Origin of the sequence: Streptomyces sp. WZ.A104 (genome assembly GCF_002382885.1) — a bacterium.
In the GTDB taxonomy this organism is placed as follows: domain Bacteria; phylum Actinomycetota; class Actinomycetes; order Streptomycetales; family Streptomycetaceae; genus Streptomyces.
Window position 1 is genome coordinate 1 of record NZ_NWVL01000028.1, and the last position, 55,769, is coordinate 55,769.

Consider the following 55,769-nt stretch of genomic DNA (forward strand, 5'->3'; position numbering starts at 1 on the left):
CCCGAGGCGCTCAGCCCGGCGGGCGGCCGGACCCAGCCCGTCGCGGCGGCCGGATGCGCGGCGGCCGCGCCGCGTACCTCCCCGGCCCGCAGACCGGGGCCGATCGGCACCTTGGCACCGGCCAGCTGGACGGGCCCGCTGTCGGGGGCGGCGGAAGCACCCGGGGGCGACGAGGCCGGAGCGGAACCGTTCGGCATCGGCGAGGACGGGGCGAGCGGGGATGCCAGCGGGGAGGGCGAGCGCAGATCGGCCCCGCTGCGCCAGGCGGTGTCCTGGTCCCTGCCCCGGTCCTGCGGCGGCCGGGGCGGCTGCTGCGGGGGCGGCGGCACGACCGGCGCGGGCGGTGTCGCACGGCCGCCGCCCCTGCGCTGCTCGATCATCGCCGTGGCCCGGGACGGCAGCCAGGCGGAGGCGGTGCCGCTGTCATCGCTGCCGGAGGCGAAGAGGTGCGGGGCGAGCTGGGCCTGGAGGTCGGCGGGGCTGGGGCGCCGGGTGGCGTCCATCTGCATGCACGACTCGATCAGCGGCCGCAGGTCGTCCGGCAGCCCCTCCAGGTCCGGCCCCTCGCGCAGCAGCATGAACACCGTCTCGACCGGGTTGGCCCCGTGGAAGGGGGCGTGGCCGGTGGCGGCGAAGACGAGGGTGGAGCCCAGCGAGAACACGTCGCTGGCCCCGGTGACGCTGCGGGAGTCCCGGGCCTGCTCCGGCGACATGTACGCGGGCGTGCCGACGGCGACGTTCGTCATGGTCAGCCGGGTGTTGGAGACGCCGGACGCGATACCGAAGTCGATCACCCGGGGACCGTCCTCGACGACGAGGACGTTGGACGGCTTCAGGTCACGGTGGACGAGGCCCGCGCCGTGGATGGACTGGAGGGCCTCGGCGATGCCCGCGGCCAGCCAGCGCACGGCCTGGGTCGGCATGGGGCCGCACTCGTTCACTATCTCTTCGAGCGAGGGCGCGGGGACGTAGGCGGTGGCCAGCCAGGGCACGGTGGCACGCGGATCGGCGTCGACCACGGCGGCGGTGTAGAAGCCGCTGACGGCACGGGCCGCCTCGACCTCGCGCGTGAAGCGGACCCGGAACAGCTGGTCCTCGGCGAGCTCGGTCCGTACCGTCTTGATCGCCACTCGCCGGCCGGACGCCGAGCGGGCGAGATAGACCAGCCCCATGCCGCCGGCCCCGAGCCGTCCCAGCACCTCGAACGGGCCGATCCGTCTCGGGTCGTGCTGCGTCAGCTGCTCCACCACTTGCCTGCCACCTCCCCGTACGGACCTCGGCGACGAAGTCCGCGAATTACCGCCCGGTCGAATCCCGCCCTGCGCGCACCCCGATTGTTGCTGGCTCGGGCGTCGGTTGCGAACCCGGGGGCGGATGTGGGTGTCTCATGTCACTTCGGCCGGTATCCGCCCACAACGGGTCCGCAACGGGTTACGGAAGCAGTTCTCCGGGCTGCAGTACGGCGAAGGCGGCGCCCTGGTCGTCGTGCAGGACCGCCGTCCGGCCGTAGGGGATGTCGAAGGGCGGCTGGGCGACCCGGCCGCCGAGCCGTACGGCGAGTTCGGCGGCCGCGTCGCAGTCGGCGACGGCGAAGTAGATGAGGAAGTAGCTCGGCATCTCGGCCGGGAACGCGTCCGTGATGACGCTGCGGCCGCCGACAGCGGTGCCCGGGCCCGGTTCGGCGCCCTCGGGGGACCACATCCGGAAGTCGACGAGCGCCTCCGTGTCGCCGGAGACGTCGTGGCCCGCCTCGTCCGGATCGGTGGCGCGGAAGCCGAAGACCTGCTCGTAGAACGGGTCCACGCGCTCCGGCTGCCGGGTGTAGACCTCGGTCCAGCAGAAGGAGCCGGGGTCGTTCTGCTTCTCGAAGCCCTCGCGCTCCCCGGGCTGCCAGAGGCCGAAGACCGCTCCCCCCGGGTCGGCCGCCTGCGCGAGGATTCCGGCCTGCCCGGCCCGTACGGGGTCGGTGATGATCTGGCCGCCGTGCTCGCGGATCGCGGCGACGGTGGCCCGGATGTCGTCGGTGGCGAAGTAGACGCCCCACGCGGTGGGCATCCGGCCGTCCTTCTTGGCGGCCAGCGCGGCGACCAGGCGGCCGTCGCTCAGCGCGTCCGCGAAGGGCATGCCGTCGCCCGCCCGGAAGGTCCAGCCGAAGAGGCCGCCGTAGAAGCGCTTGCCCGCTTCGAGGTCGGGTAGCTGCACGTCCGCCCAGCACGGCGCGGAATGCGCGAATGCGGCCATGGGCCCGGATCCTTCCGTAGCAGTGACGCCCGTCACAGTCAACGTAACGTCGGGTCCGGTCCGGCGCGCCCCGACGCACGCGTATGCCTGCCTGCGCCTGGCCGTACGCATGCCGGACAGACCCAAAGGGAACATCCGGGGAACATTTGCCCGAACAGTGAAGGGCAGCTCACCATGTGGACGAAAGTTGTCCACCGAAGTTGTCCACAGGCTGTTGATAACACTTACGCCGCGCGCCGCCGCCGGTGCCGCCCCGGACTTCCGGCACCCTCGCGCACCGCGGCCGAAAAGCATCGCCCCCCGCCGCCGCACACCCCGCGAGTCCTGCGGCGTTCCCCATTTGCAGTCGGCCGAATCGCGCTCCCATCGCCCCTCGGTAAGCTGACGGCATGACAGGACAAGTACGCACCGTCGACGGCCGCGTGGCCGGTCGACGCGGTCAGGCGACGCGGCAGAAGCTGCTCGACTGCCTCAGCGAGATGCTCAGCTCCTCGCCGTACCGGGACGTCAAAGTCATCGACGTCGCCCGGAAGGCCGGGACTTCACCCGCGACTTTCTACCAGTACTTCCCCGATGTGGAGGGCGCCGTCCTCGAAATCGCCGAGGGAGTCGCCAAGGAGGGCGCCGGGCTGACCGAACTGGTCGCCGGGCGCCCCTGGGTCGGCAAGGCCGGCTGGCAGACCTCCGAGCAACTCGTCGAGGGATTCCTCGACTTCTGGCGGCACAACGACGCGATCCTCCGGGTGATCGACCTCGGCGCGGCCGAGGGGGACAAACGGTTCTACAAGATCCGCATGAAGATCCTGAACTCGGTCACCAACTCCCTCACCGATTCGGTGAAGGAGCTCCAGTCCAAGGGCAAGGTCGACAAGGACGTCAGCCCGGCGGCGATGGCGGGCTCCCTGGTCGCGATGCTGGCCGCGGTCGCCTCGCACCAGAAGGGGTTCACCACCTGGGGCGTGAAGCAGGCCGAACTGCACCCGAACCTCGCACTGTTGGTCCACCTGGGCATCACAGGCAAGAAGCCCACGAAGTAGGCCCGAAACCCCCAGCCGCACGTCCTGTCTCACCGACGGCGGACCACCACGCACCTTCGCCTGTGGTCCGCCGTCGGCGTTCCCGGACGTTTCCCCAGGACACACCCCTGCCTCCCCTACCGCCCTACCGCCTCTCCAGCCGGAACAGCCGGATCTCCCGCTCCACGCGCTTTTGATACGCCGCGTAGGGCGGCCAGAAGGCGAGTGCGGTCTCCCACACCCGGGCCCGCTCCTCACCCTCCAGCAGGGCCGCGCGTACCGGGATGTCCCGGCCGCGCCAGTTGATGACGGCCTCGTCCGGGCGGGCCAGCAGGTTCGCGGTCCAGGCCGGATGCCCCGTACGGCCGAAGTTGCTGCCGACCAGAATCCAGCGGCCCTCCGCCTCGTCCTCCGGCATACAGGCCAGCGGGGTGGTCCTCGGCCGGCCCGTGCGCGCTCCCGGCACCCTGAGGACGAGCCCCGGCAGCATCCGGGCGCTGAGCAGCACCTTGCCCCGGGTGAGCCGGTGCACGGTCCGGTCGAGGGCGGGCACCACGTGCGGGGCGACCCGCGCGAAGGCGCGGGTGGCGGAGACCTTCTGGACGAGGCGTACGCCGCGGGCCATCAGACGCCCGCCCTGTGCGGAGCGGTGGCGGACGACCGGCCGGTCCCGAAGATTCCGGCGCACTGAGCCGCGTGGTCGCGCAGCCGGTGGACCGGACCGAAGAGCAGCTCGTCGCCCGCCGCCCGCTTGAGATACAGATGCGCCTCGTGCTCCCAGGTGAAGCCGATGCCGCCGTGCAGCTGGACGGCCTCCCCGGCGGCGATCCGCGCCGCCTCCAGGGCCTGGGCGAGCGCGAGGGGCCCGGCGTCCGGGTCCCAGGCCGCGTAGAGGGCGGCGGAGCGGGCGGCCTCGACCCGTACGTACAGGTCGGCGAGGCGGTGTTTGACCGCCTGGAACGAGCCGACGGCCCGGCCGAACTGTTCGCGTGCCTTCACGTAGTCCACCGTCCGCTCCAGTGCGCCCGCCGCCGTGCCGACCGCCTCGGCGGCCAGGACCGCGGCGACCGTGCGCCCGGCGGCGGCCAGCGCGCCGGCCGCGTCGGCGGATTCGGCCGCGCCGAGCAGCTCGGCCCGGGTGTCGCGCAGCTCGACGCGGGCGAGGGGGCGGGTCTCGTCCACGGCGGTGAGCCTGGTTCGCGCCAGCCCGGCCGCCTCCTCCGGGCGCACCAGGAACAGGAGCGTACGGCTGCGGGGGTAGCCGCCCGTGTGGGCCGCGACCAGGAGCAGTCCGGCGCTGTGCCCGTCCAGGACCCGGTCGGCCTCGCCGTAGAGCCGCCAGCCGTCGCCCTCCCGCTCCCCGCGCGCCTGGACGCCGCCCGCGCGGCCGCCGCCCGCCCAGGACCCGTCGCGGTTGTCGCCGGTGAGAGCGAGGCCGGTGGCGAGGGAGCCGCCGGGGACGGCGAGCGCGGCGGTCAGGGTCCCGTCCGCGATCCGGGGCAGCAGGGTGGCGCGCTGGTCGGGGGTGCCGAGGGCGGCGATCAGGGGGGCGGCGAGCGCGGCGGTGGCGAGCAGCGGGGAGGGCAGCAGCGCGCGGCCCGTCTCCTCGCAGGCGAGGGCCAGCTCGGTGACCGTGCAGCCCGCCCCGCCGTACTCCTCCGGGAGCGCGAGCCCCGGCAGACCGAGGTCCCGGGAGAGCCTGCGCCACAGAACCGGGTCGTAGCCCTCGGCGGTGCGCACGGCGGCCCGGTTCGCGTCCGGCCCCGCGTGCTGGGCGAGCAGGTCGCGCAGGGTGCGGCGGATCTCGTCCTGCTCCGCGGTGAAGGCGGCGTCCATCTGCGGGCTCCTTCCCCTCAGGGACCGGCGGCCCCTCAACTGGCGATACGCAAACTGACGGTGCGTCATATTAGGGGCGAGGGGCGGGGAATCCCAGAGTCCCGCACGCGCCGGACCGAGGGAAGCCGCCCCGCGCACGCGACCGCACGGGCGCGGCTGCGGATGCGGTTACAGGCGGACATATCTGATGTACCGTCAGATTCATGTCTGCCGCCCCGACTTCACCCCTCCGCCGCCCCCGCAAGGTCGCCGTCGTCGGTATTTCGCTCGCGGACTGCGGGCGCGCCGACGACGCCACCCCGTACGCCCTGCACGCCCAGGCCGCCCGCCGCGCCCTGGCCGACTCGGGCCTGGACCGCTCGGTCGTCGACGGCTTCGCCTCCGCCGGGCTCGGGACCCTCGCCCCGGTGGAGGTGGCCGAGTACCTGGGGCTGCGGCCGACCTGGGTCGACTCCACGGCGGTGGGCGGCGCGACCTGGGAGGTGATGGCCGCCCACGCGGCGGACGCCATCGCGGCGGGCCGGGCCCGGGCCGTGCTCCTCGTCTACGGGTCGACGGCCCGCGCGGACATCAGGGCGGGCCGCCGCACGTCGAACCTGTCGTTCGGGGCGCGGGGGCCGTTGCAGTTCGAGGTGCCGTACGGGCACAGCCTGATCGCCAAGTACGCGATGGCCGCCCGCCGCCATATGCACGAGTACGGCACGACGCTGGAGCAGCTCGCCGAGGTGGCGGTGACGGCACGGGCGAACGCGGCGGCGAACCCGGAGGCGATGTTCCGGGACCCGATCACCGTGGACGACGTCCTGTCGGGCCCGATGATCGCGGACCCCTTCACCAAGCTGCACTGCTGCATCCGCAGCGACGGGGGCTGCGCGGTGCTGCTGGCCGCCGAGGAGTACGTCGCCGACACGGCGAAGGCCCCCGTCTGGATACTGGGGACCGGTGAGCACGTCTCGCACTCCACGATGTCCGAGTGGGAGGACTTCACGGTCTCCCCCGCCGCCGTATCGGGCCGCCTCGCCTTCGAACGGGCCGGGGTGACGCCCGCGGACATCGACCTGGCCGAGATCTACGACGCGTTCACGTACATGACGCTGGTGACGCTGGAGGACCTGGGTTTCTGCGCGAAGGGCGAGGGCGGCGCGTTCGTCGAGAAGGGCCGCACGGGCCTGCGCGGAGAGCTCCCGGTCAACACGGACGGCGGCGGCCTCTCCGCCTGTCACCCCGGGATGCGAGGACTGTTCCTCCTGGTGGAGGCGGTGAGGCAACTGCGCGGCGAGGCCGGGGAGCGCCAGGTCCGCCGCCCGGGCGGGGATCTGCCGGAGCTGGCGGTGGCCTCGGGCACGGGCGGCTGGTTCTGCTCGTCGGGGACGGTGGTGCTGGGACGGGGATGAGGGGGCGGAAATGCGGGGGCGGGGGCCTCCTCACAGCCGTACGGTCCAATAGCCCCATGACCGACGACACCGCTACCCCGCACCCCTCCCCCGCCTTCCGCGAGCTCCTGCACGCCCAGCGCGTCTGGGACACCGAGCTGCCGTCCTTCGACCCGGCGACCGCCCCGCCCGCCCCGCTCCCCCTCTTCCACCACTGGTTCGCCGAGGCCGTGGCGGCCGGGCAGCCGGAGCCGCACACCATGAGCCTCGCGACCGCCGACGCCGAGGGGCTGCCCGACGTGCGGACGCTGATGCTGCACGACGCCGACGAGCGGGGCTGGCACTTCGCCACGCACGCCACCAGCACCAAGGGCCACCAGCTCGCCGCCCGCCCGTACGCCGCGCTCGGCTTCTACTGGCCCGCACAGGGACGGCAAGTACGGGTCCGGGGCCCGGTCCACCGCTGCACCCCGGCCGAGAGCCACGCCGACCTGCACGCCCGGTCCACCGGGGCGCTGGCCGCCGCCCTCACCGGGTCGCAGAGCGAGGTCGTGGAGTCGGTGGCCGCCCTCCACCGGGCAGCGGAGACGGCCTGGGAGCGGGCGCGGGAGGAACCGGACGCCGAGGCCCCCACCTGGACGCGGTACGTGGTCGAGCCGGCCGAGGTCGAGTTCTTCCAGGGCGACGCCCGGCGGCGGCACGTCCGGCTCCGCTACCGCCGTTCGGAGGGCGCCGCATGGACGCGCGAGCTGCTCTGGCCCTGAGGCCCGCACGGCGGACTTAACCCGGTTTCAACAGGAAAGGGGCACTATGGAGACAGGTGTGAGGTGAGCTGTTGGGAGGCACCGATGCCACGAGCCCGTTCCCGTTACGCCCCGGACCGGGGTCTGACCGGCCGCATGGTCACCACCATGTTCCTGATCGGCCTGCTGTACGTGGTCTTCGTGGGCGTGCTCCTCGCGGCCCTGCGCGGCTCCTGGCCGATCATCCTGATCATCACGGGCGGCCTGTTCATCGCCCAGTTCTGGTTCAGCGACCGCATCGCCGCGTACGGCATGGGCGCCCGCGAGGTCACCCCCGAGCAGGCCCCCGAGCTGCACGGGACCATCGACCGGATCTGCGCGCTGGCGGACATGCCGAAGCCCAAGGTGGCCATCGCCGAGAGCGACGTACCGAACGCGTTCGCCACCGGCCGCAGCGAGAAGACGGCCCTGGTCTGCGCGACGACGGGCCTGCTGCGCCGCCTGGAACCGGAGGAGCTGGAGGGCGTCCTCGCCCACGAGATGTCGCACGTCGCGCACCGGGACGTCGCCGTCATGACGATCGCCTCGTTCCTAGGCGTACTGGCGGGCATCATCACCCGCATCGCCCTGTGGGGCGGCTTCGCGCGCAGTCGTCCTGGCAACGACCCGGCGGGCATCCTCCTCCTGCTCATCCCGCTGATCAGCGCCGTCGTGTACGCGATCAGCTTCCTGCTGACCCGGCTGCTCTCCCGCTACCGGGAACTGTCCGCCGACCGCGCCGCCGCCCTCCTCACCGGCCGCCCCTCCGCCCTCGCCTCCGCCCTGACGAAGGTCAGCGGGCAGATGGCCCGCATCCCGACCGAGGACCTGCGCAAGGCGGAGCCGTACAACGCGTTCTACTTCGTCCCGGCGTTCTCCGCGAAGGAGAGCCTGGGCCGGCTGTTCTCCTCCCATCCGACCCTGGAACAGCGCCTGGACCAGCTGTCCCGCATCTCCACCGACCTGTCCCGCTGAGCGCTTCAACGTAGTGAGGAGTCACGCCCGTGGGCCTGCTCGACGCGATCCTCGGCCGGAGCAAACCGGTCCGCCCCGACCTCGACCAGCTCTTCGCCGTCCCCTCGGCCGCCCTGACCCTCCAGGCCGCGACCGGCTTCACGCCGACCGGCCTGGGCTCCGTCTGCTTCGCGGGCGTGGAGGGCGGCGGTTTCGCGCGCCTCCAGGAGGACGTACGGGAGCTGCTCGACGCGGATACGGAGCGCGGGGGCATCCCGGTGGAGTTCAGCCGGGACGCGTACGGCTACACCTGGCTGCTGGCCAGCCACCCGGCCGACGACACGGCGGGCCTGGTCAACGACCTGCACGCGGTGAACACCCTGCTCCAGGACGGCGGCTTCGGCCCGCACCTGCTGTGCTCGCTGATCGGCTTCCGGGACGGGGAGGGCGCCGGGGGCCGGTCGCTGGCGCTCGTGTACCTGTACAAGCGCGGCACGTTCTACCCGTTCGCCCCGCTGCCCGGCGGTGCCGAGAAGCGGGACAACCAGCTGGAGCTCCAGGTGCGGGGAGCCCTCGGCGACGACCTCCGGGTGGAGAAGGACCTGACGCGGTGGTTCCCGGTGTGGGGTGCGCCGGGGCTGTGAGGCCCGCGCCGGAGCTGTGAAGCCCGCGCCGGGTCCATGAGGCCCGCGTCGGCACTCCGGCACCTCACCACCGGACCGGAACCTTCCGTTCTCCGCGAACGAGCAGCCCCGACATCCGGTCCCCCGGAGCCCCGTCCGGGGCGAGCGTCGGGCAGCGGTCGAGCAGGGTGCGGAAGACGATGCGCCCTTCGAGGCGGGCCAGCGGTGCGCCCAGGCAGTGGTGGACGCCGTGACCGAACGCCAGATGCCCACGGTCCCCGGCTGCCGTACGGCGGATGTCGAAGCGGGCCGGGGAGGCGACGCGGGCCGGGTCCCGGCCCGCGTCGGCCAGGGCGATCAGGACCACTGCGCCCGCGGGGACGACCCGGCCGCCGATCTCCACCGGCTCGACGGCCACCCGGGGCGGTGCGGTCTCCACCGGGGCGTCGTAGCGCAGCATCTCCTCCACCGCCCCCGCCACGAGGCCGTCCAGGTCGCCGCGGAGCAGGGCGAACTGCTCGGGGTGGGCGAAGAGCGCGCGGACGCCCTTGCAGATGAAGTTCACCGTGGACTCGTGCCCCGCCAGAAGCAGCAGGAGAGCCATCGAGAGCAGTTCGTCCTCGCTCATCCGGTCCCCGCCCTCGTCGACCGTGTGGATCAGGTCGCTGAGCAGGTCGTCCCCCGGCGCCTCGCGCTTGGCGGCGATCAGCCCGTCGAGATACGGCACCGCCGCCGCCTGCGCGGCCCGCGACGCCTCGGCACCGGTGGGCGCGGTGATCTCGTCGGACCACTGCCGGAAGGCACCCCGGTCCAGGTCCGGAATGCCGAGCAGCTCACAGATGACGGTGATCCGGAGCGGGTAGGCGAGCGCGTCCACCAGATCGGCCCGGCGGTCCTCGGCGGCGAGCATGTCGCTCACCAGCCCGTCGGTGACTTCCTGGATGCGCGGGGCGAGAGCGGCGACGCGGCGCGGGGTGAACGCGCGGGCGGCCAGCCGCCGCAGCCGGGTGTGGTCCGGCGGGTCGCTCAGCAGCATGTGGGCGTTGCCGGGGCCGTCCGTGGCGGGCGGTGCGTCGAGACCGGTGGCCAGATGGCCGTTGCGCCGCCAGTCCCGGCTGAGCCGGGGGTCGGTGAGCGCTTCCCGGCAGGCGTCATGGCCGACGACGAGCCAGAACCGCTCCTCGCCACCCCCGCGGATCTCGTGGACAGGCCCGCGGGCCCGCAGCACGGCGTAGGCGGGGTAGGGATCGGACCCGAAGGCGGGATCGATGTCGAGGAGATCGACTGCGGCCGGGTCCGTCACAACAGCTCCCCTGATGAGTCGTGTGAGTCGAGTGAGTCGTTGAGTTGAGTCGTGTGAGGCGTGGTGGTGGTCCGGCCCGTGAGCCCCAGCGGTTCGTCCGGCCACACTAGCCCGCCGAACTTCCTGCCGTAACAGTGAGTTGCCGAAATTTTTCCTGTAACTCTGTTTATACGACGTCACATTGGGCCATGTTCCTACCGCTGACGACGGTGGTCACACCGTCGATGTTCCCCATGTACGAGGAGGTGTCTGATGGCTAAGCGCATTCTTTACAAGGCTGCGAGCAAGTTCGGCTTCACGACCAAGGGAGCCGCCGGGGCCTACCCCTGGATCCCGTAGTACGTCAGTCCCGATGACGGCCCGGCCCCGCCTGTCGGGGCCGGGCCGTTCACCGACCCAGGGGTGTCCCGTTGACCGAACAGACCATGCCCCGCCCCCCGGTCCGCACGGGCACGACGCAGGCCGGGCTGATGGAGCAGTACGAGAAGGACCGCCTCGGCCATCTCCTGGCCTCGGTCGAGCGGCACGGCCCGGTGGTGGAACTGACCGAGGGCACCGTCCTCGTCAACGACCCGGCCGCCGTCCACGACGTACTCCGGCGCACGAACACCGACTTCCTCGTCACCGGCAACATCCGGCGCGACGAGGTCAGCGGTGTGCGCGGCGACCCGGCCACCGAAGCGTGGATGCGGGGTCGGCGCGCCACCCAGAAGGGCATGTCTCCCCCAGCGCTGGAGGCCCACCGGGTCTGGCTGACGGAAGAGACCGGCCGACTGTGCGACCGTTGGCAGGCCCGCTCCTCGGTCACCGACCCCGTCGCGGAGCTGGAGCAGCTGTCCGCCCGCTCCTTCGCCCGGTTCTGCTTCGGCACCCGCGACGCCGGGGCCGCCGCCGCACGCACCGGCGACCTGCTGAACTCGCTCACACCGCTGATCAGCAGCCCCTTCCACTTCCCGCCCGCCGTACGCCGCTTCCTGCCCCGCTACCGCCGGTCGGTCAGCGCGCAGAAGAAGCTTGAGGAGGAGCTGCGCCGGGCGCTCGACGGGCCAGGCGAGGGCGGACTCGTCGCGTCGCTGGCCACCGCCGGCCTGGACGGCGAGGCGACGGTCCGCATGCTCGTCTCCAACGGCCTCGCCTCCTACCGGGTCCCGGCGGCCGCCGTCACCTGGGCCCTGGTGGCACTGGCCCGCGAGCCGGACGTGGCCGAGGAGTGCGCGGCCGCCGTGGACCCGGGCGGCGGCGCCACCCCGGACATCCTGCGCTGGACGATCGCCGAGTCGCTGCGCCTGTGGCCGCCCAACTGGCTGATCCTGCGCACGGCCAACGGCCTGCAGACCTGCGGCGACTGGAGCATTCCGGCCGGCGCGGCGGTCATGATCTCGCCGTACGTCATGCACCGCACCGCACCGGTCTTCACCGACCCCTCGGCGTTCCGCCCGCACCGCTGGGCGTCGCTCCAGCCGGCCGCCGGGGAGTACCTCCCGTACGGGATCGGCAGCCGCTGGTGCGTCGGCAAGGCGCTGGCGGACCTGGAGCTGGCGACCGTCCTGTCCACCCTCGTGGCCCGGTTCCGCTTCACCGTGGAGCGCATGGACCCCCTCCCGGATGTACGGACGACGCTGCTCCCGGCCGGCCTCACCCTGGGGCTGCGGCCCCGCTGAGGCCCCCGGCCTCAGCCGTTGAGGACCGCGTGGTCCAGGAACGCGGTCCAGGCGGCCGCGACGAGTGGGTGGGCATCCCCGCCCCGGACGGCAACACGTACCCGCTGAGCTGGCGGTGCGGGGCGCCGGAGGAGGAGGAGGAGGAGGAGTTCGTTGACCCGGAGCTGCCGCACGGGCTGGTGTCGGCGCAACTGGCCCCGGCGGCGACCGAGGGCGGGTGACGGCCGGCGGCCCCAGCCCGCGAGTTCAGGCAGTCGGCTCAGGCAGCGGCCGGAAGACCGGTACGGCCTCCCCGCCCTCCGCCTCCTCCGCGCCCCGGAACGTGACCGTCAGCCCTATCCCGACGCGGAGCCCGGCAGGTGCGCACTCCACGACCTCCGTCATCATCCGGGGCCCTTCGGCGAGGTCGACGACGGCGGCGACGTACGGGACACGGGAGCCGAAGGGCGGCAGGTCGTTGCGGTGGACGACGGACCAGGTGTAGAGGGTGGCGTCCCCGCTCGCGGGCTCCCACTCCACGTCCTCGCTCCAGCAGTACGGGCAGAACTCGCGCGGGTAGTGGTGCGCCCGGCCGCAGGCGGCGCAGCGGCGGATCAGCAGCCGCCCCTCCCCCGCCGCGTCCCAGTACGGGCGGGTGAAGGCGTCCGGCTCCGGGAGGTCGAAGCGCGGGACCGCCGCGCGGTCCGGAGGCGTCCCCGGGCTCACAGGAACAGCCCGAACGCCGCGTCCAGCGACCACGTCTGCCAGGCCATCGCGAACAGGGCCACCAGCGAGATCAGCGCCATCATCGCGTTCTGCCCCTGCTCGGCCCAGTCGTGGATCATCAGGACCAGGTAGAGGAGGTTGAGGAGGAGCCCGGCGGCCAGGGCGACCGGGGTCAGGAACCCGGTCACCAGGCCCAGCCCGATGGCCAGTTCGGCGTAGACGACGACGTAAGCCATGAGCTTCGGGTGCGGCGCGACGATCCGCCGGAAGCCCGTGCGCACGGCGCCCCAGCGGTGCTTGCCCGCGACGTCCGCCGCCCAGGCGATGCCCGTACCGCGTTCGAACCAGCCCTTCTTGTCCTTGTGCCGCCAGCTCTCCAGCCACCACAGGCCGAGGCCTATGCGCAGGACGGCGAGCCATTCCGCACCGCTGAGCCAGATCGTCCGCATCGGGCCTCCGATCGCTAGTTTCTGACGGTACGTCAGTTCAGCGGATGCGGGGCGCCCGGCGCAAGAGGTGCGCACGCACCTCGGCACGGGCGGCCCCGCAACGCCCCGCGACACCCCGCGACCCCCCGTGATCAATTCGCAACCGATTTCCCTCTTGACCGAGACCCATCAACAGAGCGGGCGATTACGCTCCGAACCATGCCCAACAGCCCGTCCATCGCAGGCAGCCACGACGCCGTCGCCCTCACCGACCGTACGGACGACCGGCCCGTCTACGTCATCGGCGGCGGCCCCGGAGGCCTCGCCGTCGCCGCGGCGCTCCGCGCACGGGACGTACGGGCGGTGGTCCTGGAGAAATCGGACCGGGTCGGCGCGTCCTGGCGGGGCCACTACGACCGGCTGCACCTGCACACCACCCGCCGCTGGTCGGCGCTGCCGGGGCTGCGGATACCGCGCAGGTTCGGGCGATGGGTCGGCCGGGACGACCTGGTGCGGTACCTGGAGAAGTACGCCGAACACCACGAGCTGGAGGTGGTGACGGGCGTCGAGGTGACCCGTGTCGACCGGGCCCCCGACGGCTCCGGCGACTGGCAGCTCACCGCGACCGGCGGCCGGGTCCTGCGGGGCCGCGCGGTCGTCGTGGCCACCGGCTACAACCACACCCCGCGCATCCCCGACTGGCCGGGCCGCGACACGTTCACGGGCGAGCTGCTGCACGCGGCGCAGTACCGGAACCGCGCCCCGTACGCGGACCGGGACGTCCTGGTCGTCGGCATCGGCAACACGGGCGCGGAGATAGCGGCGGACCTGGCGGAGGGCGACGCGTCCCGGGTGCGCATCGCGGTCCGCACGCCCCCGCACATCGTGCGCCGCTCCACCGCGGGCTGGCCCGCCCAGGCCACCGGCGTCCTGGTCCGCCGGCTGCCGGTGTGGCTCGTCGACCGGGCGGGGGCCGTACTGGCCCGAATCACCGTGCCCGACCTGACCGCCCACGGCCTCCCGCGCCCGGAGACGGGCCTGTACTCCCGGGCCCGGCAAGGCGCGATCCCGGTCCAGGACGTGGGCCTGATCGACGCGGTGAAAACCGGCGCGGTGGCGCCCGTCGCCACGGTCGCCTCGTTCGACAAGGACACGGTGATCCTGGCCGACGGCACCCGTCTCACCCCGGACACCGTCATCGCCGCGACCGGCTACGACCGCGCCCTGGAGCCCCTGCTCGGCCACCTGGACGTCCTGGACGCCCGGGGCCGCCCGCTCAGCCACGGCGCCCGCTCCCCGAAGCAGGCCCCGGGCCTCTACTTCACCGGCTTCACCAACCCGATCAGCGGGATGCTCCGCGAACTGGCCCTGGACGCCGAGAGAATCGCCAAAAGGGTGGCGCGGGCGTCGCGCTGAGGGACGAGTGGACCGCCCGGAGCCTGCGAGCACGGTGCGCCGCGTGAGCGATTTCTGTGAAGTGACCGTGGACGAGGTCGGCGTACCGCTCCGCTGACTCGCTGAACACGTTCACGACACCCCGCCAGCGAGCGAACGGTACGGTCCGGGTACTACCGTGTGCACGAGGAGCTGGCGCCGATCGCGCTCGAAGTCATCGGCGATCAGGCCAACCTGGTGCAGGCCCTTCTTCCGAGGAGTCGATGATGTCCGTCCGCCGTGTCGTGCCCAACATCCGGATCGGTTCGGAGGACGTTCAGGAGAGCCGGGAGTTCTACGGACTGCTCGGCTTCGAGGAGGTCATGAACCTCGGCTGGATCACGACCGTCGCGGCGGCGTCCCGTCCGCAGGAGCAGGTCAGCTTCATGACCCACGACCTGACAGCCCCGGTCGTCCCCGACCTCAGCGTCGAGGTGGACGATGTGGACGCGGCCTACGCCCTCTTGCGGGAGAGCGGCGCGGAGATCCTCCACCCGCTCCAGGACGAGCAGTGGGGCGTACGGCGGTTCTTCGTCCGGGACCCGAACGGCCGGGTGGTCAATGTGCTGAGTCACCGCTGACAGAGGTGCCACACGGCGGTGGCCCCTCCGGGAAGCGCCCGGCTTTCGCCGGTGTTCTGCCTATCGTGAGCGCCATGGACGTGTTCGACGAGCTGTTGCAGGGTGTGCGGGGCAAGGGGGCGGTGTTCGGCCGGTCGATGCTGTGGCCGCCGTGGTCGCTGCGGTTCACCGACGGGGCCTATCTGACCATGTGCATGCCGCTGCGGGGTGCGGGGTGGATCGTGCCCGAGGGCGGCGAGCCGCTGCGGGTGGAGGCCGGTGACGCCGCGATCGTACGGGGACCGGCGCCGTTCGTCTTCACCGATGAGCCGGCGAACGGCACGGGGCCGGGGGGCGGTTCCGGGCCCGATTCCGGATCGGGCGAGCACGTGCGGGAGGTGCGCTGGAGGCGGGGGCAGGACATGGCCGACGCTCCGGGCGGTGATCCCGAGCTCGACTCGCCCACCGTCCTGCTGGTCGCCACCTACGACGTACGGACGGAAGTCCCGCAGCGGCTCCTGCGAGCGCTCCCGCCCGCCCTCGTCGTCTCCGACGACGAGGACTGCTCACCCCTGCGCGACTACCTGGAGGCGCGGATGGGCGGCAGGCGGCCGGGGGATCAGATCGTCCTCGACCGGCTCCTGGACTGGATGCTCGTGTGTACGCTGCGGGACTGGTTCGACCGGCCCGAGGCCGACCCGCCGGGCTGGTACGGCGCACTCGGCGACGAGGTGGCGGGCCCGGCCCTGCGGGCGATGCACGAGGACCCGGCGCACCCCTGGACGACGGCGGAGCTGGCGAGCCGGGCGGGGGTCTCGCGGACGACCCTGGCCAAGCGGTTCACGGAACTCGTGGGGGACGGGCCGGTGGCGTATCTGACCGAGTGGCGGATGACCCTCGCCGCCGACCTGCTGACCCGGCCCGAGCTGACCGTCGCGGCGGTCGCCCGGCGGGTCGGCTACGCGGACGCCTTCGGCTTCAGCGCGGCGTTCAAACGGCTGCGCGGCGAGAGCCCGAGCGCGTACCGGCGGGAGGCGGTGGCGTCCGAGGCGGTGGGGTGAGACCGGGGGTCCCGCGCCCCGGTGGGGTGGGGTGAGACCCGGGGGTCCCGCGCCCCGGTGGGGTGGGGTGAGGCCGGACGCCCCGCGCCCAGGCGGGAGGCGGCGAGGCGGGAAAGGGCGAAGCGGGACGGGCCCGGGTGGGCCCGGTGTCAGGCCCACCCGGGCCCCCGGGCCGCCCCGATGTCAGGCCGTCCCAGGCCTCAGGCCCACGACCCCTTCGCCGCCGCGTCACGGACGAAGTCGGTGAAGTCGCGCGGCTCCCGGCCCAGCGCCCGTCGTACGCCGTCCAGTACCGGGGCCTCCCGGCTCGCGGCGATCGGCCTCAGCACGACGGTCCAGAGCTCGGCCTCGGCCTCCGGGACGCCCTGGGACAGCAGCCCGTCCCGGAAGGTGGACTCGTCGATGGTGACGTGGGTGGCGCGCACCCCGGTCTCCTTGGCGATCTCGTCCAGGGCCTCCGCGATGCTGAGCGCCCGTCGGCCGGACAGTTCGTACACCTCGCCCGTGTGGCCGTCCTCGGTGAGCGCGGCCACGGCCACGTCCGCGATGTCGTCAGCGTCGACGAACGCCGCCCGGCCGTCCCCGGTGGGCAGGGCCAGCGTTCCGCCGCGTACGCCGCCGAGGAAGGCGCCCTCGTTGAAGTTCTGGGCGAACCAGCCCGGCCGCAGGATCGTCCAGGGCACTCCGGAGGCCCGGACCGCCCGCTCACCCTCACCGTGCGGGCCGCCGTCGTCGTGACCGGGGCCGAAGTAGCCGGGCGTGCCGGTGCCCCGTGCCGAGAGCAGGACGATGCGCCGCACCCCGCTCGCGACGGCCTGTTCGACGAAGGCCGGTGTCGGGGAGGGAGAGGCGTCCTGCGGGACGATGTAGACGGCTGCGGCCCCGGCCAGGGCCGCCTGCCAGGTGGCGCGGTCCTGCCAGTCGAAGGGGGTGTCGCCGGACCGCGAGGCCGCCCGGGTCTCCACCCCCCGCTCGCGGAGGCGGGCCACGACCCTGCGGCCGGTCTTGCCGGTACCGCCGACCACGAGCACGGGGCCCTGCGTCTCGGATGTTTCAGGTGCCTGGGGCGTCTGGGATGTCATGGATCAAGCGTGCGCCGGGCGCGGCCGGGCGCCCATGGGCCAGCGTCCGCGAAGGATGTCCGAGCGTCCGGCAGGGCCGGGGACACCGGGAAGGGAGCGGGCACGACCGAGGCCCGGATCCTGGGGATCCGGGCCTCGGTCGTCTTCATCAGTAGCGGGGACAGGATTTGAACCTGCGACCTCTGGGTTATGAGCCCAGCGAGCTACCGAGCTGCTCCACCCCGCGTCGGTGAACACCACCTTACGCCACGGATTACCCCTCCGTGACCACGGGCCTTCGCCTGCACGAACCACGTGAGCCTTTTACCCGCACAGAGACGTGAGCCATTGCCTGCACGGAGGCACGTGAGCCACTACCCGCACAGACCATGCGAGCCATCGCCTGCACAGGCCATGCGACCCATTGTCCGCACAGACCATGCGAGCCTTTGCCTGCACACCCATTCCTGACGCAGCGTCAGTTCAGTAACCTGACAGAGTGTCAGCCAACCGGCCGGCCTCGCCCCTTCCCCGGCGGGCCATCGAGCAGGAGTGGGCGGAACGATGCTTGGATCGACTCACGGCACCCTCACCACCGACTTCCGCGCCCGGGTGGTGGCCTGCGGCGAGGAGCCGCACGCCTCGGTCGTCAGTCTGCCGACGGCCACACGGCAGGGCGGGCTCGATGTCAGCGGGCGGCCGCTGCACCTGGCCGTACCCGACCTGGACCGCTTCTTCCGGCCCCGCTCGGTGGCCGTCGTCGGGGCCTCGGACGCCGAAGGGCGCCCCAACACCGGCATCACCCGGCAGCTCATCGCCTGGGCCGAACGGGTCGGGGCGCGGCTGCACCCGGTGCACCCGGCCCGGGAAGCCGTCTTCGGCACCGCCTGCTTCCCCTCCGTCGCCGAACTGCCCGAACCCGTCGACCTGGCGGTCCTGCTGATCGCGGACCCGCTCCCGGTGATCGACGAGCTGGCCGAGGCCAAGGTGCCCTTCGCGGTCGCCTTCGCCTCCGGGTTCGCGGAGACCGGGGAGGCGGGCGCGGTGGCCCAGGCCCGGCTGGCAGCGGCCGTGGAGCGATCCGGGCTACGGCTGCTCGGGCCGAACACCAACCTCAACGCCTTCGAGAGGTTCCGGGACGACCTGGAGGGCCCGGCCATCGCCCTGATCACCCAGTCCGGACACCAGGGCCGCCCGCTGTACGCCCTCCAGGAGCTGGGCGTCCGGCTCTCGCACTGGGCCCCGACGGGCAACGAGGCCGATCTGGAGACCGCCGACTTCCTCGCGTACTTCGCCCAGCTCCCCGAGGTGGGGGCCATCGCCTGCTACGTCGAGGGGCTCAAGGACGGCCGGTCCTTCCTGCTCGCCGCCGACCGGGCCGCCCGCGCCAAGGTCCCGGTCGTCGCGGTGAAGGTGGGCCGCACGGAGACCGGGGCCGAGGCCGCCGCCTCGCACACCGGGAAGCTGACCGGGGCGGACCAGGTGGTGGACGCGGCGATGCGGCAGTTCGGGGTGATCCGGGTGGACGGGCTCGACGAGCTCCAGGACACCGCGGCCCTGCTGGCCCGCGCCCGGCCGCCACAGGCCCAGGGTGTCGCGGTGTACTCGATCTCCGGCGGCACCGGCGCCCACTTCGCGGACCTGGCGACGGCGGCGGGGCTCTCGCTGCCCACCCTCTCCCGGGCCAAGCAGGACGAGCTGCACACCTGGATACCGGGCTACCTGAACGTCGCCAACCCCATCGACAACGGCGGCCACCCGGTCGGCGACTGGCGCGGCCGGAAGATCATCGACGCGATCCTCGCCGAACCGTCCGTCGGGGTGCTGATCTGTCCGATCACCGGCCCCTTCCCCCCGATGAGCGACCGGCTCGCCCAGGACCTGGCGGACGCGGCGGAGGCCACCGACAAGCTGATCTGCGTGATCTGGGGCTCGCCCGTCGGCACCGAGGACGCCTACCGCACCACGCTGCTGGGCTCCTCCCGGCTCGCCACCTTCCGTACGTCTCGCAACTGCGTGACCGCCGTGAAGGCCTACCTCGACCACCACCGCTTCGCCGCCCGCTACGACTCCCCCTTCGAGGACGCCCCGCGCACCCCGTCGCCCTCCTTCCGCAAGGCGCAGGGCCTGATGCGCCCGGGGCAGCAGCTCAGCGAGCACGCGGCGAAGCAGCTGCTGCGCGCGTACGGAATCCGCGTGCCGCGCGAGCAGCTGGTGACCAGCGCCGCGGCCGCCGTACGGGCCGCCGGGCCGGTCGGCTACCCGGTGGTGATGAAGGCCTCCGGGCCCCGGCTCGCCCACAAGACGGAACTGGGCCTGGTGAAGGTCGGCCTCACCTCCGCCAGCCAGGTCCGGGACGCCTACCGGGAGTTGACCGACATCGCCCGGTACGAGTCGGTGGACCTGGACGGCATCCTGGTCTGCCAGATGATCGACCGGGGCGTCGAGATGATGGTCGGCGTCACGCACGACGCCCTCTTCGGCCCGACGGTCACCGTGGGGCTCGGCGGGGTCCTGGTGGAGGTGCTTCACGACGCGGCGGTCCGGGTGCCTCCCTTCGGCGAGCGGGACGCCCGGGACATGCTGGGCGAGCTGCGCGGCCGGGCGCTCCTGGAGGGGGTGCGCGGCGGGGCCCCGGTGGACGTGGACGCGCTCGTCGAGGTGGTGCTGCGGGTCCAGCGGATGGCCCTGGAGCTGGGCGACGACCTGACCGAGCTGGACATCAACCCGCTGGTGGTACTGGGCCGCGGGCAGGGCGCGGTGGCCCTGGACGCGCTGGCGGTGTGCCGGTGAGCGGGGAAGCGGCGGGCACCGGGCCGGAAGCGGCGACCGTCCTGCACTCCCTCGACGGCGGTGTCTCGTGGATCACCCTCAACCGGCCCGAGGCCATGAACGCCGTCACCTGGGACCAGCGGGAGCGAATCATCGCCCTGCTGGCCGAGGCCTCCGCCGACCCCGCCGTACGGGCCGTCGTGCTCACCGCCACCGGCCGCGGCTTCTGCGCGGGCGCCGACCTGCGCGGCACCCCGGCCCCCACCCGCGAACGGGCCCCCGGGGACGTCGCCCGGACGATCCGGCTCGGCGCGCAGCGGCTCGTCGCCGCTGTACTGGACTGCGAGAAGCCGGTGATCGCCGCCGTCAATGGGACGGCGGCCGGGATCGGCGCGCATCTGGCGTTCGCCTGTGATCTGGTCCTGGCGGCCGACACGGCGAGGTTCATCGAGGTCTTCGTACGCCGGGGGCTCGTCCCGGACGGCGGCGGCGCGTATCTGCTGCCCCGGCTCGTGGGACCGCAGCGCGCCAAGGAGCTGATGTTCTTCGGGGACGCCCTCACGGCGGCGGACGCCGAGCGGCTGGGACTGGTCAACCGCACGGTGCCGGTAGGGGAGTTGGAGGCCCTGGCCAAGGAGTGGGCCGCCCGGCTGGCGACGGGCCCCACCCGGGCCCTCGCCCTGACCAAGCAGTTGGTGAACGCCTCCCTGGACGGCGACCGGGCCACCGCGTTCGCGGCCGAGGCCGCCGCCCAGGAGATCAACATGACCACCCGCGACGCCGACGAGGGCGTGGCGTCCTTCGTCGAACGCCGGACGCCGGAGTACCGGGGCCGCTGAGAGGGGCACGGCTGCGGGAATCAGCGGGTCAGCCGGTCACCGGCGGGTTGAAGCGATGGAAGACGGGTTCCGACCAGCGCAGCGGGGAGGCGGCGGCGATCTCCCGTACGGCGGTGACCTCGAACTCCACGAGACGCTCCGCCCCCGCAACCCGCGCCACCGCGTCCCCGTCCCAGACCGTGCGGGCGAGACCGGTCAGCTGGAGGGAGGTCCCGGTGTCCCAGCCGGGCACGAGAAGACCGGCGGCCGGGTTGAGTTCGAGGTTGCCCAGGGTCAGGAACATGCCGTTGCCCGCGTAGTCGGGCCAGCGCAGCAGCCGGGGCGTGAGCACCTGGACGAAGCCCGGATTGCCACCCCGGTGCGAGGCGTCGGCGTCGCCCCGGTCGGACGCGGTGGCGACGAAGAACGTGTCGGCGGCCCGCAGCGCCTCCTGCTGCGCGGGGCTCAGGGCGTCGCCGGCCGAGACCGTGTGCCGCTGCCCGGTCTCCTCGCCCGGACCGATCCGGCGGTGCCGGCGCGCCTGGATGTACTTGGGGCAGTTGGCGACGGCCTGGTCGAGCGTGACGCGGAGCCCGTCCCCGTCACGGACCGCCCGGCCGTTCATCCGCATCCGGCGACGGGTGGCCGGTTCGATGCCGATCATGCCGACCCGGGCGGGGGCGGCCCCGCCCGTACCGGCGCCGGACAGCAGACCGGCCAGCGGGTCGTCGGGCGGGGGCAGTGCCTCGATGATCAGCGTGTCCGGGGCGGGAACACTCAGGAACCCCGGTTCGCCGGTGAGCTGGGTCGCCCAGATCCGCCCCCGCTCGTCCGCGCCCCCCACCACCAGGAAGGGCTGTCGGCCGAGGAAGTCCGCCGCCACCTCGGGGATGTCACGGCGGATGGCCCGCTGCGCACCGGCCGCCCGCCGGGCGAGACCCGCCCGCTCCTGGACGGCGACCTCACCCCGGTGATATCCGCTCATGGTCCTGCACCCTGCCCTTCCACTCCGCCCGCGCCTGCCTGTGCCTGCCTGTGCGCCTGTGCGCCTGTGCGCCTGCGCCCAGAAGTCCGCTCTGCCGGTGCCTAGAAGAAGCCGCAGGTGGGAGCCCCGGCGGTCGGGGCGTCCGCCGGGTCGGCCCCGGTCGGCGCGTACACCTCCAGGCGGATGCCGTCGGGGTCGGCGAAGAAGATGCCGCCCGAGACGCCGCTCTCGCCGTGCGGCACGACGCCCTCGTGGGCGAACTCCGCGCCCAGCCCGCGCAGGACCTCTTCGGTGGCCCGGACCTCCTCGACGGAGTCCACCTGGAACGAGAGGTGGTGGAGACCGGGGAGCGCGGTCGCGAACGTACCTTCGCTCTGCTGCCACAGGGTCACCACGAGCCGCGCGCCGCGCCCCAGGAAGATCCAGCGGCGATCGGCGTCCTTGCCTTCGGCCAGCACCTCGAAGTCGAAGACCTCGCGGTAGAAGGCGGCCGAGCGCTCCAGGTCGGTGACGTTGAGGCCGACGTGGCCCGTCTGGAGGTTCTTCACCCTGCTCATGGTCGATCCCGTTCCTTCGGTCAGGGTCGCGAGACGCTCTCGTAACCGTTGATATGGAGTTTGAGGGTTAGAAGGAGAGAAGGTCAACCGGTGATCTTCGTTTGGCTGGTTATGATCGAACGGATCAGTCACCCCCCTCCCGCGTGCCCGCGTAACGGAAGGAGCCCAGCCGTGTCGCATCCCCCCGGGGCCGACCCCCGGCCACTGACCGGTGAGCCGCTCGCGCTCGATCTGCTCAACACCCGCTGGATCGACGGCGACGGCCCGCACGACCTGCTGGACTCCACCGCCGGGCTGGCCGTCTGGCTGAACAGCCCCCCGGTACGCGAACAGCTCCGGCCCACTCCCGACCCGGCCGCCGACCGCGCCACGCTGGACCGGCTGCTCCTGGCCCGGTCGGCGCTCGACGCACTGGCCGCCACTGCCGCCCGCCAGGATCCGGCCACCCCCGAGGGCGCCGGCCGGCTGAACGAGGTCCTCTCCCACGGGCGCATCCGCCGCACGCTGGGGCCCGACGGGGTGCCGGAGTCGGTCACGGAGATGGACGACCCGTCCTGGGCCCCCGCCTGGTACGCGGCGGAGAACTGGCTGCGCCTGGTCGCGGACCGGCCCGACCGCATCCGCCCCTGCGCGAACCACGCCTGCGTCCTGCACTTCTACGACGTCTCCAAGAACGGGACGCGCCGCTGGTGCTCCATGGCGGGCTGTGGCAACCGCGCGAAGGCGCAACGCCATTACGCCCGGCGCTCCGGGACCTGACATCGGACCCCGCCCGGAACGGCCGGCCGCCCCCACGGGTTCACATCTGACGAGCCGTCAGCTCTAATGGACGGCGTGATGGGACACGCAGGCATGGCCGCCACCGCCGTCCGGTACCTCAGGTCCGTCGGCGCAGCCACGACAGCCGCACCGGCCGGAACGCCACCCGGGACACTGCCCCGGCCAGGTCTCAGAGCCGTCCGGGACGACGAGCGGCGGCCCGTCGCGCCGGACGAATTCCGGCGCGTGCTGGGGCACTTCGCCAGTGGCGTCACCGTGATCACCGCCCGTGACACGGACGGGCCGGCGGGCTTCGCCTGCCAGTCCTTCGCCTCGCTCTCGCTGGACCCGCCGCTGGTGTCCTTCATGGTCGCCCGTACGTCGACGACCTGGCCGCGCGTCGCCCGCGCCGGGGCGTTCTGCGTGAACATCCTGGGGGCCGGACAGGGCGCGCTGTGCCGGGGGTTCGCGGTGAGCGGGGCCGACAAGTTCGCGGGGGTGGCCTACGAGGACGCCCCGGCGACCGGGTCGCCGCTGCTGGACTCCGTGCCCGCCTGGATCGACTGCCGTATCCACGCCGTGCACACCGGCGGCGACCATCTCATCGTGGTCGGCCGGGTGGAGGCGCTGGGGGCGACGGACGAGGGCGAGCCCCTCCTCTTCCACCGGGGGGCGTTCGGCCGTTTCAGCCGCTAGCTACGGCCTTGGCGGTCCGGGCGCGGCGGATCACCAGCGCCATCAGGGCCGCCGTCGCACACAGCGCCCCCGACGCGTACCAGACCACGTCGTAGCTGCCGAACACGTCCCGGGCCACCCCGCCGAGGAACGCCACCACTGCCGCGCCCACCTGGTGCGAGGCCAGCACCCAGCCGAAGACGATCGCACTGTCGTCGCCGTACTGCTCCCGGCACAGCGCCAGCGTCGGCGGGACGGTGGCCACCCAGTCGAGACCGTAGAACACGATGAAGAAGACCATCGACGGCCGCACCTCGGGCGCCATCAGCATCGGCAGGAACAGCAGAGAGATCCCGCGCAGCGCGTAGTAGACGGCCAGCAGCCTGCGCGCGTCGAAGCGGTCGGTCAGCCAGCCCGAGAAGATGGTGCCGATGATGTCGAAGACCCCGATCACCGCGAGCAGCGAGGCGGCCGCCGTGACCGGCATGCCGTGGTCGTGGGCGGACGGGACGAAGTGGGTGCGGACCAGGCCGTTGGTGGTGGCCCCGCAGATCGCGAACGTTCCGGCCAGCAGCCAGAACGGCCCGGTGCGCGCCGCGTCGAACAGCACCTTCACCGTGCGGCGCGCGACGCCCCGGGCGGGCGCGGGCTTGTCCACGTACTCCCCGCCGTACGGGGCGAGGCCCGTGTCGGCCGGGTGGTCGCGCATCAGGAGCCAGACGAACGGGACGACGACCAGGGCCGCGAGGGCGACGGTGACCGAGGCGGGCCGCCAGCCGTGCTCGACGACGATCCAGGCGCAGAGCGGGAGGAAGACCAGCTGTCCGGAGGCGCCCGCCGCGGTGAGGATGCCGGTGACCAGGCCCCGGCGGGCCACGAACCAGCGGTTGGTGACGGTCGCGGCGAACGCCATCGCCATGGACCCGGTGCCGAGGCCGACGAGCAGCCCCCAATAGATCATCAGCTGCCAGGAGGCCGTCATCCAGACGCTCGCCAGCGCCCCGGCCGCCACCATGGTCAGCGCGGTCGCCACGACCCGCCGGATGCCGAACCGGTCCATCAGCGCGGCGGCGAACGGGGCCGTCAGCCCGTACAGCGCCATGTCGATGGAGACCGCGAGCCCGATCTCGCCCCGCGACCAGCCGAACTCCGTGTGGAGCGGGTCGATGAGCAGGCCGGGCAGGGAGTTGAAGGCCGCGCCGCCGATGATCGTCACGAAGGTGACGGCGGCCACGATCCACGCCCGGTGGACGCGGGGGCGGCGGCGCGTCTCACGGGGCGGCCGTCGCTCGTCGTCTCGGGCAGCGCTCTCGGTTGTCTGGGTCACGCGGACCAGCTTCCTGGCCTGCACCTTTCCGTACGAGTGGCCGGGAGGACACGGTTCGCAGGAATCGGGCCATGCCGTGGCCCGGGGCGCCGGAAGAAGTTCGGGAGAAGCGGCTCGCCCAGGACCTCCGGTTGCGCTCTCAGCGCCTCCGGCCCCCCGCGTGGACGGCCCAGGCCGCCGCCGCGCCCACCGTGTACCAGAACAGGTCCGGGGCGTTGAACGTCGAGCCGAGGACCAGCCGGGCGGCCGTGCTCCGCGCCGAGAGGTCGGCGGGCACCCCGGTGAGCTGGAGGAACTCGACCGCCCAGCTCAGGGCGAGTGCGGCGCCCGCCACCGCGACCGGCCGCGCGCGGGGCGCGCACAGGGCGGCCAGCGCGCAGAGCAGCACCGTGTAGAGCGCGCTCCCCGCGTGCTTGGCGAAGGCGCCGTCGGTCCCGGCGCGTACGGCGAGGCCCGCGGCCACGGTGAGGACGGCCGCGGCCGCCGCCACCGCGCGGGCCCGGAGCGCGGAGGGCGGGCGGCGACGGACGTGTGCCGCCTCGGGAATGGACGCGGTCCCTGTCGGCTTCTCCATCACGTCAGTAATCTGTATCAGCTCATGGTCTGTACCAGCCACCGGGTCCCCCGTGGTCGCCGAGGAGGCCTTCATGCCGCACCGCGTCGTCGTCCTGGCCCTCGACGGACTGCTCCCCTTCGAACTGGGTATTCCGCAGCGGATCTTCGGCCGCTCCGTCAGCATGGAGCCGGGCGGACCGAGCAAGCCTCTGTACAACGTCGTGACCTGCTCGGTCCGCCCGCCGGGACCGGTCCGTACGGACGCGGACTTCTCCGTCCTCGTGGAGCACGGCCCGGAGCTGCTGGCCACCGCCGACACGGTCGTCGTCCCCGCCTCCTACGAGCTGGGCCCGGTATTCGAGGAGGGCAGGCTCACCGAGGACCTGGCGGCCGCGCTCGCCCGGGTCCGGCCCGGCACCCGGATGGTGTCCATCTGCACCGGCAGCTACGTCCTGGCCGCAGCCGGGTATCTCGACGGCCGCCCCGCCACCACGCACTGGGCCTCCGCCGACCATTTCCAGCGGACGTTCCCGCAGGTCCGCGTCGACCCGGGCGTCCTGTTCATCGACGACGGGGACGTTCTCACCTCCGCCGGGGTCGCCGCCGGCATCGACCTGTGCCTGCACCTCGTGCGCCGCGACCACGGCGCGGCCGTCGCGAACGAGGTCGCCCGCCGCACGGTGGTCCCCCCGCACCGGGACGGCGGCCAGGCCCAGTACATCCACCGGCCCCTCCCCGAACCGCAGTTCGCGACCACCACCGCCGCCCGGGCCTGGGCGCTCGCCCGGCTGGAGCGGCCGATCCTGCTGCGGGACATGGCGGAGCAGGAGGCGATGAGCGTACGGACGTTCACCCGCCGCTTCCGCGAGGAGGTCGGGATCAGCCCCGGCCAGTGGCTCACGCAGCAGCGCGTGGAGCGGGCCCGCCATCTGCTGGAGTCGACGGACCTGTCGATCGACCAGGTCGCCCGGGACGCCGGCTTCGGCACGGCGACCTCCCTGCGCCAGCACCTCCAGGCGGCCCTGGGCGTGCCGCCGACGGTTTACCGGCGTACGTTCCGGGCCTCGGCGAACACCTAAGGATTGTCCCTGCCGCCCCCGACGTTGGTGACCATCCTGCGCAGGACCTTGAGCGCGGCCACGTACTCCTCACCGCTGATGCCTTCGTGGACCACGGCACGCAGCTCGGTCGCCGGCTCGCGCAGTCCCACCTTGGCCGCCTCCCCGGCATCGGTGAGGTGCAGGCACTGCCCGGTACCGATCCGCAGCCAGCCGCGGTGGACCAGCTGGTCGATGGTGCGCTCAACCTCGTGCGGTCCGTCCGCCACGGAGGTCAGCTGGGTGACGACCTCCTCGCGGCGCGGCGCCTCCGGCCAGGCGGTGTCCGGTCACCGCCCCGGACCGAGCCGGTGGATCAGAAGACCAGGACCCCCCGCGCCACCCTCCCGTGATGCGCGTCGTCGGCCGCCTTGGCGAAGTCCTCCACCGGGTACGTCTCCGTCACCAGCTCGTCCAGCAGCAGCCGGCCCTCCCGGTACAGGTCCGCGTACAGGGCGATGTCGCGCTGCGGCCGCGAGGAGCCGTAACGGCACCCGAGGATCGACTTGTCCAGGTACATCGAGGAGACGACGAACGACGCCTCGGCACTCGCCGCCGGTACGCCCAACAGCACCGCCTGTCCGTGCCGGTCCAGCAGGTCGATCGCCTGCCGGATCAGCTCGGTGCGGCCGACGCACTCGAAGGCGTGATCGGCGCCGGCGGGGAGGATGTCGCGTACGCCGTCGGCGCTCGTCAGGAAGTGCGTGGCGCCGAACTGCCGGGCCACCGCCTCCTTCGCCGGGTTGCTGTCGACGGCGACGACGGTGAGCGCACCCGCCAGCCGGGCCCCCTGGAGCACGTTGAGGCCGATGCCGCCGGTGCCGATGACCACGACGCTGTCACCCCGGTCGACCTTCGCCCGGTTGAGTACGGCCCCGACACCGGTGAGGACCCCGCAGCCGATCAGGGCGGCGGAGGTGAGGGGCAGGTCGGCCGGGATCTTCACGGCCTGCACGGCACGCACCAACGTACGTTCCGCGAAAGCCGAGTTGGAGGCGAACTGGAAGAGTTCCTCGCCGGCGCGCGAGAACGGTCTTCCCGGGCGGCCGATCGCTCTCCTGCACATCGTCGGCCTGCCCCGGTCGCACTGGGCGCAGGCCCCGCAGTTGGCGAGGGTGGACAGCGCGACGTGATCACCGGGCCGTACGTGGCTGACGCCGGGGCCCACCGCCTCCACCACGCCCGCGCCCTCGTGGCCGAGCACGACGGGGACCGGAAAGGGGATCGTGCCGTCGATCACCGACAGGTCGCTGTGGCAGAGACCGGCGGCGGCCACCGCCACCAGGACCTCCCCCGGGCCCGGTTCGCGTATCTCCAGGTCATCCACGACCTCGGTCCGTGTGCCGTCGAAGACGACGCCTCTCATCTCGGCTCCCTCGGTAGGCCGAGCACCCGCTCGGCGATGATGTTCCGCTGGATCTCGTCGGAGCCGCCGTAGATGGTGTCGGCCCGGGTGAAGAGGAACAGGTGCTGTGCGTCGGTGAGTTCGTAGGGGCGCGCCGGTGACCAGGGTCGCTGCCCGACGGCCCCCGCCTCGCCGCTCACCTCCACCGCCAGCTCGCCGAGCCGCTGGTGCCAGCCGCCCCACAGCAGCTTCGCCACGCTGGGCGCGCCCGGGTCGCCGGTGGCGCCCAGGGTGCGCAGGGCGTGCCGGCGCATGGTGACCAGCTCGGCCCACTGGCGTACGAGCCGGGCTCTGATGACCGGGTCCTCGGCGGCCCCGCTCGCCTCGGCGGCGCGCACGACGCCCTCCAGCTCGGCGGCGAACCCGATCTGCTGGGCCAGGGTGGAGACCCCCCGCTCCAGGGCGAGGAGGCCCATGGCGACCTGCCAGCCGTTGCCCTCCCCGCCGACCGTCTCGGCGGCCCGGGCCCCGTCGAAGAACACCTCGTTGAACTCGCTGGTCCCGGTCATCTGCCGGATCGGCCGTACGTCGATCCGGCCCGGCTGGTCCATGTCGACCAGGAGGAAGGAGAGGCCGTGGTGACGGGTGGAACCGGGTTCGGTGCGGGCGAGGACGAAGCACCAGTCGGCGTCCTGGGCGAGCGAGGTCCAGATCTTCTGCCCGGTCACGGCGTACCCGCCGGTCCCGTCCGGGGCGGCGACGGTCCGCACACCCGCGAGGTCGGACCCGGCGCCCGGTTCGCTGTACCCCTGGCACCACAGGGTCTCGCCCCGGGCGACGGGGGGCAGATGGCGGTGCTTCTGCTCCTCGGTGCCGTACGCGATGAGGGTCGGGGCGAGGAGGTTCTCCCCGATGTGGCCCATGCGGGCGGGGGCGGTGGAGCGGGCGTACTCCTCGGCCCAGACGACCTGTTGGGTGAGGGTGGCACGGCGGTTGCCGTAGCCCTCGCCGTCCTCGCCGGGCCAGCCGAGCCCGATCCAGCCCGCCCGGCCCAGCTCACGTTCCCACGCGCGGGGGGTGGGGGCGGGGGTTCGGGCGAGATGGGATTCCAGCCAGGTGCGGGCTCGGGTGCGGAAGTCGTCGTCCTCGGACGTGAAGCGAAAGTCCATGCGTTCCTCCTGCTCGTCCCTGAGAGCTCCGCCCCCAGCCCCCGCTGCTCCCTCGCCGGAGTGGCCGCTGGTTCCGGCCCCGCTCCTCCGTCGGGCGGAGCCAGGAGGGTGGTCATTGGTTCGGCCGGGCCCCCGACCTCGCCGCCGCCGCCATCTCCTCCAGCCGCGCCAGCATCGGCATCGGGTCGGTGCCCACCGTCCCCGGGAGGAAGTCCGCGATCCGCTCCGGGGTCCAGGGGCCCTCCGCGTAACCGGCCCGCAGCTCCCTCGGCTGGGCCCAGACCGCGATCTTGGGGCCCGCGATCGTGTACACCTGGCCGGTGATCCTCTCCTCCCGCGCCCGGTCGCTGAGCAGGTAGACCACCAGCGCCGCCACGTCCTCCGGCTCGCCGATCTCCTTCAGCTCCATCGGGACCCCGGCGGACATCCGGGTCCGGGCGACCGGGGCGACCGCGTTCGCCGTCACGCCGTACCTGTGCAGGCCGAGCGCCGCACTGCGGACCAGCGAGATGATGCCGCCCTTGGCCGCGCTGTAGTTGGCCTGGGAGACGCTGCCCTGGTGGTTGCCGCTGGTGAAGCCGATCAGCGTGCCGCCGCCCTCCTGCTTGCGCATCACCGCCGAGGCCGCCCGGAAGACCGTGAACGTGCCCTTGAGGTGGGTGGCCAGGACCGGGTCCCACTCCTCCTCGGACATGTTGAACAGCATCCGCTCGCGCAGAATCCCGGCCACGCAGACCACCCCGTCGAGCCGGCCGTACTCCGCCAGCGCGGTGTCCACGATCCGCTGTCCGCCCGCCATCGTGGAGATGTCGTCGGCCGCCGCGACCGCCTCGCCGCCCGCCGCCTCGATCTCCTTGACGACGGACCGGGCTATCTCGCTGGTCGGCTCGGAGCCCTCGACGGAGACGCCGTAGTCGTTGACGACGACCCGCGCCCCCTCCGCCGCCGCGGCGAGCGCGACCGCCCGCCCGATGCCCCGGCCGGCCCCCGTCACGGCGACCACCCTGCCTGCCAAGAAGTTCCCCATGCCTGGCCCCTTCCCGTGGTTTCTGACGGACCGTTAGATTTTATGGGCAGTCGGATACTCCGGCACAAGCCCCAGGAGGCCCCCATGTCCCTGCCCGCCGCGTTCCACGAGATCGCCGAGCGCGTGAACAACTGGGGCCGCTGGGGGGAGGAGGACGAGCGCGGGACGCTCAACCTGATCACCGACGCCGTCGTACGGGAGGCCGCCGCCACCGTCCGAACCGGCCGCCGGATACCGCTCGCCCTGCCGCTCCAGCAGGACGGGGTGCAGAGCGGGCTGATCCCGGGCCGGGTCAATCCGCTACACACGATGGTCCAGATCAACCAGGAGATCTTCGGCCCCGGCACGGTCGCCACCAGCGACGACGCCGTCACGATGGGGCTCCAGGCCGCGACCCACTGGGACGCCCTCACCCACGCCTCGCACAGCGGGAAGATCTACAACGGCCGCCCGGCGGACACGATCACGGCGCACGCCGGAGCGCGGTTCTCGTCCATCGCCGCCGTGGGCCACCTCGTCTCGCGCGGCGTGCTTCTTGATGTCGCGCGCGCCCGGGGCGTGGACCGGCTGCCGGGCGATCACGCCGTCACGCCGGAGGACCTGTCGGCGGCGGAGGAGTTCGGAGGCGTACGGGTACGGGCCGGGGACATCGTGCTCGTACGGACCGGGCAGGTGCAGGTGGCGCTGGCCGGGGACCGGCACGCCTACGGCTACCCGTCACCGGGGCTCTCCGTGCGCACGCCCGAGTGGTTCCACGCGCGGGACGTGGCCGCCGTCGCCAACGACACCCTGACCTTCGAGATCTTTCCACCGGAGATCGAGGACCTGTGGATGCCGGTGCACGCCCTGCACCTGGTGGAGATGGGCATGCTCCAGGGCCAGAACTGGAACCTGGAGGCGCTGTCCACCGCCTGTGCGGAGGAGGGACGGCGCGCGTTCCTGCTCACGGCCACGCCGGAGCCGTTCACCGGGGCCACCGGCTCTCCGGTCGCCCCGGTCGCGGTCCTGTGAGCGGCGGAACGGGCCCCGGCGGACCGCCGACCGCCGACCGCCGACCGCCGACCTCAGCCTTCAGGCCTCAGGCCAGTGGTGAGCGGCCCCGACGGGAAAGCCGCGGTCCTCAGGCCAGGTTGGTGAAGACGCACGTGGGCGGCTCGCACGTCTCGCCGCCCTGGATGACCACCGTGGGCGTCTCCTGGGGTCGCACCGGCGCGCTCCGGTCGACCTCGCACCAGATCTGCTTCCCGGCGCCCTCCGGCTGCCAGCCCCAGCGGTCCGCGAGGCCGTCCACCAGCTCCAGGCCCCGGCCGTTGGTGTCGTCGCCCTCCGCGTGGCGCTGGAGCGGCGGGCGGTCGCTGGCGTCCGCGACCTCCACCCGGACCGTGCCGCCCGCCCCGGAGGCTCCGGTCCCGCCGAACAGCATCCGCAGCACGGCCGGGCAGCCCGTGTGGACGACCGCGTTGGTGACCAGCTCCGAGATCAGCAGGATGAGCGTTTCGGCGAGCGGCTCGTCATCGCCTATCCCGGAACCGACCAGGCGCGACCGCGCCCACTTACGGGCCCGCCCCACCTCTGCGGGATCCGGACCGACCTCCAGCTGAACCTGAAGCACCTGCACCGCTCACACCATCCGAACCGGCGGACACATCGCCTCGCGCCTTCTCAGGGTCACGGAACGTGTTTCCCTTACGCGAAAGCATGGTTGACGTACAGTCACCGCAACAAGCGCTTCGGGCATATTCCAGCGCGAAGGAGTACGCGTGGTGCATACTGTGCGACGCACGCTGCGGGGAGTCGAACAGGAGCGCGCAGAGACCGCGAGAATCGCTTCCCGGGCAGGCCCGGCGCATCTCCGGCAAGAGCCCTCGCCCCGGACCGGAGCCGCCGCACAGGCCGCCCCCGGATCGCCCGGTTCCAGAACCACTCGCATCCCACGGAGCGTACCCGAGCCGGACCCCGACTCCACCCGGTGACGAATCACGCAAAGGACACAAGCCGGTATCGACGCCGACCGGCTGCACTGAGTCACCCTCCACCCCCGGCTTCCGCACCTGCGCGACCGTACGCCGCCGAGCTGCCGGGAAGCGGCCCTGCGGCCCCCAGATCGGCGGCGAGCAGCTCCTCGGCCGCCGCCCCGCCGAGCCAGCACGCGGACCGCAGCCAGGCCCGTTTGAGGTGGAGGTGAACATCTGCCTCCCAGGTGAAGCCCAGTCCGCCATGGATCTGGAGGCAGTCGCGGGCGTTGCGGACGGCCGCATCGTCGGCGAGCAGCTTGGCCGCCGCGATCTCCACCGGATCGCCGGTGACCGCTGCCGCGTACACGGCGGCGCGGGCCGGTTCGGTGCGGGCGAGCATGTCGGCGCAGAGATGTTTGACCGCCTGGAACGATCCGATGGGCCATCCGAACTGCTCGCGCTCCCCGGCGTGTTGAACGGCCGCCTCGGTGGTCCGGGCGGCGCTGCCGAGCTGTTCGGCGGCGGTCAGCAGCGCGGCCTCGCACCGGAACCGCTCCGAGTGCGCCGTGGTGCGCTCCGCCGGCGGCATCCGGTGCAGCGGCGTGAGCGGGTCCATCGACCGTACGGGCCGGGCGGCGGCCGCACAGGCGTGCAGCGCCTCCCCGGTGAGCGCCTCCGCGCCCGCCAGCACCGCGTCCGCCTCCCCCAGGTGCGCCACCGGCAGACGCCCGTCCGCCGCCGTCACCACCGCCTCGCCCTCCGCGGCCCCCTTCACCAGGCCCGCCGCGAGGTGGGTGGCGACCAGCGGGCCCGGCAGCAGTGCCCGGCCCGCCTCCTCGAAGAGCAGCACGGCTTCCGGGAGCCCGAGCCCCACCCCGCCTTCCGCCTCCGGGAGCCGCAACGCGAAGAACCCGGCCGCGCCCAGCTCCCGCCACAGGCCCCGGTCCACCGCCCCGCCCCGCTCCACCGCCGCCCGCAGCCGGCCACGGTCGAACACCGCCCCGAGCAGGTCGCGCATCCCGGACCGCAGGGCCCGCTGGTCGTCCGAGAGCTGGAAGTCCACGGTGGTCAGCGCCCCTTCGGCAGGCCGAGGATGCGCTCGGCGACGATGTTCCGCTGGATCTGCGAGGTGCCCGCCGCGATCGTGTACGAGAGGGAGGAGAGCCGGTCCAGGACCCATTCCCGGTCCATGTCGAACGCGTCAGCGCCCAGCACCTCCGCCGCCGCCTCGTACAGCTCCTGGCGGACCCCGGAGTAGCGCAGCTTGAAGACCGAGCCGCCGATACCCGGGACCCCGCCCGTGCGCTGGGACTCGCTGACGTTCCACTGGGTGAGCCGCCACAGGGACCGCAGCTCGGCGTTCAACCGGCCCAGCCTCCGCCGCAGCACCGGGTCGTCCCAGCGCCCGTTGGACCGGGCCTCGTCGGCGAGCACGTCCAGGGTGCGGCGGCAGGCCACGACCTCGCCGACGAAGGCCGTACCGCGTTCGAAGGAGAGGGTGACCATGGTGACCCGCCAGCCGTCGTTCTCGGCCCCGACCCGGTTGCGTACCGGCACCCTGACCTCGTCGAGGAACATCTCCGCGAACTCCGTGGACCCCGCCAGGGTCCGCAGCGGGCGGACCGTGATGCCGGGCGCGTCCATCGGCATCGCGAGCCAGCTGATCCCCCGGTGCTTCGGCGCCTTCGGGTCCGTACGCACGAGCAGTTCGCACCAGTCGGCGACCTCCGCGTGCGAGGTCCAGATCTTGCTGCCGCTGATCACGTAGTCGTCGCCGTCGCGCACCGCCCGCGTCCGCAGTGCGGCCAGGTCGGACCCCGCGTCCGGCTCGCTGAACCCCTGGCACCAGACCTCGTCGCCGCGCAGCACCGGGGGCAGCCAGCGGGCCCGCTGCTCGGCCGTGCCCTCGGCGGCGACGGTCGGCCCGGCGTGCAGCAGCCCGACGAAGTTCGCCCCGACATAGGGCGCTCCGGCCTTCTCCGTCTCCTCCAGGAAGATCAGATGCTGGGTCGGGGTCGCACCCCGCCCGCCCGCGTCGACCGGCCAGTGCAGGCCCGCGTACCCGGCGTCGTACAGCATCCGCTGCCAGGTCGTGTCGTACGCCCGGCGCGCGGGCCAGTCGTCGGGCGAGGGCTTGGCGGGCAGGCCGGGGAGCACGGCGGCCAGCCACTCCCGCAGCCGCCCCCGGAACTCCTCCTCGGCCTTCGTGTACGCGAGATCCACGGTTCCGCCGCCTACTTGTCCAGGTCCAGGCCGAGCATCCGGATGGCGTTTCCGCGCATCAGTTTGTAGACGGTCTCCTCGTCCAGTCCCTTGACGTGGTCGAGCGCGACCTCCTTGGTGTGCGGGAAGGTCGAGTCCACGTGCGGGTAATCGGTCTCGAAGGTGGCGTTGTCCCGCCCGACGACGTCGAGCGCGGAGATGCCGTGCTTGTCGCGGAAGAAGCAGCAGAAGATCTGCCGGTAGTAGTACGTGGACGGCGGCTCGGGGATCAGATCGCGCACCCCGCCCCAGGCCCGGTGCTCCTCCCACACGTCGTCGGCGCGCTCCAGGGCGTACGGTATCCACCCCATCTGGCCCTCGCTGTAAGCCAGTTTCAGCGTCGGGAACTTCACCAGCACCCCGCTGAAGAGGAAGTCCATCATCGAGGCCATCGCGTTGTTGAAGGAGAGCGAGGCCTGCACGGCCGGGGGCGCGTCCGGGGAGGCCGCGGGCATCTGGGAGCTGGACCCGATGTGCATGTTGACGACCGTGCCGGTCTCCTGACAGACCGCGAAGAACGGGTCCCAGTAGCCGGTGTGGATGGACGGGAGTCCCAGGTGGGTGGGGATCTCGGAGAAGGTGACCGCCCGTACGCCCCGGGCCGCGTTCCGCTTGATCTCCGCCACCGCGAGGCCGATGTCCCAGAGCGGGATGATGCAGAGCGGGATGAGGCGTCCGCCGCTGTCGCCGCACCACTCCTCGACCATCCAGTCGTTGTAGGCGCGTACGCAGGCGAGGGCGACCTCCTTGTCGTGCGCCTCGGCGAAGGTCTGCCCGCAGAAGCGCGGGAAGGTCGGGAAGCAGAGGGAGGCCTCGACGTGGTTGAGGTCCATGTCCTTGAGCCGTTCGGCCGGGTCCCAGCAGCCGGGACGCATCTCGGCCCGGGTGATTCCCTCCAGGGTCATGTCGTCGCGGTCGAAGCCGACGGCGGCGATGTTCCGCTTGTACGGGAACTTCAGGTCCTCGTAGATCCACCAGTCGGCCGGCGGCCCGTCCGGGTCCATCGTGATGACGTACTTCCCGCCCGTGTACGCCAGCTCACCGATGCCCGCCGTCAGCGGCTGCGGCCCCCGCTCGCGGTACTTCGCGGGGAGCCAGGCGGCGAAGAGGTGCGCGGGCTCGATCACATGGTCGTCGACGCTGACGATCCGAGGCAGTTCCGTGTCCGTCATGGTGTGCCGTCCCCTCCGCGCACCCGGCGCACCCGTCGGGTTCCCGGGCGCGGGCGCCATTTCTGATGGTCCGTCAGATTCGGTTGCGGCCATCAGGCTAGCCCCGCACCCCTGGACCGACAAGGCGCGGAGCCCTACGCTCTCCGCACTATCTGACTACTCGTCAGCTCGGAGGGACCCCTGTGACCGCCGTGAACGACGTGACCGCGACCGCCCACGCGCTGGGCGCGTCCCGCACCTTCTGGGAGCTGATCGAGGCGCGCGCCGCCCTCACCCCCGACCGCCCGGTCCTGCTCCAGGAGGACCGGTCCCTGACCTTCGGCGGGCTGCGGGACCGCGCCGAGCGCGTGGCCGCCGGGCTGTACGGGATGGGCGTGCGGGCGGGCAGCGTGGTCGCCTGGCAGCTGCCGACCCGGCTGGAGACGGCCCTGCTCTCCTTCGCCCTGACCCGGCTCGGGGCCGTACAGACCCCGGTCATCCCGTTCTACCGGGACCGCGAAGTGCGGTTCGCCCTCAGGGAGTCGGGTGCGGCGTTCTTCGCCGTGCCGGGCGTCCGGCGCGGCTTCGACCACACCGCGATGGCCGAGCGGATCGCCGGGGAACTGGCCGACCCGCCGCGCGTCTTCGAGGCGTACGACACCCTCCCCGACGGCGATCCGGCCGTGCTGCCGCCCCCGCCCGGACCGGAGACGGGCGAGGAGATCCGCTGGATCTACTGGACCTCGGGCACCACATCCGACCCCAAGGGCGTCCTGCACACCGACCGTTCCCTGATCGCGGGCGGCTCCTGCCTCGCCCATGCCCTGAAACTCTCGGCGGACGACGTGGGTTCGATGGCGTTCCCGTACGCGCATGTCGCCGGGCCCGACTACACGGTGATGCTGCTGCTGTACGGGTTCCCGGCGGTGATGTTCGAGCAGTTCGCGCTGCCGGACGCGCTGGCGGAGTACCGGCGCCACGGGGTGACCGTGGCGGGCGGGTCGACCGCGTTCTACGCGATGTTCCTGGCCGAGCAGCGCAAGGCGCCGGACCGGCCGCTCATCCCGTCGCTGCGGCTGCTCGCGGGCGGCGGGGCGCCGAAGCCGCCGGAGGTGTACCACGCGGTGGTACGGGAGATGGGCGTCCAGCTCACCCACGGGTACGGCATGACCGAGGTCCCGATGATCACCATGGGAGCGCCGGACGACACCCCGGAGAACCTGGCCCTGACCGAGGGGCGGCCGCCGGAGGGGATGGAGATCCGGATCGCCGACGAGCACGGCAAGCCGCTCCCGTGCGGAAGCGAGGGCGAGGTGCGGCTGCGCGGGGAGGCGGTCTGCCGGGGGTATCTGGACGCCGCCGCCTCCGCCGCGGCCTTCGACGCCGAGGGGTTCCTGATCACCGGGGACCTGGGGCGGCTCCAGGAGAGCGGGCACCTCACGCTCACCGGGCGGCTCAAGGACATCATCATCCGCAAGGGCGAGAACATCTCCGCCAAGGAGATCGAGGACCTGCTGCACATCCACCCGGGCGTGGCCGACGCGGCGGTCATCGGGCTCCCGGACGCGGAGCGCGGCGAACGGGTCTGCGCGGTGGTCGAACAGCCGCCAGGCGCCCCGCCCCTGACGCTCGCCGAACTCTCCGCCCATCTGCGGGGCGCGGGGCTCTCCGTCCACAAGCTGCCCGAGCAGCTGGAGGTGCTCGACGCGCTGCCCCGCAACGAGACACTGCGCAAGGTGCTCAAATACCGGCTGCGGGAACGGTTCGGCGGGTGAGGAGAGGCGTTACGGGGGCGGCGCGCCGCCCCCGTAACGCCCGGAACGTCTACGCGTCCGGCTCGATCACCGTGAAGTACGCGGCGAACGCCGCCATCACATCGCTCTCCGCGATCTGTCCGTCCCGGTCCGTGTCCAGGCTCTGGGCCGCGATGCCCGCGATCTCGTCGCCCGCCCCGAGCACCCGGAGCGCCCGCTCCACCGCCGCCACCGATGCTCTGCCGCCGTTGTCGCTGTCCGCGACGGCGATGGCCGCCCGCAGGAAGGGCCGGGCGATCTCCGCGAACCTTTCCGGATTGTCCCGGAGCCGCTTCACCGCCCCGCCCACGAACTCCTCACGGGTGACCCGCTGGTCCCCGTCCACATCGGCGATCCCCGCCATGCCCTGCCAGAAGGCCTCGGCACCGGTGTAGAGCGCCTGGCCCTTGTCGCAGCGGGCCGTCGTACCGAACTCGGTGAGCAGACGGGCGGCTGCGGCGTTGAAATCGGCGCGATCGATGTAGCCGTTGCCGTCCTGGTCGAAGGCGGCGAAGCGGTGCGCGATCTTTCGCTCGTACTCTGCGCTGTCCATGCGGGGAGCGTACGACGCCCGGGGCCTTCACGTGTCACCGAGAAGCTGTTCCTGTGTGACAACCTCGCATCACCGGGCCCGACTCAGGCGCTCAGCGGACTGCGCTCCTCGTCGGCCGCCGACCGCGCGTCGGGGTAGACGTCGAAGAGGCGGCGCACCCCGAGCGCCCCCAGCACCTTGTTGACGTGCGAACCGTCCTCCGCGCCCCGGGCCGGAAGGATCAGCCGCAGCCTGCCGCCGCAGGACTTCATCAGCCGCCGCGACGCGATCAGTACGCCCACACCACTGGAGTCGCAGAAGAAGACGTCGGACAGGTCGAGCACCACATCGCGCCGCCCCTCGGCGACCGCCTCGTGGACGGACTGACGCACGACGGGTGAGGTCACCAGATCGAGTTCGCCCCGTATCCGGAGCACGGTCCAGTCACCCTGCTCGGTCTCGTCCACCTTCAGCGTCACGCGACTGGACCTCTCGTTCCGGGGGCTCCCGGCAACCCGGAAGTTTCCGTTCCTCCTCGCGGCTGCCCCACCGCGCCTCCATGAAACACCGACGTGCCCGCCGGAGCCCAGGCGGTTTCCGGCGGAAATGCTCACTTCGGCCCGTTTTCGCTGTTCAGAGATGGCGAGGAAGCGCCTGTGGCCGAAATGCACTACCGTCGGCGGCCACACCGCGCGGCAACGCAGTTGCCGCAAAGGCGCGTACGCCGCCCGCCCGGCGGACTACATTCGGTCAGCGAGGGCAGAGGGTGGATCTACCGGGCTGGGCAGAGGGCGGGGCTGGGGGTTTCATGGCGAAGGACACACCGCCGCGCTGGGACCGCAGGATGCAGCAGAGGCTGGCCCGCGGCGAGGCGGCGGCGCTCGGTGAGCTGTACGACCGGTTCGCCTCCCTCGTCCACAGCCAGGCCCACCGGATGCTGGACGACGAGGACGCCGCGGACTTGGTGACCCGCGAGGTCTTCGCCCAGGTCTGGGAGAACCCCGAGGCGTACGACCCGAAGCAGGGCTCGATGCGTTCCTGGGTGGCCCGGCTCACCCACCTCCAGTCCGTACGGCGGCTGCGCCGGGCGGCGGCCACGTCGTACGAGGCGGAGCACGGCGAGGGCGCCGTGCCCGACCCGGAGGAGCTGGAGCGGCGGGTGAGCAGCGCCACGGCGGCCGCCCGCGCCGACTACATCGTCTCCTCGATGCCCGCCCCGCTGCGGCAGGCACTGGAGCTGGCCTACATCCAGCGCCGCGACTACCGCCAGACCGCCGCGGACCTCGGGGTCACCGAGGACGAGGCCCGTCGCCGCCTCCGGCTGGGCCTCCAGCTGCTCTCCACCGCCAACGCCCGCCCGCTCGAAGGGACCGCGCCACCCGGTTACGGACGAGCCCGGTGAGCGGCGACGGCCGGGAGAGCGACGGCCGTGACGAGGAGGTGCGGGGCGCGCGCCGGATACCGGGCCCGCGCTGGGCGGCGGACGACCTCGACCTGGAGTCGATGCCGCCGCCCGTGCTGCCGCCGCCCGGCGACGCGGCCGCGCCCGACGAGGTCGTACCGGAACAGGCCGCGCCGGAGGACGCCGGGCCGGCTGCACACGTGGCCGAACGGATCGCGCCCGGCGACGACGTGTACGAGGACGGCCTGCGGGAGGCCCCCATGCCCTCCGGAACCGAGCCGGACGAGTGGCCGGGACCGCCCCGGCCGACACCCGCGCCGGTCCTCTCGCACCAGGTCCTCAAGGCGCTCCTCGGTGCCTGGGCGCTGTCCGCCTGTTCGGCGGAGGAGACCGCCGCCGTGGAGGACCACCTCACCGGGTGCGCCCCGTGCGCGGACGAGGCGCTGCGGCTGCGGGACGCCGTGGGGCTGCTGCACACCGGCGGCTCGCTGGACCTCGATCCGACCTTGCGGACCCGGGTGATGGACGGCTGCCTGGGCCGTCGCCCGGCCCGGATTCCCGTTCCCGAGTGGGCCGCGCCGTACGACGCCGAGACCGCCCGGCTGGACGCTCTGCTCCGCGACATCGGGGACGCCGAATGGCATGCGCCGGTGCGGCTCCAGTGGTTCGAGGAGGAGCGCCCGGTCAGCCGCCGGGCGACGGTCGCCGCGGTGATCGGCCATCTGAGGGCGGTCGACGGGCTGCTGTCCGCCGCGCTCGGCCTCGACGACCCGCTCGGCGGCGGCGACGTACCGCTCGACCCCACCGAGCGCACCGAGGCGTACTGGTCGGCGACGCGGCCGCCGGCCACCCGTGCCGTCCGCGAGCCCTGGCGGGACCAGAGCCACGAGCTGATCCGTACGGCGTCCCTCGCCGGGCGGAACGTCGCCGAGACCTACGTCTCCTACGGTGCCTTCGCCCTGCCGCTCCAGGACGCGCTGCTGGAGCGGGCCTTCGAGTGCTGGGTGCATGGCGGGGACATCGCCGACGCCGTGGACTACCCGTACAAGGCCCCGTCCGCCGCCCATCTGCACCGGATGATCGACCTCGCGGCCCGGCTGCTCCCGGCCGCCCTCGCGGGCCGCCGCGGCGCCGGACTGGCCGGACCGGTCAGGGAACTGGTCGCGGCCGGGGCGCCGGGCCGCTCGCTCCACCTGGAGATCGAGGGGCACGGCGGGGGCGACTGGTACATCGCGCTGGACTCACCGGCCGCCGTCGGGTCGCCCGAGCGCGCGGTGGCGACGGTGGCCCTGGACGGGGTGGAGTTCTGCCGGCTCGTCGCGGGCCACATCCCGCCGGTGGAAGCGGCGGCGGGCCAGGAGGGCGACCGGGAGGCCATCCGCGACGTGCTGTTCGCGGCGGCCTCGCTCAGCCGGTTGTGACGCGGCGCCCGAGGGCTACGCGAAGATCACCGTACGGCGGCCGTTGAGCAGGATGCGCCGCTCCGCGTGCCACTTCACCGCGCGCGCCAGCGCCTGGCACTCCACGTCGCGCCCGATCGCGACCAGCTGGTCCGGGGTGACGTCGTGACCCACCCGCTCGACCTCCTGCTCGATGATCGGGCCCTCGTCGAGGTCGGCGGTGACGTAGTGCGCGGTGGCGCCGATCAGCTTCACCCCGCGCGCGTGTGCCTGGTGGTAGGGCTTGGCGCCCTTGAAGCTCGGCAGGAACGAGTGGTGGATGTTGATGATCCGGCCGCTCAGCTGCTTGCACAGGTCGTCGGAGAGGACCTGCATGTAGCGGGCCAGGACGACGAGCTCGACGTTCTCCTCGCGGACCAGCTCCAGCAGCTGCGCCTCGGCCTCGGGCTTGTTCTCCTTCGTCACCGGGAGGTGCCGGAAGGGGATGCCGTACGAGGCGACCAGCTCGGCGAAGTCCGTGTGGTTGGAGACGACGGCCGCGATCTCGACCGGCAGCGCGCCCGTACGGGAACGGAACAGCAGGTCGTTGAGGCAGTGGCCGAACTTGCTGACCATCAGCACGACCCGCATCTTCTCCTCGGGCCGGTGGATCTGCCACTCCATCCGGAAGGCCTCCCCGATCGCGGCGAAGCTGGCCCGCAGCTTGTCCACCGTCACGGTGGCGTCCGAGGAGAAGTGGACGCGCATGAAGAACAGACCCGTGTCGTGGTCCCCGAACTGCTGACTGTCCTCGATGTTGCAGCCGGTCATGAAGAGGTAGCTCGACACGGCGTGCACGATGCCCTGTTTGTCGGGGCAGGAGAGCGTGAGGACGTACTGCTGGGGCGGGGCGGTGGGCTGCGGTGCGGTCATCCTCGTAGGGTGCCACAGCCGCCGGGTGCTAGGCGGTCCTGGTCATGATGCGGATGACGTCCAGGGAGCGCGGGGGCGTGTCCGGGTCCTCGGAGTCGTTGACGGCGAGCAGCACGTGCGCCTCGCGCGCCGCCCGGACCGCCTCCGGCCAGCCCTGATGGTCCAGATAGGCGGAGACGGGGGCGTCCGCGCCGACCTGGTGCATGATCCGCAGGACGCGCAGGGCGGCCGTGTCCACGGCGGCCGCCTCGGCGGCGTCCCTGAATATGGTGCCGACGTACTTCTCGGCGGACCAGTTGTCGAGCCAGGTGTCCTCGACCAGTCGGTAAACGGCGTCGGTGACGTCCCCGTATCCCTCCCGGCCGGCGAGCCAGCACTCGTGGTGGAAGTCGGGGTCGGAGAGCATGTGCAGCGCCGAGCGCACGTTGGTGCGCCAGCGCCACCACGGCATGTCAGTGAGCGGCATGCCGCCCATGGTGGAGGAGCGACGGCCGCGACGGGAAGAGTTCTCCGAACCTTGCTGCACGGTCGTCGATCGTACGTTCCTCGGCCGCACCCCCGCACGGCCCCCCGTAATTCACCGGGACATCACCGAGCGTTGAGAATCACACACCGCGCCGTTACCCCGGGCGCGGAAGGATTCGGTGCCATGACCGGACGGCGACGCGCCCTGTTCCCCCGCCCCTTCCAGCACGGCATCACCGCGGCGGCCGCAGGTGCGTTGCTGCTGACCGGCTGCGGTGTGCTCCCTGGAACCTCGGGGGGATCCAGGGAGCCCGTGACCGTGATGACGTGGGCGCCCGACCGCTCGGACGACGTCAGCGCGGTGCAGAAGGCCGGAGTGCCCGTGATGGCCCGGGCGTACGCCCGCTGGGTCAACGACACCGGCGGTATCGGGGGGCGCGAGCTGCGGGTGATCGTCTGCGACGAGGGCGACACCGCGCTCGGCGCCGAGCGGTGCGCGCGGGAGGCCGTCAAGAAGGAGGTGGCCGCCGTCGTCGGCTCGTACAGCCGGCACGGGCAGAGCTTCATGCCCGCGCTGGAGGCGGGCGGCGTCCCGTACATCGGCGGCTACGGCGCCTCCACCGAGGAGTTCAGCAGCTACCTCTCCTACCCGGTCAACGGCGGCCAGTCCGCGCTGCTGGCCGGTCACGGCCAGCAGCTGGCGCGTTCCTGCGCGCGGGTCTCGCTGGTCCGGCCCGACACGATCGGCGGCGACGGCATGCCGCAGCTCCTCGACAACGGGCTGTTGGCCGCCGACCGGCCGAAGTCCACCGACATCCTGGCCCCCGAGGACGCCACCTCCTACGACAAGCAGGCCGCGAAGGCTCTGGAGCGGTCCGGCGGCAGCTGTGTGACGGCGGTGCTCGGTTCCCGCACGGAGACGTTCTTCGACTCCTTCCGCCGACTGGAGGCGGAAGGCGAGCGGGTCACGGTCTCCTCCGTCCTCGGCAGCGTCAGCCAGCCGCTCATCACCCGCACGGGCGGCCGGAACAGCCCGTTCGAGGGGGCCCACGTCACCGGCTGGTACCCGGAATCGGGCGACGCCCGGTGGAAGGAGATGCGCTCGGTGGTCAAGCGTTACGCCTTCGGGGACAACCGCATCGACCCGGACGACACCGCCGTCCAGACGACGTGGATCGCGTACACGGCGCTGCGGGCGGCCGTCGCGGCGATCGACGACGACAAGGTCACCTCGGGCCGGATCGCCGCCGCCCTCAACCGGGGCACCGAGGTCGACACCGGCGGCCTGACCCCGACGCTCCGCTGGCGCTTCCGGGACCTGGTGGGCGCGTCCGCCTACCCGCGCATCGTCAACACGAAGGTGACGTTCCAGGTGGTCCGCGAGGGCCGTCTCACCGCCGAGAGGGAGGGCTTCGTGGACGTCGCGGAGGCCCTGACGGACGCCCCGCACATCTGACGGCCGGGGCCCGGTCGGCGCCGGACCCCGGTCTTCCGCTCAGCGGGCTCGGAGGCCCAGGAGGGCTCGGAGGGCTCGGAGGGCTCGGAGGGCTCGGAGGGCTCGGAGGCCGGTCGCTCAGAGCTCGGTGTACGCGTGCTTGGTGAGGCCGTACTTCGCGGCGATCACGTTCCAGAGCCGCGACGCCTCGCGCTTGGCCTGGGTGGCCACCCCGCTCTGCTCGTTGCCGCTGGCCGTCTCCTTCGTCGTCCGGGCCTGGCCGCCCTTGCAGACGTTCTTGTTCTTCTTGGCCTGCCGGGCCCAGGTGGCGTAGTGCTCGTCGGCCGCGGCGGATGCCTTCCACGCCCGGGTGAGCGAGGACGTCAGTTCGGCGTGGCGCGGCAGCTCGTCCAGGGTCAGGCCGTCGAGTCGGGTCAGCAGGTCGCGGCGCTGCTGGGCGGCGCCCCTGAGATCGGTGTTCGCCCGGTCCAGGTCCTTGCAGGACTTGATCTTCTCGACCGCGCTGATCACCGCGGCGCGGCTGTTGTTGCTGTCGGCCAGGAGCTTGTCCAGCGCCTCGGCCTGCGGCTTCGCGGGGTCGGGCGCCGCCTTGGGGGTGGGCTCCTCGGCCGGGGGTGAACTCTGCGCCGCCACCGTCTGCTTGTCGTCCTTGGGGGAGTCGCCGCCGCCGCTCATCAGGGCGCCCGCGCCGAGCCCGAGGACCGCGCAGCCGACGACGACGGCGGCGATCAGCGGGACGTGCGCGGAGCGCCGGCGCGGCGGCTCGCCGTCCTGGTGCGGGGGCGGCCCGTCGTGCTCCGCACGGCCCTGGAGCCCCTGGAGGCCGGACTGGTAGCCCGGGGAAGCCTGGTGGGACTGGGGAGCGTGGGGCGGCAACTGCTCGCCCCGGTGCGGCTGCTGGGGCTGGTGGCCCTGCTGCGGAGGCTGCTGGTACGGGGGCGGGGCCTGCTGCCCCTGGTGCGGGGGCGGGGCCTGCTGCCCCGTGTCGAACTGCGGCATCTGCCGTGTGCCGCCCGCCGGCCCCTCCGCGCGGAACAGGTTGTCGAACTCCGCGGGCGGCTGCCGGTCCCCCGGCGCGCCCGGCCTGCCCCCGTACGGGGCGCCGCCGGGCACCGGAGGTATGTACTGCGTGGCATCCGCGTCGCCGCCGTGCTGGGGCATCCCGACGGGCCCGGAGCCTCCCGGGACGGGCGCGATGTACTGCGTGGCGTCCGCGTCGCCGCCGGGAACACCGGGAGCCCCGGGGCCTCCCCGCGTGCCCGGCACGGCCTCCGGCGGCAGCGGCTGCGCGTACGGCAGGGGCTGGGACTGCTGCTGCGACCGGGGCTGCTGGTACGAGCCGTGCTGCTGGGCCTGCTGCTGGTACGAGCCCTGCTGCTGGGGTTGCTGATACGCCCCGGGCTGCTGGGGTTGCTGATACGCGTCCGGCTGCTGGTACGCCCCGGCGCCCGGCGTCTGCGCGGGCGGAAGGGGTTGTGCCTGCGCCTGGGGCTGCGGGTAGCCATAGTGTCCCGACGCCTGCGGGTCCGGCTGCGGCGGCGCGTCGGACTGCGGCCCCCACGGCTGCCCCCACGGCTGTCCGCCCGCGGGGGCCGCCTGCTCGCCGTGTCCGCCGTGCGTGCCCTGCCCTCCGGCCGCGGGTCCCCCCTGGGTCCAGGGGGCACCGCCGTCGGCGGGCAGGACGACACCCTCGTGCGCGGGTCGTGCGGCGGGGAGCTGTTGCTCGCCGCCCTGTCCGCTCTGCGTCACCGGGACTCCTACGTGTGAACCTACGGAATCGTCGGCTCACGCTATCGGGTGGTCACCCGCCTCCGCCAAGCGCGTAGGGCCCCTCACGACCCCTTCACAGCGGGGGTAACATCCGGCCGCCCCACGACGCTGTTATCGGACGGACCCGCGCGACCGGGCCCGCAACCGCGGGCTCACGCCGCCTGGAGCTCCAGCCGCTCACCGAACTCCCGTACCACGGGCTCCTCGGCGTAGGGCGCGAGCCGCTGCTGGAGGTCGTCGAGGTATTCGGCGCCCCGGGTGGAACGCACCGTCCCCAGGAGCTCCATCGCCCGCGTCCCCGTGTGGCAGGCCCGCTCCACCTCGCGCTGCTGGACCTGGGCCGAGGCGAGGAGCACCAGCCCGATGCCCCGGCGCCGCGCCCGGGTCTCCGGCAGCGCGGCCAGCGCCTCCCTGGCCCGCCGGGCGGCCTCCTGCGCCTGCCCCAGGTCCCGGTGGCAGTGGGCCAGTTCGTCCGCGAGGTAGCCCGCGTCGAAGTGCGCGATCCAGACCGGGTCGTCGCCCGTGTCCGGGTCGGCCTGCTCCAGCGCGGCGGCCGCCCGCCCCGCCACCGCGTGGCAGGTCCTGGCGTCCCCGAGCAGCGCGTGCCCCCGGGCCTCGGCCGCGTAGAACATCGCCTGGGCGCGGGGGGTGACCTGCCCCCGGGCTCCTTCCTGTGCGGCGCGGGCCAGTTGGGCGATCTCGCGCGGGTTGCCGAGCTGGGCGGCGAGATGGCTCATGGAGGCGGCCAGCACATAGCCGCCGTAGGCCCGGTCGCCCGCCGCCTGTGCGAGCCGCAGGGCCTGGATGTAGTACCGCTGGGCGAGGCCGGGCTGACCGGTGTCGACCGCCATGTACCCGCCGAGTTCGGTGAGCCGGGCCACCGCGCCGAACAGCTCACGCCCCACCTGTTCGCGGTACGCCCCCGAAAGCAGCCCGGAGACCACGCTGTTGAGGTAGTGCACGAGCACCGGGCGGACATGGCCGCTGCCGAAGCGGTGGTCGAGGTCGGTCAGGGCGGTGGTCATCGCCCGCACCGCCTCCACGTCGGACATCCCGACCCGGGCCCCGGCCGGCCGCTCGACCTGCGGGTCGGTGCCGGAGATCAGCCAGTCCCGGCTGGGCTCGACCAGTGCGGAGGCGGCGATGGCCGAACCGGTGAGCAGATCGCGGCGGCCCACGTCGCTGCGCCACAGCTCGCAGACCTGCTCGACGGCCCCGGCCACGGTCGGCGCGTACTGGAGGCCGACGCCGGAGGCCAGGTTCTTGCCGTTGGCCATGCCGATCTCGTCGATGGTGACCGTACGGCCGAGCTTGCGGCCGAGCGCCTCGGCGATGATCCCCGGGGCCCGGCCGCGGGGTTGCTGTCCGCGCAGCCAGCGCGCCACGGAGGTCTTGTCGTAGCGCAGGTCGAGCCCTCGCTCGGCCCCGACCATGTTCACGCGGCGCGCGAGGCCCGCGTTGGAACAGGCGGCTTCCTGGATGAGCGTCTGGAGCCGTTCGTTGGGCTGGCGGGCTACGAGAGGCCTTGCAGCCATATGTCCCCCTGAAGCATCGGTTATGTGCAGCGATCGGTGGAAGGGATCACTGCCCGGCACATACACAAGAAATGCGCATATTCCATCGGCATTCGGTACGGTCGGCGGTCCTGAAGGTGGTTACCCGCCCTTCGGTACGACGCCTCACGCGCGCCCCCGTCCATGCTCCGATGCGCCCCGCGTGCAGGATCGATGCACCGTGACCCGGTCATGGGGAGGCCGTAACCCCCGGTGACGCCGGGAGTTGTGCTGGTCGTGGAAGAGCCCATCGGAGTCACGGAAGCCGCACAAGTACCTCAGCAGCGGGGGGATCACCTGCTCGACGCCGCGGTGCGGTATGCGGAAGAGCGTCACTGGGACGTGTTCCCCGGCACCTGGCTGGAGGCGGTGGAGGGCAGGGAGCGCTGCTCCTGCGGCGAGCCGGCCTGTGCCCTGCCCGGGGCCCACGCGGACCGGCCCGACTGGGCGGGCCAGGCGACCGGCAGCGGGGCCGCCGCCCGGCGTATGTGGTCCCGGCAGCCGCGCGCCTCGGTGCTGCTGCCGACCGGGCGCACCTTCGACGCGCTGGAGGTCCCGGAGGCCGCGGGCTTCCTGGCGCTGGCGCGGATGGAGCGGATGGACCTGACCCTCGGCCCGGTCACCTGCACGCCCGACCGCCGGATGATGTTCTTCGTGCTGCCCGGGGCCGCGGCCAAGGCCCCCGAGCTGGTGCGCGCGCTCGGCTGGAACGCCGAGGCGATCGATCTGACCGGCCGGGGCGAGGGCCACTACATCGCCGCTCCGCCGACCCGGGTCGGCGGGCGCGGGGCCGTGCAGTGGGCCCGCAAGCCCACCCACGTCAACCGCTGGCTGCCCGATGTGGACGAGCTGATCAGCCCGCTGGCGTACGCCTGCGCACGTGAGGCGGCCGACGCCCGCACCCGGACCGCGTAGGGCTTCGAAAGCCTTTCGTAGGGTGGTCCCCACCACGTGGGGATATCGAAAGGCTGTGCCATGCCGGACCAGGCGGATGCACGTACGGAAACAGACACGCGCATCGACAGAGGCGCGGGTACAGAAGCAGACGCGACAGCGGGCGGTGCGCCGACGGCGCCCCCCGCTGTCCGCGTACAGGGGCTGTGGAAGCGGTTCGGGGAGCAGGTCGCCGTCTCGGGGATCGATCTGGAGCTGCCCGCGGGCAAGTTCATCGGGCTGGTGGGGCCCAACGGGGCCGGTAAGACGACCACGCTCTCGATGATCACCGGGCTCCTCCGGCCCGACATGGGGACGATCGAGGTCGCGGGCCACAACGTGTGGACGGACCCGGTCGAGGTGAAGTCCCGGATCGGCGTGCTGCCGGAGGGGCTGCGGCTCTTCGAACGGCTGTCGGGACGCGAACTTCTCGCGTACAACGGGCGGTTGCGCGGGCTCCCCGGTGACGAGGTCGACAAACGGGCCACCCAGCTGCTCGACGTGCTGGACCTGGCGGGTGCGCAGCACAAGCTGGTCGTCGACTACTCGACCGGTATGCGGAAGAAGATCGGCCTCGCGGCCGCACTCCTCCACAACCCCGAAGTGCTGTTCCTGGACGAGCCTTTCGAGGGCGTCGACCCGGTCTCCGCACAGACGATCCGCGGGGTGCTGGAGCGCTACACCCGGTCCGGGGCGACCGTGGTCTTCTCCAGCCATGTCATGGAGCTGGTCGAGTCGCTGTGCGACTGGGTGGCGGTGATGGCGGCGGGCCGGATCAAGGCGCGCGGCACACTGGCCGAGGTACGCGGCGACGCCCCCTCGTTGCAGACGGCCTTCCTCGAACTGGTCGGCGCGAGCGGCCGGGACACCGGTGACGCCCTCGACTGGCTGGGCGGCTCCCGATGAGCGTGCTGGACACTCCGGTCACCGCCGCCGCCCCGGCCGCGCCGACGTCGGGCCTGACCCCGGTCTTCGTACGGCTGAAGCTGTCGCTCCTGCGGAACGGGCTGCGGCAGTCCGCCGGGCGCAGGGCCGCGTTCATCGTCTCCCTCGTCCTCACCCTGCTGGTCGCCGCGGGGCAGGTCCTGGGCCTGGTCCTGCTGCGCGGCGACGAGCACGCGGGCACGGTCGTGGTGCTGCTGACCGGCGTCGTGGCGCTCGGCTGGGCGGTGCTGCCGCTGTTCTTCCCCAGTGGTGACGACACCCTCGACCCGACCCGGCTGGCGATGCTGCCGCTGCGGCCGCAGCCGCTGGTGCGGGCCCTGCTGGTGTCGTCGATGATCGGCGTCGGCCCGCTGTTCACGCTGTGCCTGGTGACCGGCTCGGTCCTCGCGCTGGCTCAGGGGGCGGTCGGGGTGGTGTTCGCGGTCCTTGCCGTCCCGCTGACGATGCTGCTCTGCGTGGCGCTGTCGCGGGCGGTGGCCACCGCCAACGTACGGCTGCTGAACTCCCGCAAGGGCCGCGACCTCGCGGTGCTCAGCGGGCTGGTGATCGCGGTGGGCATCCAGTTCGTCAACTTCGGCGCGCAGCGGCTCGGGCAGTCCGGCGGGCTCTCCGCGCTCGAACCGGCGGCGGGCGTGGTCCGCTGGCTGCCCGGCGCCTCCGCGATAGGGGCGGTGGACTCGGCGTCGGACGGTTCGCCGGGCATCGCGGTCCTCCAGCTGCTGATCACGGCGGCAGCCCTGGCCGCGCTGCTGTGGACGTGGCAGCGGAGCCTGGTGAAGCTGATGACCGCGCCGGACGGCTCGACGCTGGCGGCCGCCGAACCGTCCCGCAAGGAGTCGTCCGCCGGCCGCGGCGGACTGGCGGGGCTGCTGCCGGAGGGCCGCACGGGGACCGTCGTACAGCGGAGCCTGCGGTATGTGGCGCGGGACCCGAAGACGAAGGCGGGCTGGGTGACGGCGCTGGCGATCGGCGCGATCGTGCCGCTGCTCAACGCGTTCCAGGGCACCGGCTCGGTGTACTTCGCGTGCTTCGCCGCGGGCATGCTCGGTATGCAGATGTACAACCAGTTCGGGCAGGACACCTCGGCGTTCTGGATGGTGGCGCTGACGATCTCCTCGCCCCGGGACGCGTACGTCGAGCTGCGGGCCCGCGCGCTGGCTCTGTTGCTGATCACGCTCCCGTACACGCTGGTGGTCTGCGCGGTGACGGCGGCGGTGATCGGCGACTGGGAGACCCTGCCCGGGGCGCTGGGCCTGTCCTTCGCGCTGCTGGGCGCGATGGTGTCGACGGGGGCGGTGGCCTCGGCGCTGTTCGCGTACTCGATCCCGCAGGAGGGCGCGTTCAAGAACGTGGCTCCGGGACAGGGCGGACTGGCCTGGATATCGATCCTCGGTGGCATGGTGGCCACCTCGCTGCTGGCCTCGCCGGTGATCGCGATGACGATCTGGCTGCACCTCGCGGACCACCATGGCGCGCTGTGGCTCATGGTGCCGGGAGGCGTCGCGTACGGGGCGTTCATCGGGTGGGCCGGGCTGAAGCTCGCCGCGACGCGCACGGCGAACCGGCTGCCGGAGATCCTGACGGCGGTCAGCAAGGGGTGACCCCCTGCCGACGGCTCCAGGGGTTACCTGACAGGCCCTACGGGGCGACCGGCTCCCGGTCGCCCCGGCTGTCCTCGTGGAGCTGTTCCAGGAACGGCTCCACCGCCGCCCGCCAGCCCTCCGGCTGGTCGTAGTGGATGAGGTGGCCCGCGTCCGCCACCTCCGCGTACTGACCGCGGGGCAGGACGCGGACCATCTCCTGGGCCTCGGCGCGGCCCAGCTCCCCGTCGAGGCCGCGCAGCACCAGCGCCGGGCACCGCACCTGGGCCAGCTCCTCCCAGTGGGCGTCGAAGACCCAGGTGGCGCGGGAGCGGAGCATCTGGCGGCGGGAGAAGACGGGACGCCAGCCGTCCTCGCACTCGGCCATCACCTCGGCGTAGAACTCGCCGCGAGCGGGGCTCGGCCGCTCCACCCAGGGGTCGTCCTCACCGAACCACTTCCGTACGTCGGCGAGGGTGGCGAAGGGCAGCGGCCAGGAGTCGAACCAGTCGCTCCACTCGCGCTGGGAGGCGGCGCCGAGGGCGGAGGCCCGCATGTCGCAGATGACGACGGCGCGGACGAGGTCGGGGCGCTTGGCGGCGAGCTGCCAGCCGGTGAGCGCTCCCATGGCGTGGCCGACGACGGTGACGGGACCGAGCCCGAGCTGTTCGATCGCGGCCTCGGCGTCGCAGACGTAGGCCTCGCGGGTGTACGGACCCTCGGCCGGCTTCTCGCTGCGGCCGTGGCCCCGCTGGTCGAGGCCGACCGCGCGATACCGCTCGGCCAGCCAGCGGGCGGTGGGGGCCCAGTGGGAGGCCCGGCCCATGAGCCCGTGAAGCAATAAGACGCCGGGGGCGCGGTCGCTCTCCGCACGCCCCTTGGGCGGGTCGGCGAACTCCCATGCCGCGAGGCGTACGCCGTCGGTTCCGGTCACATCGATGCGCCGCACCATAGTCCTGGCACCCCCTTCTGGTCCTCGATCACCGTGTGGTTCCGCCCCGCCAGGCTATCGAACTCGTATTCGAAAACGGAGGCGTGCCACCCAACACCCCACGTTCGAGTGACACCCGTCCAGGATTGGCGCCGACCGCCGTGGGGAGATCTTCACCAGGAGGCGGACCGCTCGGGGACAACGGGCCGCGGGGACTGGCCTTGAGAGCTCGGGGCTCCGGGTCAGCACAGGGGAGGACAGGCCCCGGCGTCTTCGGACGCCGGGGCCGACCCCTGTCCGGGGGCGCCCCCGGAAGGGGCCCTGAGACCGCTCCCGAAACCGGTCCCGAGACCGCGTTCGAGACCGCTCCCGGGGTCGGCTCCGCCCGGCGACGACAACGATGGCAACAAAGGGAACAAGGGCCCCACAGGGCTCGGTGGGCACCGTCCGGTGCGCGTGCCGGTATGACGGGCGCATTCCCTGCTCCCTCCCCTGCCTGGGCTCAGCCTGGCACGCGATGCGCCCCCGGCGCTGCGATTCCGGAGGGAAACCAGCGCCCGGCCGCCTCGGCCCCGGGCAGCGAACGCGTCAGCGCTTGGCGACGAAGACGTGCGATGCGATCTCGGCGTCCAGCTCGGCCGCCTCCCCGCTGGAGCCGACCAGCACTCCGCCGGGCGACTCGGTCACGCTGACCACGGACCCGGGCTGCACCCCGGCCCGGCGCAGCGTGTACATCAGCTGGGCGTCGGTCTGGATCGGCTCGCCGATCCGCCGCACCACCACGGTCTTGCCCTCGGTGCCCGGGTCGAGCTCGGCCAGGCTCACCATGGAGGCGTCCAGGAACGGGTCGGCCTCGGCCTTCTCGCCCAGCTCCTCCAGGCCCGGGATGGGATTCCCGTACGGCGACTCGGTCGGGTGACGCAGCAGCTCCAGCACGCGCCGCTCCACCGCCTCGCTCATCACGTGCTCCCAGCGACAGGCCTCGGCGTGGACCTGCTCCCACTCCAGGCCGATCACGTCGACGAGAAGACACTCGGCGAGCCGGTGCTTGCGCATCACACGGGTGGCGAGGCGGCGGCCCTCCTCGGTCAGCTCCAGGTGGCGGTCCCCCGCGACCTGGACCAGACCGTCGCGCTCCATACGGGCCACCGTCTGGCTGACGGTCGGACCGCTCTGGTCCAGCCGTTCGGCGATACGGGCGCGCATGGGCACGACGCCTTCCTCTTCCAGTTCGAGGATGGTGCGGAGATACATCTCCGTGGTGTCGATCAGTCCGGACATACGTGCCCCTCGATGCTGTGACTAGAAAACGTCGTGCGATGGCCCTGTACCAATTCTGACGTATAGCGGCGACAACCGTGCCGCCCCGGCGCGAGACCCGTGGAAGAGCGTGCGGACGAGGCCGCCGGGCGCTATTGACAGGCCACTGGTCCAGACCGCAACGTGATCGGCGGCGCGGGCATTCCCACCCCGTCGATCCACCCCGTCGTCCCCCGCCGAAAGGGCTCTCCCCGATGAGCGACAGCAAGCTGGCCGGTCAGTTCTTCGACGCGGCGATCGGCCTGCTCCAGCGGGTGCGCGACGAGGAGGCGGCCTCGATCGACGCCGCGGGCACGGCCATCGCCGACACCGTGGAGGCCGGCGGCCGGCTGTTCGCGTTCGGCGCGGGGCACTCCTCGCTCGCCGCCCAGGACGTCGTCTACCGGGCGGGCGGCCTGGCCCTGATGAACCTGCTCACCGTCCCCGGCGTCGTCGGCGTGGACGTCATGCCCGCCACCCTGGGCTCGGCCCTGGAGCGGGTGGACGGGCTCGCCTCGGCCGTCCTGGACACCAGCCCCGCCACCGCCGGGGACGTCCTCGTGATCATCTCGCTGTCCGGGCGCAACGCGCTGCCCGTGGAGATGGCGCAGAACGCCCGCGCCCTCGGGCTGAAGGTCATCGGCGTCACCTCGGTCGCGTACGCCGAGAGCACCCGCTCCCGGCACGCCTCGGGCGGCTTCCTGCGGGACCACTGCGACATCGTCCTGGACAGCAAGATCGCGATCGGCGACGCGGAGCTGACGGCCCCCGGCATCGAGGCCCCCTTCGCCCCGGCCTCGACGGTGGTGACCAGCGCGATCATGCAGGCGATGCTGGCGTCCGCCGCCGAGCGGCTGGTGTCCCGGGGCATCGAGCCGCCGCTCCTGCGCTCGGGGAACGTCGACGGCGGCCACGAGTGGAACGGCCGGGTGATGACGGAGTACCGGGACCGGATCTTCTACCGGCACTGAGGTCCGGTACACGGCCCGCTGAGGCCCGGTACACCGCCCCCCGCTCAGGTCCGGTACACGGCCCGCTGAGGCCCCGTACACCTCCCACTCAGGTCCGGTACACGGCCCGCTGAGGCCCGCGGTACACCGCCCCCACTCAGGTCCCGTACACCGCCCACCGGTGCGCCCTCGGGAACGTGACCCGGGCCGTGAGCCCCCCGCCCCGGTTCGCCGTGGCGCTCACCGCGCCGCCGTGCGCGCGGGCGACCGATGCCACGATGGAGAGCCCGAGGCCCGCGCCCTCGCCGGGGGCATGGCGGCGGGCCTGCGCACGACGGAACGGCTCGAACAGCAGCGGCACGGTCGCCGGGTCGACGGCCGGGCCGGTGTTGGCGACCTCCAGGCCGCCCGGCCCGACCCGGACCCGTACGCTCCCGCCGGGGTGGTTGTGGCGCAGCGCGTTGGCGACCAGGTTGTGCACGAGGTGGTCCAGCAGCACCGGATCGCCCTCGACACTCACCGGCCGGGCCTCCACCTCGACGGTGACGGACCGTTCCTTCGCCTCGGCCGCCAGCGCCTCGGTGACCGTCGTCGTGGCCGTGCCCAGGTCGACCCGTTCGCGCCGCCGCAGGCCCTCGTCGGAGACCGCGAGGAGCAGCAGGCCCTCGATGAGCTGCTCGCTGTCGTCGGCGGTGTCGATGAGCTTGTCGCGAATCCAGGCGACCTTCTCGGGCGGCGGATCGTCGGCCAGGCCGATCTCGGCGGCGGCCCGCTGCACGGCGAGCGGGGTGCGCAGCTCGTGGGCGGCGTTGGCGGCGAACCGCTGCCGGGCGGCGACCAGCTCCTCGATCCGGTCGAGCATCCCGTCGAAGGTGTCGGCCAGCTCCTTCAGCTCACCGCGCGGGGCCTTCAGCGCGATGCGCTCGTGCAGGTTGGTGCCGGACAGCCGGCGGGCGCGGGCGGTGATGACGCCGACCGGCCGCAGCACCCGGCCCGCCATCCACCAGGCGAGCGCGACGGAGAGCGCCGAGTAGCCGGCGAGGGAAACCGCGGAGACGGTGAGGAGCTGGTTGAGCGCGGCGTCCCCGGCGGCGGTGCTGAGCTTCTGCGCGACGGCGATCTGGCCGGGTTCGAGCCTGGTGGTCCGCGCCCAGTCCCCCGAGGGCAGCGCGGGAGTGGCGGCGGAGGCCGCGTCCAGCTGGGACGCGGGTACGGCGGGGGCGACGGCGGTGACGATGCTGGCGTACAGGCCCTCGCTGACCAGCAGGTAGACGAGCCCCATCAGCAGGACCCCGGCCAGCATCAGGAGCCCGCCGTACAGGGCGGTGAGCCGGGTGCGCTCGCTGTTCACCGGGCGCCACCCGCCCGCGGCCCGTCGCCGATGCGGTAACCGGCGCCCGGGACCGTCTCGATCACCGGGGGCGCCCCGAGCTTGGCGCGGAGCTTGGAGAGGGTGACGCGGACGGCGTTGGTGCGGTAGCTGGTGTCCTCCTCCCACACCTCCTCGATCAGGTCGTCGCCGCTGACGACCGCGCCCTCGGCCCGCAGCAGGGTTTCCAGCACGGCGAACTCCTTGCGGGAGAGGGACAGGTAACGGCCGTCGCGGCAGACCTGGCGGCGGGCGGTGTCCAGGGTCAGCCCGGCCCGTTCCAGGACGGGCGGGAGCGCGGGGCGGGCGCGGCGGCCGAGCGCGAGGACCCGGGCGAGGAGTTCGTCGTACGCGAACGGCTTGGTCAGGTAGTCGTCGGCGCCGATCCCGAGCCCTGCCACCCGGTCACGTACGGTCCCCGATGCGGTGAGCATCAGAATCCGGGTGAGCAGTCGCATCGCGACGACCTTCCGGCACACCTCGTCGCCGTGCAGCCCGGGCAGATCGCGGTCGAGGATCATCACGTCGTACGCGCCGAACCGCAGCCGGTCCAGTGCCGCCCGGCCGTCGGGGGCGATGTCCACGGCGACGGCGTCACGGCGCAGCCCCTCGGCGATCATCTCCGCCAGGAATTCCTCGTCCTCCACCACCAGCACACGCATGGGCCCTGTGTACCCGAAAGCGATGTTTCGCCGGTGTAAGCATCGGCGCTGAGAGAAACGAAACCGCGTCCTCGCGCACGCTCGGGCTGTTCGTATCCGGCCTGTCAGCAACGGACGAGGAGCCCCGCAGCGATGACGATCACCACGCCCCATTCCCGCCCCGTTCCCCGCACCCTTCTCCACCGGACCGCCGCCGCTCTGGCCGCCGCGGCCGTCGCCCTGACGGCGGCCGGCTGCTCGGACGGCGGCGGCACCAAGGACGGTGGACCGGTTTCCTCCTCGAAGAAGACGAAGGAGGACCAGGCGCTGGAGCACCGCAAGTGCC

At 72.9% G+C, this 55,769-nt stretch carries 54 protein-coding genes, 1 tRNA gene and 1 pseudogene (1 of these 56 running past the window's edge); 25 read left to right on the forward strand and 31 right to left on the reverse strand.

Annotated features, from left to right (window positions below; genetic code table 11):
- Positions 1-1,247 (reverse strand): serine/threonine-protein kinase (locus CIB93_RS16775; RefSeq protein ID WP_143660059.1); only part of this gene is annotated, 1,247 nt, incomplete at its 3' end.
- Between the two features lie 184 nt (positions 1,248-1,431).
- The gene (locus CIB93_RS16780; RefSeq protein WP_096627651.1) at positions 1,432-2,241 is read right to left on the reverse strand and encodes a VOC family protein; all 810 of its coding nucleotides are present in this window, start codon (positions 2,239-2,241) and stop codon (positions 1,432-1,434) included.
- Between the two features lie 389 nt (positions 2,242-2,630).
- Here CIB93_RS16780 and CIB93_RS16785 point away from each other — a divergent pair, with 389 nt between their 5' ends.
- Positions 2,631-3,278, forward strand: a complete 648-nt coding sequence (locus tag CIB93_RS16785; RefSeq protein ID WP_096627652.1) for a TetR family transcriptional regulator — start codon at positions 2,631-2,633, stop codon at positions 3,276-3,278.
- A 124-nt stretch (positions 3,279-3,402) separates the two neighbouring features.
- Here the strand turns inward: CIB93_RS16785 and CIB93_RS16790 are convergent, their stop codons facing one another.
- Complete coding sequence (locus CIB93_RS16790; RefSeq protein WP_096627653.1) at positions 3,403-3,882, reverse strand: nitroreductase/quinone reductase family protein; 480 nt, start codon at positions 3,880-3,882, stop codon at positions 3,403-3,405.
- Positions 3,882-5,093 (reverse strand): acyl-CoA dehydrogenase family protein, encoded by a 1,212-nt coding sequence (locus tag CIB93_RS16795; RefSeq protein ID WP_096627654.1) that lies wholly within the window; start codon positions 5,091-5,093, stop codon positions 3,882-3,884. Before CIB93_RS16795 ends, CIB93_RS16790 begins: the two co-directional genes overlap by 1 nt.
- Positions 5,094-5,296: 203 nt before the next feature.
- Between CIB93_RS16795 and CIB93_RS16800 the strand changes: the two genes are divergently transcribed.
- The 4 genes from CIB93_RS16800 (at position 5,297) to CIB93_RS16815 (ending at position 8,846) form a co-directional block, all read left to right on the forward strand.
- Positions 5,297-6,487, forward strand: a complete 1,191-nt coding sequence (locus CIB93_RS16800) for an acetyl-CoA acetyltransferase (RefSeq protein WP_096627655.1) — start codon at positions 5,297-5,299, stop codon at positions 6,485-6,487.
- A 56-nt stretch (positions 6,488-6,543) separates the two neighbouring features.
- Positions 6,544-7,230, forward strand: coding sequence for a pyridoxal 5'-phosphate synthase (locus tag CIB93_RS16805; RefSeq protein ID WP_096627656.1), 687 nt, complete (start codon positions 6,544-6,546; stop codon positions 7,228-7,230).
- A gap of 84 nt (positions 7,231-7,314) precedes the next feature.
- Complete coding sequence (gene htpX / locus CIB93_RS16810; protein ID WP_096627657.1) at positions 7,315-8,223, forward strand: zinc metalloprotease HtpX; 909 nt, start codon at positions 7,315-7,317, stop codon at positions 8,221-8,223.
- A gap of 29 nt (positions 8,224-8,252) precedes the next feature.
- Positions 8,253-8,846 (forward strand): hypothetical protein, encoded by a 594-nt coding sequence (locus CIB93_RS16815; RefSeq protein ID WP_096627658.1) that lies wholly within the window; start codon positions 8,253-8,255, stop codon positions 8,844-8,846.
- A gap of 64 nt (positions 8,847-8,910) precedes the next feature.
- Here the strand turns inward: CIB93_RS16815 and CIB93_RS16820 are convergent, their stop codons facing one another.
- Entirely contained in the window at positions 8,911-10,128 is a 1,218-nt protein-coding gene (locus tag CIB93_RS16820) for a cytochrome P450 (RefSeq protein WP_096627659.1), read from the reverse strand.
- A gap of 410 nt (positions 10,129-10,538) precedes the next feature.
- On the opposite strand from CIB93_RS16820, the gene CIB93_RS16825 reads away from it, so the two are divergent.
- Entirely contained in the window at positions 10,539-11,789 is a 1,251-nt protein-coding gene (locus CIB93_RS16825) for a cytochrome P450 (protein WP_096627660.1), read from the forward strand.
- Between the two features lie 29 nt (positions 11,790-11,818).
- Positions 11,819-12,010, forward strand: a complete 192-nt coding sequence (locus CIB93_RS16830) for a hypothetical protein (protein ID WP_096627661.1) — start codon at positions 11,819-11,821, stop codon at positions 12,008-12,010.
- A 25-nt stretch (positions 12,011-12,035) separates the two neighbouring features.
- Here CIB93_RS16830 and CIB93_RS16835 read toward each other — a convergent pair whose 3' ends face one another.
- Complete coding sequence (locus CIB93_RS16835) at positions 12,036-12,494, reverse strand: Zn-ribbon domain-containing OB-fold protein (protein ID WP_096627662.1); 459 nt, start codon at positions 12,492-12,494, stop codon at positions 12,036-12,038.
- Entirely contained in the window at positions 12,491-12,943 is a 453-nt protein-coding gene (locus tag CIB93_RS16840) for a DoxX family membrane protein (protein WP_096627663.1), read from the reverse strand. The genes CIB93_RS16835 and CIB93_RS16840 overlap by 4 nt, the downstream gene beginning before the upstream one ends.
- Positions 12,944-13,141: 198 nt before the next feature.
- On the opposite strand from CIB93_RS16840, the gene CIB93_RS16845 reads away from it, so the two are divergent.
- The 3 genes from CIB93_RS16845 to CIB93_RS16855 all read left to right on the forward strand — a co-directional run bounded on the left by CIB93_RS16845 (position 13,142) and on the right by CIB93_RS16855 (position 15,977).
- On the forward strand, positions 13,142-14,338 hold the full coding sequence (locus tag CIB93_RS16845; protein ID WP_096627664.1) for an NAD(P)/FAD-dependent oxidoreductase: 1,197 nt from the start codon (positions 13,142-13,144) through the stop codon (positions 14,336-14,338).
- A 245-nt stretch (positions 14,339-14,583) separates the two neighbouring features.
- Positions 14,584-14,937 carry a VOC family protein gene (locus CIB93_RS16850; protein WP_096627665.1) on the forward strand — a complete coding sequence of 118 codons (354 nt, stop codon included), beginning with the start codon at positions 14,584-14,586 and terminating at the stop codon, positions 14,935-14,937.
- Between the two features lie 74 nt (positions 14,938-15,011).
- Positions 15,012-15,977 (forward strand): AraC family transcriptional regulator, encoded by a 966-nt coding sequence (locus CIB93_RS16855; RefSeq protein WP_096627666.1) that lies wholly within the window; start codon positions 15,012-15,014, stop codon positions 15,975-15,977.
- Between the two features lie 200 nt (positions 15,978-16,177).
- On the opposite strand, the gene CIB93_RS16860 is transcribed toward CIB93_RS16855, so the two are convergent.
- Both CIB93_RS16860 and CIB93_RS16865 read right to left on the reverse strand, forming a co-directional pair.
- On the reverse strand, positions 16,178-17,059 hold the full coding sequence (locus tag CIB93_RS16860; protein WP_096627667.1) for an NAD(P)H-binding protein: 882 nt from the start codon (positions 17,057-17,059) through the stop codon (positions 16,178-16,180).
- Between the two features lie 152 nt (positions 17,060-17,211).
- A tRNA-Met gene (locus CIB93_RS16865) sits at positions 17,212-17,285 on the reverse strand.
- Positions 17,286-17,602: 317 nt separating this feature from the next.
- Between CIB93_RS16865 and CIB93_RS16870 the strand changes: the two genes are divergently transcribed.
- Together CIB93_RS16870 and CIB93_RS16875 are read left to right on the forward strand one after the other, a co-directional pair.
- On the forward strand, positions 17,603-19,831 hold the full coding sequence (locus CIB93_RS16870) for an acetate--CoA ligase family protein (protein WP_096627668.1): 2,229 nt from the start codon (positions 17,603-17,605) through the stop codon (positions 19,829-19,831).
- Positions 19,822-20,649, forward strand: coding sequence for an enoyl-CoA hydratase/isomerase family protein (locus CIB93_RS16875; RefSeq protein ID WP_096627669.1), 828 nt, complete (start codon positions 19,822-19,824; stop codon positions 20,647-20,649). The genes CIB93_RS16870 and CIB93_RS16875 overlap by 10 nt, the downstream gene beginning before the upstream one ends.
- 28 nt (positions 20,650-20,677) lie before the next feature.
- On the opposite strand, the gene CIB93_RS16880 is transcribed toward CIB93_RS16875, so the two are convergent.
- Both CIB93_RS16880 and CIB93_RS16885 read right to left on the reverse strand, forming a co-directional pair.
- Positions 20,678-21,613 (reverse strand): pyridoxamine 5'-phosphate oxidase family protein, encoded by a 936-nt coding sequence (locus CIB93_RS16880; protein ID WP_096627670.1) that lies wholly within the window; start codon positions 21,611-21,613, stop codon positions 20,678-20,680.
- 101 nt (positions 21,614-21,714) lie between these two features.
- The gene (locus CIB93_RS16885) at positions 21,715-22,170 is read right to left on the reverse strand and encodes a VOC family protein (protein ID WP_096627671.1); all 456 of its coding nucleotides are present in this window, start codon (positions 22,168-22,170) and stop codon (positions 21,715-21,717) included.
- Between the two features lie 171 nt (positions 22,171-22,341).
- Between CIB93_RS16885 and CIB93_RS16890 the strand changes: the two genes are divergently transcribed.
- The gene (locus tag CIB93_RS16890; protein ID WP_096627672.1) at positions 22,342-22,929 is read left to right on the forward strand and encodes a CGNR zinc finger domain-containing protein; all 588 of its coding nucleotides are present in this window, start codon (positions 22,342-22,344) and stop codon (positions 22,927-22,929) included.
- Positions 22,930-23,022: 93 nt separating this feature from the next.
- On the forward strand, positions 23,023-23,625 hold the full coding sequence (locus CIB93_RS16895; protein ID WP_096627748.1) for a flavin reductase family protein: 603 nt from the start codon (positions 23,023-23,025) through the stop codon (positions 23,623-23,625).
- Here CIB93_RS16895 and CIB93_RS16900 read toward each other — a convergent pair.
- Both CIB93_RS16900 and CIB93_RS16905 read right to left on the reverse strand, forming a co-directional pair.
- A complete protein-coding gene (locus CIB93_RS16900; protein ID WP_096627747.1) occupies positions 23,615-24,931 on the reverse strand; it encodes an MFS transporter in 1,317 nt (438 codons plus the stop codon). The two genes, CIB93_RS16895 and CIB93_RS16900, sit on opposite strands and share 11 nt — an antisense overlap.
- 139 nt (positions 24,932-25,070) lie before the next feature.
- The gene (locus CIB93_RS16905) at positions 25,071-25,505 is read right to left on the reverse strand and encodes a DUF2809 domain-containing protein (RefSeq protein WP_096627673.1); all 435 of its coding nucleotides are present in this window, start codon (positions 25,503-25,505) and stop codon (positions 25,071-25,073) included.
- 73 nt (positions 25,506-25,578) lie between these two features.
- Between CIB93_RS16905 and CIB93_RS16910 the strand changes: the two genes are divergently transcribed.
- Positions 25,579-26,565: a GlxA family transcriptional regulator gene (locus CIB93_RS16910; RefSeq protein ID WP_096627750.1), complete on the forward strand. Its 987-nt coding sequence runs from the start codon at positions 25,579-25,581 to the stop codon at positions 26,563-26,565.
- Here CIB93_RS16910 and CIB93_RS16915 read toward each other — a convergent pair.
- The 4 genes and pseudogenes from CIB93_RS16915 to CIB93_RS16930 form a co-directional block, all read right to left on the reverse strand.
- A pseudogene (locus CIB93_RS16915) lies at positions 26,562-26,858 on the reverse strand (MarR family transcriptional regulator); the annotation flags it as partial. The gene CIB93_RS16910 and the pseudogene CIB93_RS16915 sit on opposite strands and share 4 nt — an antisense overlap.
- A gap of 41 nt (positions 26,859-26,899) precedes the next feature.
- A complete protein-coding gene (locus CIB93_RS16920) occupies positions 26,900-27,949 on the reverse strand; it encodes a Zn-dependent alcohol dehydrogenase (RefSeq protein WP_096627674.1) in 1,050 nt (349 codons plus the stop codon).
- Complete coding sequence (locus CIB93_RS16925; RefSeq protein ID WP_096627675.1) at positions 27,946-29,097, reverse strand: acyl-CoA dehydrogenase family protein; 1,152 nt, start codon at positions 29,095-29,097, stop codon at positions 27,946-27,948. The genes CIB93_RS16920 and CIB93_RS16925 overlap by 4 nt, the downstream gene beginning before the upstream one ends.
- Positions 29,098-29,209: 112 nt before the next feature.
- Positions 29,210-30,124, reverse strand: coding sequence for an SDR family oxidoreductase (locus CIB93_RS16930; protein ID WP_096627676.1), 915 nt, complete (start codon positions 30,122-30,124; stop codon positions 29,210-29,212).
- 84 nt (positions 30,125-30,208) lie between these two features.
- Here CIB93_RS16930 and CIB93_RS16935 point away from each other — a divergent pair, with 84 nt between their 5' ends.
- On the forward strand, positions 30,209-31,135 hold the full coding sequence (locus CIB93_RS16935) for a cyclase family protein (protein ID WP_096627677.1): 927 nt from the start codon (positions 30,209-30,211) through the stop codon (positions 31,133-31,135).
- Between the two features lie 109 nt (positions 31,136-31,244).
- Here the strand turns inward: CIB93_RS16935 and CIB93_RS16940 are convergent, their stop codons facing one another.
- The 4 genes from CIB93_RS16940 to CIB93_RS16955 form a co-directional block, all read right to left on the reverse strand.
- Positions 31,245-31,742, reverse strand: a complete 498-nt coding sequence (locus CIB93_RS16940; protein ID WP_096627678.1) for an ATP-binding protein — start codon at positions 31,740-31,742, stop codon at positions 31,245-31,247.
- Between the two features lie 407 nt (positions 31,743-32,149).
- Entirely contained in the window at positions 32,150-33,142 is a 993-nt protein-coding gene (locus CIB93_RS16945) for an acyl-CoA dehydrogenase family protein (RefSeq protein ID WP_096627679.1), read from the reverse strand.
- A 5-nt stretch (positions 33,143-33,147) separates the two neighbouring features.
- Positions 33,148-34,302, reverse strand: coding sequence for an acyl-CoA dehydrogenase (locus CIB93_RS16950; RefSeq protein ID WP_096627680.1), 1,155 nt, complete (start codon positions 34,300-34,302; stop codon positions 33,148-33,150).
- 11 nt (positions 34,303-34,313) lie between these two features.
- A complete protein-coding gene (locus CIB93_RS16955; protein WP_096627681.1) occupies positions 34,314-35,513 on the reverse strand; it encodes an amidohydrolase family protein in 1,200 nt (399 codons plus the stop codon).
- A gap of 182 nt (positions 35,514-35,695) precedes the next feature.
- Between CIB93_RS16955 and CIB93_RS16960 the strand changes: the two genes are divergently transcribed.
- Positions 35,696-37,267, forward strand: a complete 1,572-nt coding sequence (locus tag CIB93_RS16960; protein ID WP_096627682.1) for a class I adenylate-forming enzyme family protein — start codon at positions 35,696-35,698, stop codon at positions 37,265-37,267.
- Between the two features lie 49 nt (positions 37,268-37,316).
- On the opposite strand, the gene CIB93_RS16965 is transcribed toward CIB93_RS16960, so the two are convergent.
- Complete coding sequence (locus CIB93_RS16965) at positions 37,317-37,838, reverse strand: EF-hand domain-containing protein (RefSeq protein ID WP_096627683.1); 522 nt, start codon at positions 37,836-37,838, stop codon at positions 37,317-37,319.
- An 83-nt stretch (positions 37,839-37,921) separates the two neighbouring features.
- A complete protein-coding gene (locus tag CIB93_RS16970) occupies positions 37,922-38,296 on the reverse strand; it encodes an STAS domain-containing protein (protein WP_096627684.1) in 375 nt (124 codons plus the stop codon).
- 329 nt (positions 38,297-38,625) lie between these two features.
- On the opposite strand from CIB93_RS16970, the gene CIB93_RS16975 reads away from it, so the two are divergent.
- Entirely contained in the window at positions 38,626-39,219 is a 594-nt protein-coding gene (locus tag CIB93_RS16975; protein WP_096627685.1) for an RNA polymerase sigma factor, read from the forward strand.
- The gene (locus tag CIB93_RS16980; protein ID WP_096627686.1) at positions 39,216-40,640 is read left to right on the forward strand and encodes a zf-HC2 domain-containing protein; all 1,425 of its coding nucleotides are present in this window, start codon (positions 39,216-39,218) and stop codon (positions 40,638-40,640) included. The genes CIB93_RS16975 and CIB93_RS16980 overlap by 4 nt, the downstream gene beginning before the upstream one ends.
- Before the next feature lie 15 nt (positions 40,641-40,655).
- On the opposite strand, the gene purU is transcribed toward CIB93_RS16980, so the two are convergent.
- Positions 40,656-41,531, reverse strand: coding sequence for a formyltetrahydrofolate deformylase (purU, locus tag CIB93_RS16985; RefSeq protein ID WP_096627687.1), 876 nt, complete (start codon positions 41,529-41,531; stop codon positions 40,656-40,658).
- 28 nt (positions 41,532-41,559) lie between these two features.
- Positions 41,560-42,006 (reverse strand): hypothetical protein, encoded by a 447-nt coding sequence (locus tag CIB93_RS16990; protein WP_096627688.1) that lies wholly within the window; start codon positions 42,004-42,006, stop codon positions 41,560-41,562.
- 174 nt (positions 42,007-42,180) lie between these two features.
- On the opposite strand from CIB93_RS16990, the gene CIB93_RS16995 reads away from it, so the two are divergent.
- Positions 42,181-43,452 (forward strand): ABC transporter substrate-binding protein, encoded by a 1,272-nt coding sequence (locus CIB93_RS16995; protein WP_096627689.1) that lies wholly within the window; start codon positions 42,181-42,183, stop codon positions 43,450-43,452.
- A 117-nt stretch (positions 43,453-43,569) separates the two neighbouring features.
- On the opposite strand, the gene CIB93_RS17000 is transcribed toward CIB93_RS16995, so the two are convergent.
- Both CIB93_RS17000 and CIB93_RS17005 read right to left on the reverse strand, forming a co-directional pair.
- Positions 43,570-45,201 carry a hypothetical protein gene (locus CIB93_RS17000; protein ID WP_096627690.1) on the reverse strand — a complete coding sequence of 544 codons (1,632 nt, stop codon included), beginning with the start codon at positions 45,199-45,201 and terminating at the stop codon, positions 43,570-43,572.
- A gap of 173 nt (positions 45,202-45,374) precedes the next feature.
- Positions 45,375-46,757 carry a transcriptional regulator gene (locus tag CIB93_RS17005; protein ID WP_096627691.1) on the reverse strand — a complete coding sequence of 461 codons (1,383 nt, stop codon included), beginning with the start codon at positions 46,755-46,757 and terminating at the stop codon, positions 45,375-45,377.
- A 246-nt stretch (positions 46,758-47,003) separates the two neighbouring features.
- Between CIB93_RS17005 and CIB93_RS17010 the strand changes: the two genes are divergently transcribed.
- From CIB93_RS17010 to CIB93_RS17020, 3 genes are read left to right on the forward strand one after another with little or no spacing between them, the layout of a single operon-like run.
- Positions 47,004-47,690: a bifunctional DNA primase/polymerase gene (locus tag CIB93_RS17010; protein ID WP_096627692.1), complete on the forward strand. Its 687-nt coding sequence runs from the start codon at positions 47,004-47,006 to the stop codon at positions 47,688-47,690.
- A gap of 60 nt (positions 47,691-47,750) precedes the next feature.
- Positions 47,751-48,614 (forward strand): ABC transporter ATP-binding protein, encoded by an 864-nt coding sequence (locus CIB93_RS17015; protein WP_096627693.1) that lies wholly within the window; start codon positions 47,751-47,753, stop codon positions 48,612-48,614.
- Entirely contained in the window at positions 48,611-50,254 is a 1,644-nt protein-coding gene (locus tag CIB93_RS17020) for a transporter (protein ID WP_096627694.1), read from the forward strand. The genes CIB93_RS17015 and CIB93_RS17020 overlap by 4 nt, the downstream gene beginning before the upstream one ends.
- Before the next feature lie 37 nt (positions 50,255-50,291).
- Here the strand turns inward: CIB93_RS17020 and CIB93_RS17025 are convergent, their stop codons facing one another.
- Together CIB93_RS17025 and CIB93_RS17030 are read right to left on the reverse strand one after the other, a co-directional pair.
- Positions 50,292-51,185, reverse strand: coding sequence for an alpha/beta fold hydrolase (locus CIB93_RS17025; protein WP_096627695.1), 894 nt, complete (start codon positions 51,183-51,185; stop codon positions 50,292-50,294).
- 567 nt (positions 51,186-51,752) lie between these two features.
- Positions 51,753-52,445: a metal-dependent transcriptional regulator gene (locus CIB93_RS17030; protein WP_096627696.1), complete on the reverse strand. Its 693-nt coding sequence runs from the start codon at positions 52,443-52,445 to the stop codon at positions 51,753-51,755.
- Between the two features lie 233 nt (positions 52,446-52,678).
- Between CIB93_RS17030 and CIB93_RS17035 the strand changes: the two genes are divergently transcribed.
- On the forward strand, positions 52,679-53,434 hold the full coding sequence (locus tag CIB93_RS17035) for an SIS domain-containing protein (RefSeq protein WP_096627697.1): 756 nt from the start codon (positions 52,679-52,681) through the stop codon (positions 53,432-53,434).
- Positions 53,435-53,570: 136 nt separating this feature from the next.
- Here CIB93_RS17035 and CIB93_RS17040 read toward each other — a convergent pair whose 3' ends face one another.
- Both CIB93_RS17040 and CIB93_RS17045 read right to left on the reverse strand, forming a co-directional pair.
- Positions 53,571-54,764 carry a HAMP domain-containing sensor histidine kinase gene (locus CIB93_RS17040; protein ID WP_096627698.1) on the reverse strand — a complete coding sequence of 398 codons (1,194 nt, stop codon included), beginning with the start codon at positions 54,762-54,764 and terminating at the stop codon, positions 53,571-53,573.
- Positions 54,761-55,444 carry a response regulator transcription factor gene (locus CIB93_RS17045; RefSeq protein WP_096627700.1) on the reverse strand — a complete coding sequence of 228 codons (684 nt, stop codon included), beginning with the start codon at positions 55,442-55,444 and terminating at the stop codon, positions 54,761-54,763. The genes CIB93_RS17040 and CIB93_RS17045 overlap by 4 nt, the downstream gene beginning before the upstream one ends.
- 132 nt (positions 55,445-55,576) lie before the next feature.
- Here CIB93_RS17045 and CIB93_RS17050 point away from each other — a divergent pair, with 132 nt between their 5' ends.
- Positions 55,577-55,769, forward strand: partial view of a hypothetical protein gene (locus CIB93_RS17050; RefSeq protein WP_096627701.1) — the start only. The gene runs 329 nt beyond the window's last position; only the first 193 of its 522 coding nucleotides appear in the window; the start codon lies at positions 55,577-55,579; its stop codon lies off the right edge, out of view.

Bases quoted from the DNA above. Each gene is read 5' to 3' on its own strand.
- CIB93_RS16975 (WP_096627685.1), top strand. From the start codon at position 38,626: ATGGCGAAGGACACACCGCCGCGCTGGGACCGCAGGATGCAGCAGAGG.
- CIB93_RS16880 (WP_096627670.1), bottom strand. From the start codon at position 21,613: ATGAGCGGATATCACCGGGGTGAGGTCGCCGTCCAGGAGCGGGCGGGT.
- CIB93_RS16870 (WP_096627668.1), top strand. From the start codon at position 17,603: ATGCTTGGATCGACTCACGGCACCCTCACCACCGACTTCCGCGCCCGG.
- CIB93_RS16930 (WP_096627676.1), bottom strand. From the start codon at position 30,124: ATGGGGAACTTCTTGGCAGGCAGGGTGGTCGCCGTGACGGGGGCCGGC.
- CIB93_RS16800 (WP_096627655.1), top strand. From the start codon at position 5,297: ATGTCTGCCGCCCCGACTTCACCCCTCCGCCGCCCCCGCAAGGTCGCC.
- CIB93_RS16850 (WP_096627665.1), top strand. From the start codon at position 14,584: ATGTCCGTCCGCCGTGTCGTGCCCAACATCCGGATCGGTTCGGAGGAC.
- CIB93_RS17035 (WP_096627697.1), top strand. From the start codon at position 52,679: ATGAGCGACAGCAAGCTGGCCGGTCAGTTCTTCGACGCGGCGATCGGC.
- CIB93_RS16780 (WP_096627651.1), bottom strand. From the start codon at position 2,241: ATGGCCGCATTCGCGCATTCCGCGCCGTGCTGGGCGGACGTGCAGCTA.
- purU (WP_096627687.1), bottom strand. From the start codon at position 41,531: ATGACCGCACCGCAGCCCACCGCCCCGCCCCAGCAGTACGTCCTCACG.
- CIB93_RS17045 (WP_096627700.1), bottom strand. From the start codon at position 55,444: ATGCGTGTGCTGGTGGTGGAGGACGAGGAATTCCTGGCGGAGATGATC.
- CIB93_RS17025 (WP_096627695.1), bottom strand. From the start codon at position 51,185: ATGGTGCGGCGCATCGATGTGACCGGAACCGACGGCGTACGCCTCGCG.
- CIB93_RS16785 (WP_096627652.1), top strand. From the start codon at position 2,631: ATGACAGGACAAGTACGCACCGTCGACGGCCGCGTGGCCGGTCGACGC.
- CIB93_RS16935 (WP_096627677.1), top strand. From the start codon at position 30,209: ATGTCCCTGCCCGCCGCGTTCCACGAGATCGCCGAGCGCGTGAACAAC.
- CIB93_RS16795 (WP_096627654.1), bottom strand. From the start codon at position 5,093: ATGGACGCCGCCTTCACCGCGGAGCAGGACGAGATCCGCCGCACCCTG.
- CIB93_RS16920 (WP_096627674.1), bottom strand. From the start codon at position 27,949: ATGAGAGGCGTCGTCTTCGACGGCACACGGACCGAGGTCGTGGATGAC.
- CIB93_RS17005 (WP_096627691.1), bottom strand. From the start codon at position 46,757: ATGGCTGCAAGGCCTCTCGTAGCCCGCCAGCCCAACGAACGGCTCCAG.
- CIB93_RS17015 (WP_096627693.1), top strand. From the start codon at position 47,751: ATGCCGGACCAGGCGGATGCACGTACGGAAACAGACACGCGCATCGAC.
- CIB93_RS16895 (WP_096627748.1), top strand. From the start codon at position 23,023: ATGGCCGCCACCGCCGTCCGGTACCTCAGGTCCGTCGGCGCAGCCACG.
- CIB93_RS16855 (WP_096627666.1), top strand. From the start codon at position 15,012: ATGGACGTGTTCGACGAGCTGTTGCAGGGTGTGCGGGGCAAGGGGGCG.
- CIB93_RS16910 (WP_096627750.1), top strand. From the start codon at position 25,579: ATGCCGCACCGCGTCGTCGTCCTGGCCCTCGACGGACTGCTCCCCTTC.
- CIB93_RS17030 (WP_096627696.1), bottom strand. From the start codon at position 52,445: ATGTCCGGACTGATCGACACCACGGAGATGTATCTCCGCACCATCCTC.
- CIB93_RS16990 (WP_096627688.1), bottom strand. From the start codon at position 42,006: ATGGGCGGCATGCCGCTCACTGACATGCCGTGGTGGCGCTGGCGCACC.
- CIB93_RS16790 (WP_096627653.1), bottom strand. From the start codon at position 3,882: ATGGCCCGCGGCGTACGCCTCGTCCAGAAGGTCTCCGCCACCCGCGCC.
- CIB93_RS16965 (WP_096627683.1), bottom strand. From the start codon at position 37,838: ATGGACAGCGCAGAGTACGAGCGAAAGATCGCGCACCGCTTCGCCGCC.
- CIB93_RS16995 (WP_096627689.1), top strand. From the start codon at position 42,181: ATGACCGGACGGCGACGCGCCCTGTTCCCCCGCCCCTTCCAGCACGGC.
- CIB93_RS16840 (WP_096627663.1), bottom strand. From the start codon at position 12,943: ATGCGGACGATCTGGCTCAGCGGTGCGGAATGGCTCGCCGTCCTGCGC.
- CIB93_RS16925 (WP_096627675.1), bottom strand. From the start codon at position 29,097: ATGGACTTTCGCTTCACGTCCGAGGACGACGACTTCCGCACCCGAGCC.
- CIB93_RS16805 (WP_096627656.1), top strand. From the start codon at position 6,544: ATGACCGACGACACCGCTACCCCGCACCCCTCCCCCGCCTTCCGCGAG.
- CIB93_RS16955 (WP_096627681.1), bottom strand. From the start codon at position 35,513: ATGACGGACACGGAACTGCCTCGGATCGTCAGCGTCGACGACCATGTG.
- CIB93_RS16860 (WP_096627667.1), bottom strand. From the start codon at position 17,059: ATGACATCCCAGACGCCCCAGGCACCTGAAACATCCGAGACGCAGGGC.
- CIB93_RS17020 (WP_096627694.1), top strand. From the start codon at position 48,611: ATGAGCGTGCTGGACACTCCGGTCACCGCCGCCGCCCCGGCCGCGCCG.
- CIB93_RS16885 (WP_096627671.1), bottom strand. From the start codon at position 22,170: ATGAGCAGGGTGAAGAACCTCCAGACGGGCCACGTCGGCCTCAACGTC.
- CIB93_RS16905 (WP_096627673.1), bottom strand. From the start codon at position 25,505: ATGGAGAAGCCGACAGGGACCGCGTCCATTCCCGAGGCGGCACACGTC.
- htpX (WP_096627657.1), top strand. From the start codon at position 7,315: ATGCCACGAGCCCGTTCCCGTTACGCCCCGGACCGGGGTCTGACCGGC.
- CIB93_RS16845 (WP_096627664.1), top strand. From the start codon at position 13,142: ATGCCCAACAGCCCGTCCATCGCAGGCAGCCACGACGCCGTCGCCCTC.